Source organism: Alcaligenes sp. LTN-3 (assembly GCF_059735605.1).
In genome coordinates this window covers 1-57,671 of sequence record NZ_JCAPDN010000001.1, presented here as the reverse complement: position 1 = coordinate 57,671, position 57,671 = coordinate 1, and the positions used below count along the sequence as shown (strand labels likewise).

Below are 57,671 nucleotides of genomic sequence, written 5' to 3'. Positions count from 1 at the left end.
GATCAGGCCGGCGCGGCGCGGCGCGTCAGCCGCTCGCAGCTACGCCCTGGCGATCTGGTGTTTTTTAATACACTGGGCACGCCCAACTCGCATGTCGGTATCTATATAGGCAAGCAACAGTTCATCAATGCGCCCTCCAGTGGTGGGCGCGTACGAATTGATTCTTTGGATAATCCCTATTTCGCCAAACGCTTTGAAACGGCTCGCACATTCTTTGATTGATTCATCGACAAGCCTGCAGTATCGGGATTGAATGGAACATGAGCCTGTATGACAAGGCCCTGTTCCATTGAGCACAAATAACAAAAGGGCCCATGATGAGTGGGCCCCTTTTTTATTGCGATGCGGCTAGCACGTCGGCACGGTGGCGTATTGCTCGGCCAACGCCAGAAAAGCATCCAGCTCGGGCGAACGCCCCGTTTCCTCTTGCATAATCGCTGCCACTGCCGGGGCAAGTGATTGCGCCAGGCGCGCATCCAGGAACAAAAGCCGAGAACGACGGGCCAGCATGTCTTCCACGGTACGGGCATATTCAAAGCGGCAGGCAAAGCGCACCATGGCGACGCTCAGGCCTGGAGCCAGCTCTTGATCGGCTCCGGGCAAGGTCTGCACCCAATCAGCCTCACTGCCATAAGCATCCAGGCCAGCGGTACGCCCCAAAGAGCGCCGATCGCCTACATAAGAAGCCCCCACCAAGCGTTGTTCCTGAGTCCGGCAGGCAGGCAAAGGCCCCAGCAAACCGGACTGCTGGCAACGTTCCAGCACATCCTCAGCCATCGCTCGGTACGTTGTCCACTTGCCACCCGTTACCGTCAATAAACCATTGGTGCTCACCGTAATGCTGTGTTCCCGGCTGATCGATTGCGTTTTCCCCGCAGCCGACTCGGCAGCCGGACGCACCAAGGGCCGCAAGCCTACCCAGATACTGCGCACGTCCCGCGCAGTCGGGGCTTTTTGCAGATAATTCGCAGATTCTTTCAGAATGAAATCCACTTCCTGGGCCATAGGACGCGGCTCCAAAGGAACATCATCCCGGGGGGTATCCGTGGTTCCCAGAATCAGCTTGCCCAGCCAAGGCACGGCAAACAGCACTCGGCCATCCTTGGTACGCGGCACCAGCAAAGCGTGTTCACCGGGCAGAAATGTCTGATCGACCACCAAGTGCACCCCCTGGCTGGGCGAGACCATAGGCCGCAATTGACGCCCGGCTTCCCGCGCATCCAGTTCTCGAACCTGATCCACCCACACCCCCGTGGCATTGACCACGCAGTGACTCTGGATCGTATAGGTTTGACCACTTTCTCCGTCCTGGCAGCGCACCCCGGACACCTTGCCGTCGCGGTGCATCACTTCTACAACCGGGCAGTAATTGACCAGCAAGGCACCATTCAAGGCTGCCGTACGGGCCAGGGCCAAAGCCAGACGCGCATCGTCAAACTGACCATCCCAATATTTGACACCGCCTTTCAAGCCACTTTGACGGGCGCCCGGCAACAGTTGCCGAATTTTAGAAGCGCTCAGAAACTGGGTATGGCCCAACCCTTCCCGCCCTGCCAAACCGTCGTACGCCATCAAACCAACCCCATAGAACGGGGTTTCCCAGCATTTGTAGCTGGGCATGACAAAAGGCAGGCGCTGCGCCAGATGCGGCGCATTACTGAGCAAATGCATGCGTTCGCGCAAGGCCTCGCGTACCAAGCTGACGTTGCCCTGAGCCAGATAACGCACCCCACCGTGTACCAGCTTGGTGGCCCGCGAGGATGTGCCCTTGGCAAAATCCTGGGCTTCCAACACCACCACACTCAAGCCGCGCAGGGCCGCGTCCAGGGCCACACCCAGGCCGGTTGCCCCGCCCCCCACCACGACCATATCCGCCTGAGTGGTGCGCGCCAAGGCGCCCATCATCTGGGCTCTATCGGTTAATAAGGGGGAACTTAATGTAGTCATAAGATGAGCTTTGGACCTGAAATTAGCAGACACCCGAAAAATCACTGGCTGGCTCGGGATTTACCCTGATTTTAGCCCCTGAACTCTTACCGTCCAGTGAAACTTGTTTGCTCGCGTATCAAGGTGCCTTCAGCTACCGGACACAGGCTACACAGAGCCAGTACACTGTGGTCTGCTCCGCTTTTACTGCCTCATTCGCATGACATTCATACTTGCTCTTGATCAGGGAACTTCCAGCTCGCGCAGCCTTGTTGTCGCGGCAGACGGCCGCATTCTGGCCAAGGCGCAGCAGGAAACCCAGCAATACTATCCACGCACAGACTGGGTGGAACACGATCCCCAGGAAATTCTGGACACACAGTTTCGGACCGCCCGACAAGCGATTGAGCAGGCCGGTCTGCGCCCCCAGGACATTCACGCCATAGGCATTACCAATCAGCGTGAAACCACCGTGCTGTGGGACCGGAAAACCGGACAGGCCCTGCACAAGGCCATCGTCTGGCAAGACAGGCGCGCCGAGGACTTCTGCGCCCAGTTACGCGAGCAGGGGCACGAAGCCACCATTACCAGCAAAACCGGCCTGCCCATCGATGCCTATTTTTCAGCCTCCAAGCTGCGCTGGCTGCTGGACTCCATTCCCGGCGCCCGTGAGCAGGCACAGCGCGGTGAACTGGCTTTCGGCACAATTGATAGCTGGCTGATCTGGCATTTAAGCGGCGGCAAGATCCACGCCACTGATGTCACCAATGCCTCGCGCACCCTGCTCTACAACATTCATAGCCAGCAATGGGACGAGGAGCTGCTGACCCTATTCAACATCCCGGCCAGCGTATTGCCCCAGGTACAAAGCTCCGCCTCTGAGTTTGGCTGTTGCAGCCCCGAGATTCTGGGCAGCCCCATCCCTATTTGCGGTGTGGCGGGCGACCAACAAAGCGCCCTGTTCGGGCAGGCCTGTACCAAGCCCGGCATGGCCAAAAATACGTACGGCACGGGCTGCTTCCTGTTAATGCACTGTGGCTCGCACATTCCCCAATCCCATAACGGGCTGATCGCGACCAGTGCAGCCCATCACAGCGACACTCCTGCCTACGCACTGGAAGGCAGTGTTTTCATTGGCGGTGCAGTCGTCCAATGGCTACGCGACGGGCTGGGCGCTCTGGAACACAGCGCCCAAGTTGAAGAGCTGGCCCGCAGCGTGCCCGATGCCCAGGGCGTACGGCTGGTTCCGGCCTTCACTGGCCTGGGCGCCCCCTATTGGGATGCCCAAGCCCGAGGCACCATTACCGGTCTGACACGTGCCTCTACCATGGCCCACATTGCCCGCGCGGCCCTGGACAGCATTGCCTACCAAAGCGCCGCCGTGCTGCAAGCCATGAATCGAGATGTACAAGCCAACGGCGGCCCGACCTTGCACGAGCTGCGTGTGGATGGCGGAGCCTGCGCCAATAATCTTCTGATGCAATTTCAGGCAGACTTGTTGGGCCTGCCTGTCGTGCGTCCCGTTACTATTGAGACGACCGCCCTGGGCGCAGCCTATCTGGCGGGCCTGGGCAGCGGTCTGTATTCAGGTCTGCCGGAAATCGCGGCGCTGTGGCAATGCGATCGGGTGTTCGAGCCTGCCATGTCGCGCGACGAAGCTCAAACCCTGATGCTCAGTTGGGAACAAGCCGTGCGTCAGGCGCGTACTTATTGAATTTGCTGTTTTTTTGACGGAAACACCATGCTGCAAAAAATCATTCTAGGCATCGCCATTTTCCTGATCGTCATGTTGGGCTTGACCTTTGGCGAGGCCATCATCCGCTACCTCTCCTCCTACCTGGGGTTTCTGTTTGATGACTTCGTCCACTTGATGCGTGAAGTCCAGCAGTACCTGACGGTCCACTGGGGTAAAGCCTTGATTGCCTTGCTCATTACCATCCCGCTGGTCATCTGGATTTCCAAGAACAAAAAAGATGAGATGTCCAAACCCAACAGCCACCGCAAGATTGCGATTGTGTTGGCGATTTTCCTGGGCTGGCTAGGCGTACACCGCTTTTACCTGGGCCAGATCGGCATGGGACTGCTGTTCCTGGTACTGTTTGCCATCTGGGCCCCGCTGGCTTACTTCCTGGCCCTGATCGACGCCTTGCGCTACGCCTTCATGGGCGACGACGAGTTCAAGCTGGTTCGTTAATTTTCATCATTCCCCCCCTTACTCGGTAACGACACCCCAAAAGTTGGAGACAGATCCAACCTTTGGGGATTCACCTGGCACACAGCAGTCCATTGCGGACTGCTGTGTGCCAGGTGAATCCGAGCGGCATGCAGGCTGCAAGGTGGAGCGCAAGCCAAAGGCGTAGCGTGGGGGTGCTCTTTACCCCCGGGCCGCCTCAAAACTTGGCGCCCCCGGCAAACAACGCCTCCTTGGGGATGAGCCGGGACACACAGTAGTCCATTGCAGACTGCTGTGCACCAGACGAATCCGGGCGGCATGCAGGCCGCGAGGTGGAGCGCAAGCCAAAGGCGTAGCGTGGGGGTATTTTTCTGGCTGACCGCTTGGTGCGTTCCCCAAACTTGATAGCGGCAAATGAACACACTCCATTCAGAAGGTTTTGTGGCTCTATCAGGGAAAACCACAGCGCGCGCGTCACACAAACCTAGCTCCTTGATTTTCAATACTTATATTAGCCACCATACTTTTTAGGTATTCAAGTAAACCTTTTTAGTCTTGGAAATCTCCAAGCTGCTTCGTGTTCAATCAAATCCGGGAGGACACTCCCTATGGCACTCGCATCCACGGCTTCATAAGCGGGCACATCTGCAACTTGCATCGGAGGTCCGCCAGATGACGAGGGTCACGACAAACATAACTAGATTGAGACACAAGACAATGCGATGCACTAAAACTACCTATTTGCTGCGCAGCGTGCTGGGCCTGGCCTTGGCCGCCTGCACGCTAAGCAGCCACGCCGCCACAAAGACACAACGCCCCAATATTTTGCTGATCGTGGCCGATGATCTGGGCTATTCAGACATAGGTGCGTTTGGCGGGGAAATCTCCACCCCCAACCTGGACGCCCTGGTCAAAGACGGCGTAGCCCTGACCGACTTTTACGCCTCCCCCTTCTGTTCCCCGACCCGCGCCATGCTGATGTCCGGCGCGGACAACCACCAGGTCGGCTTTGGTGGCATGGCCGAACTGATGACACCTCAGCAGCGCGCCCTACCGGGCTACGAAGGCTTTCTGAGCGACCGGGCCCTGCCCTTTCCACTGGTCCTGCAAGACAATGGCTACCGCACCTATATGGCGGGCAAATGGCATTTAGGCGTGACCGAAGAGGTCGCCCCACCCAATCGCGGCTTTGACCAGTCCTATGCCTTGATGCACGGTGGCGCCAGCCACTTTGACCAAAGCGGCATCATCACGTTCGACGCCAACAAAGCGCCGGTTGCCCTGTACCGTGAGAACGGCAAGCAAGTGCAGTTGCCCAAGGACTTTTACTCCAGCGAGTTTTTTGCCTCGCGCCTGCTGTCCTACATGGACGCAGACACGCGCCAGGACCAGCCTTTCTTCGCTTACCTGGCCTTTACCGCGCCGCATTGGCCTTTGCATGCGCCCGAAGAATACATACGTAAATATGAAGGCCGCTACGATGCAGGCTATGACGTGCTGCGTGAAGAACGCCTGGAACGCATGAAGAAACTGGGGCTAGTCCCCCAGGACATGCAAGGCTATGTGGGCAATCCAGCCTGGCCACGCTGGAAAGCGCTGAGTCCTGAGCAGCAGCGCGTAGAAAGCAAACGAATGGCCGTCTACGCCGCCATGGTGGAATCCATGGACGCGCAAATTGGCCGCGTCATCGACCACCTGAAACAAACCGGCCAATACGACAACACCGTCGTGATCTTCCTGTCTGACAACGGTGCCGACGGCAATACCGTGCTGGATGAAGGTGAAACCCGCGCTTGGGCGCACAAGCATCGCGACAACAGCTACGAGAACACAGGCCGTCCCGGCTCCTTTGTCGAATATGGCCCAGGCTGGGCACAAGTTGGCTCCACGCCATTCAACCTTTACAAAGCCTTTATGTATGAAGGCGGTATCTCGGTGCCCAGCATCATGCGCGTACCCGGTGCTACACGTCAGGGCGAGTTTGTGCGCGCCCCAGCTCACGTCACCGACATCGCCCCCACGATTCTGGCCTTGGCCCAGATCGAGCAACCCAAGGGCGAATACCGTGGCCGCCAAGTTATCCCCATGCAGGGTAACTCCATGGTGGATGTGCTGACAGGTCGCAGCGATCAAGTGCATGAAACCTTCCGCCAAGGCTGGGAGCTGAATGGCCGCCGCGCCATGCGCCTGGGTGACTGGAAAATCGTCTACGCCAATGCACCGTGGGGCAAAGACCGCTGGGAGCTGTTCAATCTGGCCGAAGACCGCGCCGAGCTGAACGATCTGTCCGAAACACATCCTGAAAAGCTGAAAGAGCTGATTGCCGAGTACGAGCACTATGCCAAGCGTAACGGTGTGGAGGATTTTGAAGGTCTGGCGTCCCGCCCTGGCTACAGCAACAGCCTGAACTACTACAAGGATCTGGATGAAGTCCTTTAAGCTCCCCCGAGCCAAGGCACTGCTGACGGTATGCGGACTGCTGGCAACAGCTCCGCTGCCCGCAGCGGCACAAGGCTCCGTCCTGCCCCCTCCCCCGATGCCAGCGCACGATTGCCAGGCGTATAGCGGCATACCGGCAGGCTTCGGCCCAGCCAAGCAAGGCGTCGCCAATCAGGCCGGTTTGGTCGCCATTGCTGGCGGGCGCTTTCTGATGGGTTCCGACGAGGGCTACCCTGAAGAAAAGCCGGTACACCCCGTGCAAGTCCAGGCCTTTCAGATAGATCAGCACGAAGTCACCAATGCCCAGTTCGCGCAATTTGTGGCGGCGACAGGCTATGTCACCCAGGCGGAACGGGTGCCGGAATTCCCATCGAATGCTCAGGTTCCCGAGCAGTATCGTCAGCCCGGATCCGCCGTCTTTACGCCACCGTCAGCGACACATGACCACGATCACCACGGCGGGCACAATCAGCATGCCCCTACCGGCAATTACAACTGGTGGGTATGGGTACCAGGTGCCAACTGGCGTCATCCCGGCGGGCCAAAGACCAATCTGGATGGCCGGGACAATCATCCGGTCGTCCATATTGCTTACGAGGATGCGCTGGCCTACGCCCGCTGGTTAGGACGCGATTTGCCTACGGAGGAGCAATGGGAATTTGCGGCGCGCGGCGGACTGGAAAGTGCACGCTACCCTTGGGGCAATACGCCTGAAGTGCGTGGCCGCTTGATGGCCAACACCTGGCAAGGTAACTTCCCCGCCAAAAACCTGCTGCGTGATGGCTACGAAGGCACTGCCCCTGTGGGCTGTTTTCCGGCCAACAACTATGGCCTGTGGGATTCAGTCGGTAATGTCTGGGAATGGACACGCAGTGCATGGCAGCCCCAACATCGGCCCCTGACACCCAAACCCCTTGTCGCAGCGGCAAAGGATGCCAAGGCAAACCCGGCAACGGGCGTCATCAAGGGCGGCTCGTTTCTGTGTGCGGCCAATTTCTGCGTACGCTATCGTCCAGCCTCACGACAGCCACAGGAAACCACCCTGTCTACCCAGCATGTGGGCTTTCGTACCGTGCTGAATAGGGTACAAAAGTAAAAACTGGAAAAACAGGATTGGTTCTTGCCAAGCCTGGCTCCAAACAATCATCCCCTCGTTGTTGACGAGGGGATGATTCCACACAAGGTCTTGTCACGAGCAGGCTAACAAAAACGCTTCGCTTAAGTCATCACGCCTGTTTCGGACAGGGCCACGTCTTTCTCCTTGCCGGCCCGGTGGTCCAGAGTCTCGCTGACACTTTCCCAAGCGTTCTGCAAACTATCAAACACACGACTGGCGTGAATCTGCTTGAACAGTCCCATGCGTACCAGCTTACGAGTCACTTTCTCGTTGGCTTCGCAAAGAGCCACCATGACATTGCGCTGCTCCAGCTCCGCCAGGGCGGTTTCCAGAGCCTGCATGGCCGTCGCATCCACAAACGGCACGTAATTCAGACGCAGGACCACGGCCCGAACCGGCTCGGGCACCGTCAGCAAGGAACGATTCACCGCCTCCACGCTGGCAAAAAAGTAGGGCCCTTCCAAGGTGAGCACCGAAATATCCTGGCGCAGCTCCTGGTTAAGGGGCAAATCCAATGCCCGCTGCAAACGACGGCCTTCCAACGCCCGCACCTGCACCCCATCTGAGGTGCGTTTGAGCACATACAACATGGCCAGAACCACCCCGATGTTGACGGCCACGACCAGATCCGCAAATACCGTCAGCGCAAACGTCACCCATAAAATGAATAAGTCAGCCGGGGGCATGCGACGCTGCAAACGAAGCACCAGCTTGGCCTGACTCATGTTCCAGGCCACCATGAACAAAATGGCGGCCAGCACCGTCAGCGGAATATAGGCGGCCAGCGGCGCTAACAGTAACAAAACCAGCACCAGGAAAACCGCATGCACGATACCGGCGATGGGGCTGTCGCCACCATTACGAATATTGGTAGCGGTACGGGCAATCGCCCCGGTCGCCGCGATCCCGCCGAACAAGGGCGAGAGCACGTTGGCAATCCCCTGCCCGACCAGCTCCTGATTGGAGTCGTGGCGGGTCCCAGTCATGGAATCGGCCACGACCGCGGACAGCAAAGACTCGATCGCGCCCAGCATGGCAATGGCAAAGGCAGGCCCGATCAACTCCACCACACGGGTCAAGGTAATGTCTGGCCATTGGAACGACGGCAAGCCACTGGGCAAGGCCCCGAAGCTGGAACCGATCGTGGCCACCGACTCAAAACGGAATATCGCCTGGATAAGCGTGATGAGCACCAAGGCCACCAAAGGGCCGGGTAAACGCACCAGACTGGGAACCTTGGGGACCAGAATCAAAATAGCCAAGGACAAGGCACCTAAAAGCGTGGTTGCCCCATCCAGTGAAGGCAGGTTCTGTAGCAAGAACCAGAGCTTCTCGTGAAAGTGCTGCCCCTCGACAACGGGAAGGCCAAAAAAGTCCCGCCACTGGCCCACCCAGATAATCACCCCAATACCCGCGGTAAAACCCACAATGACCGGATCGGGAATAAAGCGGATGACCGCCCCCAGGCGCAACAGGCCCAGCAGCAGCAAAATCACCCCAGCCATCAGCGTGGCAATTTGCAGCCCAGCCACGCCATGCTGGGCCACCACCCCGGACAAGATGACAATGAAAGCGCCCGTCGGCCCGGCAATCTGGACCCGACTGCCACCAAATAAAGAAACCGCCAAACCGGCAATAATGGCGGTATACAAACCCTGCTCGGGCTTGACTCCAGATGCAATAGCAAAAGCCATGGCCAGCGGCAAGGCCACCACCCCCACCACCAAACCAGCCAGCAGGTTATTTAGCCAATGTTTTCGCCCCAGGAGCCCGGCTCGACCCGCTTCCAGCAGTGCAATCATCGCGCGTCCTTGTCATGCCCAGCCTGCTTGACACAGATGAGAAACAAGCGGGGCCCAAACTCAAATGAAGCGTTAATGATACTACTGTGTGTCAAATCAACTTCACGTTAGTGATGGGCTTATTTGACGCAACATAAGAATGAAGCATAAAAAAACCCCACCTAAAAGAGGTGGGGCTCAATTGCACGAAACACGGAACTCAAGGATGGCGGGCGCGAAGCAGACGCAAGCTGTTCAGCACCACCAGCAAGCTGGCACCCACGTCGGCAAACACCGCCATCCACATGGTGGCCTGTCCGGTCAGGGCCATCACCAAAAATACCGCCTTGATGCCCAAGGCCAGGCTGATGTTCTGCCACAGCACCGCATGCAAGGCCCGCGACTGACGCATCAGCAAGGCAATCTTGCCCAGATCATCGTCCATCAAGGCCACGTCAGCAGTTTCAATTGCAATGTCTGAACCCAGCGCCCCCATGGCGATACCTACATCCGCACGGGCCAGGGCAGGCGCATCATTGATGCCATCGCCCACCATCGCCACCAGGCCCTTGCCCAGCTTTTCCTCGATACGGTCCAGCTTATCCTGTGGCAGCAACCCGCCTCGGAAATCCTTGATTCCGGCTTGCCGAGCTACATGGCGCACAGCTTGTTCGTGGTCGCCCGAGAGCACCTCCACTTGCACGCCCTGCGCCTGCAGATCACGGATCGCTGGGGTGGTGGTGGGACGCAGGGTATCCATCATGGCGAACCAGGCCAGCAACCCTTGCTCATCACCCAGATACACCATGGTGGCACCGCTCTCTACGGCTTGCTGTTCGCCCTGACTGGACTGGGCCTGGTTCTGGCCCAGCACCCAGCTACGCTTGCCCAGACGCAATTGGCCTGTCGCCCCTTGTGCCTGCACACCATTGCCGGCCAAGGCCTCGAACTGGTCCAGGCTTAGCAGGCCCGATGCCACGCGACCACGTGCAATCGCTTGCGAAGCGGGGTGATCCGAACGCTCGGCCAAGGCAAGCGCCATATCCAGCACTTCGCTATCCGACAGGCTTGGACGCAAACTGCCGTATTCGCTCAAGGAAGGTTCACCCAAAGTCAGGGTGCCAGTCTTGTCCACCGCCAGGTAGCGCAATTGACGAGCCCGTTCCAGATACACGCCGCCTTTAATCAAGATACCGGCACGTGCGGCACTGGCCAAAGCACTGACCACCGCCACCGGGGTCGAAATCACCAGTGCGCAAGGGCAGGCAATCACCAACAGAACCAGAGCGCGGTACACGGACTCAGACCAGCTCACGTCCCAGATCAGGGGCAAGGCCACGGCCATCAAGGCTGCCGCCACCACCACCAAGGGGGTGTAGATGCGAGAGAACTGGTCCACAAAGCGCTGAATCGGGGCCTTGTTGGCTTGGGCTTCCTGTACCGAGCGCGTAATGCGGGCCAGCAAGGTGTCATCATGCGCAGCCTGGACTTGATAGACCAGCTCGCCCATACCATTGATGGTGCCTGCAAAGACTTCATCACCAGGGGCTTTATCTACGGGGGCGCTTTCTCCCGTAATAGGTGCTTGATTTACCGTACTTTGACCTTGTAGAACTTCACCATCCAGACCAAACCGTTCACCAGGGGCCACTCGCACCTGCCAGCCAGCCCGTACCTGATTGGCCGGTACGCGTTGCCAGTCCTTGCCATCGGCACTGACCAGCACCTCATCGGGCACCAGCTTGAGCAGACTGTCCACCGCGTTACGGGCGCGGTCCAGGGAACGGGCCTCAATCCATTCAGCCAGGCTGAACAAGGACATGACCATGGCGGCTTCAGGCCATTGGGCCAACAGCACCGCGCCGGTAACGGCAATACTCATCAAGGCATTGATATTGAGCTGACCATTACGCAGCGCAATCCAGCCTTTTTTGTAGACCTGAACGCCGCCGGACAAGATCGCCGCCAGGGCCAGAATAATGACCAGCCACTCGGGTGCCGCCAGCCAATGACTGATCTCGGCGGCCAAAGCCAGCACCACAGCCCCGGCAATGCGGATCAGACCTTGTTTAGGCGAGACCTGCTTTACAGGCTTCTCGTCAGCCATGCGGGGCTCAAAACCCAGGCCACGCAGGGCACTGAGCACCTTGTCGCGAGCGCCCTCCACGTGATCCACGGTCAAAACCCGCTGCATCAAATCAAAACCCAGACTCTGGACCTGATCCAGCTTTTTCAGGCCGGAGCGAATCATGTTCTCTTCCGCCGGGCAGTCCATGTCAGCAATATGCACCACCAGACGGGTAGAAGTACTGGCCGCCAACGCGACCGATGGCCCCAAAACGGGCGCCGAGCAGCACGCCCCTTCGTGAGCGTGTGACGCCTGCGCAGCATGGTCGTGACGGTGATCATGCTCATGGTTGTGATCGCTCATCGCATGGCCATGATCATGGCTATGCTCATGCCCGGTCTGGCAGGCCGATGATGTGCGCTGCCCCACCTCGGGCTTGGACGTATTGTTCGCTGATGTCATAGCAGTTCCTCGCTTCTTGCATGAGACCAGTAGAAAGCCTAAAGTAACTACAAGGTCAAGCCTATTGGAGGCAAAGCAATGAAAATTGGCGAGCTGGCTGAAAAAAGTCACTGCAACACGGAAACCATCCGCTATTACGAGAAGGTCGGGCTGCTGCCCGAACCTGAGCGCAGCGAGGGCAACTACCGCCTATATCGCACTATCCATCTGGAACGGCTGCGTTTTATCCGCAACTGCCGCAGCCTGGACATGACGCACGAAGAAATTCGCGGTCTGTTGGCGTTCATGGACGGTCCGGCGCAAGACTGCGCCCCGGTAAACGAATTGCTCGATGAGCACATCGAGCACGTTGCCGTACGAATTGCGGAACTGGAACACCTGCAAAAGCAATTGATTGAGCTTCGCCACCGCTGCGGACAAGCTGGTGGCCTGGAGCATTGCGGCATTTTGCAGGGTTTGGTGAATATGGAGCCGGATCAGGTTCCGGCTCCCAGCACTCATTTGGGTTAAGGCTGTGTGACGTGGCATTTAGCCACGCACCCGCCCTGCCACCCACATTCCGATCAGCATTGCGACTAAAAACAACACCGCCAAGGGCGCGCCCGACGCCGCCAGCACAACGGCCGGTCCCGGACAAAAGCCCGCTATCCCCCAACCAGCACCAAAAATCAGGGAACCCAATACCAAAGGACGGTCTATTTGACGTTGCTTGGGCAGGTTCATGGGCTGACCCGTCACAAACGCACAAGGACGACGACGCGCCAGAGTGAAGGGCACAATCGCCACCGCAATCGCCGCAGCCATCACCAAGGCCAAAGACGGGTCCCAGGCCCCGGCCAGATCCAGAAACGCCAGCACCTTGCCAGGATTGGCCAAGCCGGAAATCAATAAGCCCAAACCAAAAATCAGGCCGGAAATTAAAGCGATGAAATATTGCATGGCAAGCTCCTTACACCAGATGACGCAGCACAAACACAGTCAAAAAACCGCTGGCCATGAAAGCAAGCGTTGCGACCAAAGAGCGAGGCGACAGGCGCGACAGTCCGCACACACCGTGCCCGCTGGTGCAACCTGAACCCAGACGAGTTCCAAAACCCACCAGCAAACCGGCCACGACCACCCACATCCAGGGCTGCGGCTGTACGGCAGGCACACTTTCCCCGAGCAAGCGATACAGCCAGGGTGCCGCCGCCAAACCTAACAGAGCCATCCAACGCCAGCCCTTGTCCCCCGCCTCCCCGCTCCAGGTGCCGGACAGCAAGCCGGATATGCCAAACACCCGACCATTGAACAGCACCAGAATAGAGGCTGCCAAACCCACCAAAGCGCCCCCAAACAAGGCGCTCCACGGTGTAAACGAAGCCCAATCAATTGTGATCATCAGTGCCTCCCGGGGCGCAAAAGATTCCATATAAAGTCTGCATTACCGCCAGCACCGCTGGATTCTCCAAACGGTAATAGACGTATTTACCCTCTTTGCGGCTGGCAATTAACTCTTCGCGCCGCAAAACTGTTAATTGCTGCGATAAAGTAGGCTGAGCAATGCCACTGCGCTGTGCCAACTCTCCCACATTGCATTCTCCCTGCACCAAGGTGCAAAGAATCATCAGGCGGTCGGGATTGGCCAGGCTGGCCAGCAGGCTGCTGGCTTGGCCTGCTACCTGCCGCAAGGCGTCCAATTTTGTTTGATCCATATCGTTCTACAAAAACACAATATATATTATTATATAATATCTTTTAATATTTTATAAGCAACAAGAGGTCTGACATGCTACAAGCCCAGGTCGCCAGCTTCTTTCACACAGACACCTCCACGTTCACCTACGTGGTCTATGCCGCAGGCCAACGCGAATGCGCCATCATCGACTCGGTGCTGGACTATGACGCCGCCTCTGGCCGCAGCAGCACTGTCTCGGCTCAAAAGGTCGTGGATTTTGTGCGCCAGCAGCAGTTGGACGTGCAATGGATCCTGGAAACTCACGCCCATGCCGACCATCTGTCTGCTGCGGTCTGGTTGCAAGAACAAGTGGGCGGCAAAATCGCCATTGGTGAACACATCAAACAAGTGCAGTCCACGTTCAGCCGCATCTTTAATATAGAGGCCGAAATTCAGGCCAATGGCACGCCCTTTGATACGCTGTTCAAGGATCAGGAACAGTTCCAGATTGGTGCGATTCAGGTGCAAGCCCTGCACGTACCCGGCCACACGCCAGCCGATATGGCCTATCACGTTCAGGGGCTGGGCGTCTTTGTAGGCGACACCTTGTTTTTGCCCGATGTCGGCACCGCCCGTTGCGACTTTCCGGGGGGCAGCGCCAGCCAGTTGTATGAATCCATCCAGCGCCTGCTGGCCTTGCCCGCAGAGACGGTCTTGTTCATGTGTCACGACTATCCGCCTGAAGGGCGGGAACCTCAATGTCAATGCACGGTTCAAGAACAAAAAGAGGGCAACATCCATGTACACGATGGCATCAGCGTGGAGCAATTTTGCGAGCGCCGCACAGCACGCGATAAAACCCTGGGCATGCCGCGCCTGATCCTGCCATCCATCCAAGTCAATATCCGGGCAGGCCACTTCCCCAAGCCAGAAAGTAATGGCCAGGTCTATCTGAAGCTGCCCGTCAATCAACTCTGAATACGGCTGTACTTTGCGCCCAGGCAGACACAGGCCCGGGCGCAAAAAAACTTTTAAGTCCCAGCCTGCGTATACTGCCTTTTTCTGCAACCTGAACTTCAGAAGGAAATACCAGGCATGACTTACATGGCCCTCAAACACTTGCACATGACAGCCGCCGGGCTGAGCATCTTGTTTTTTATTATTCGGGCCTTCTGGTCAGTGTCCGGCTCATCCTGTTTGCAGAATCGCTTTGTGCGCATTGCCCCACATGTGATCGATACCGTCTTGCTGGTCTGTGGTCTAGCACTGGCCGGCATGTTGGGCGCCGCGGCCAACCAACCCTGGCTGATAACCAAAATTGTGCTGTTGGTGGTTTATATCGTGGTAGGCAGCTATGCCATCAAACGCGGTAAAACCCCCTTTAGCCGAGGCGTGGCCGCACTGATCGCGATTGCCATCTTTGCCTATATCGTGGGCGTGGCGCTGAACCGCAGCCCGGCTTCCTGGTTCGTTTAAGCACACAAGCAGCACATAAAAAAACCCCTGGCAGTGGAGGATTATCCCCACTGCCAGGGGCTTTTTACTGCCCCGCCTTACCAGACACCTATCCAGCGCTGAACCAACAAGCTGCTGACGGCAACTGCAATCCAGACTCCCAGGCCCAGCAAGGCAGGTCGCGCGCCGGCTCGTGCCATCACCTTTAAATCCGAGCACAAGCCAATGGCAGCCAGGGCCAGCACCATCAGGAATTCAGCCAGGAAACGCAGCGGTTCCAACCACTCCACCGGCACCCAACCGAGCGAGCGCATTGCCGAGGCCACCATGAACCAGACAATGAACCAAGGAAACACCCGCATCAGGTCAAAATCCCGACCCGCCTGACGCGAACGCCACATTTCCAGGCCAGCCAGAATCAGGCAGATAGGAATAATCAAGGTGGCACGCGTCAATTTCACGATCGTGGCGTGGTCACCAGCCTGACGGCTGTAGCTATACCCTGCCGCCACCACCGAGGACGTATCGTTGATGGCCGTGCCCGCCCATACCCCAAAACCGGCGTCGGACATATTCATCATGTGACCGGCCAAGGGGAAAATCAGCACCGCCACAATATTGAAGATAAAAATGGTCGAGATCGCCAGAGCCGTTTCATGCTCTTCGGGTTTAAGAATCGGTGTCACCGCCGCAATCGCCGAACCGCCACAAATCGCCGTCCCCACCCCGATCAAGGTACGCAGCTTGGACGGAATTCCCAAGGCACGGCCCAGCAGTAATGCTGTCACAAACGCCACCGTCAGCGTCACCAAGGTGACGGCCAGTGAATCCATGCCGGTACGCATCACTTGCGGCAGGCTCAGGCCAAAACCCAGGCCAATAATCGACCACTGCAACAGCACTTTGGACGAAAAACGCAAACCAGGTTGAAACACCGGAGCCACGCCCATGCTGTTACGCACTACCATTCCCAGCACAATGGCAAAGACAGGACCGCCAATCAAAGGCCACAATTTTCCCAGGCCCATGGCGGTAACCCCCACAGCCACCGCCAGTAAAAAACCCCACCAACGCGACGGCTTCAGAGAGAAACCCGATTTGCCCTGCGCTTTCAGGGCTGTGCTTCCTGCGGGTAAATCGGTCACACTGCTCATCTCGTCATTCCAAGTATGTAATAAGTAAAAGTAATTTTAGGTTGACCCCGAGTATTAAAAAATTCATTATTACTTATCGTAAGTATCAATTTTATTTATCATGAATGCGATCAGCATCAGACAACTAGAAGTGTTTGTCGGCATTGCCACTTTGGGTACGGTGCGCGCTTGCGCGGCCAACATTCACTTGTCCCAACCCGCCGCCAGCATGGCCTTGGCCGAACTGGAAAAGCAGCTGGATTGCCCCTTGTTTGAACGCACACCAGGGCGCATGCAGCTGACCAGTCGTGGCAAGCAATTGCTGCCGCACGCGCGCGAAATCCTGGAGCGTCTGCGGGAGATGCAAAGCCAGCAGAACGAGCGCGAGCTGCGTGGCGAAATTCGCATCGGGGCCAGCAATACGGTCGGTAACTACCTGATCGGGGATCTGGTGGGGCCATTTGTACGCCAGCATCCGCGCGTGTCCCTGCATGTGTCGGTAGACAACACGGCCAACATCATCAACCAGTTGCTCGAGCACAGCTGCGACATCGCTTGCGTGGAGGGTCCGGTCAACCATCCGCAACTGGAAGCCTGGATCTGGCGCGACGATGCGCTGGTGGTCTGCGCCGCCCCCGACCACCCACTGGCCACCACAACCACTTTGAAAAAACAGGACTTTGCGGGCATGAGCTGGATCATGCGCGAACGTGGCTCGGCCTCCCGTGCGCTGACCGAACAAGCCCTGAATGTGCTGCCTGGCGGGCATGTGCTGATGGAGCTGGGCCAGGTGGAAGCCATTAAACAGGCCGTCATCGCCGGGCTGGGTCTGGCCTGCCTGCCACAAGCGGCCACTCAGGATGCTGTTGCCAATCAGCGACTACGTATTCTGGATACGCCCTTTCTGGACTTAAAGCGCCGTCTCTCTCTGGTGCTGCACAAGGAACGCTACCGCAGCCAGGTTTTAAGCGCCTTTGCGCAACATCTGCACAGCCCGGAACCGGGCTCGTCAGGCACGGAAAATTGACGCAAGTTTGCATTCTTGAAAGGGTGAAGACCGGCGGCAATGGTATCCTTGCTGCAGTGCAGCATAAACAGAAGGGATCATAAGTCCCGCTCTCCTGCCCACCTCTTGAACCGAGTGATGCCATGAATACTGTTCCTACGCCACAAGCGCAAGACGTCCCCGCTTTTGCCCGTCCCTCTTACTTGCCACCCTACGAAACCGTCGCCCTGGTGTTGCAAGGTGGTGGCGCCTTGGGGGCCTACCAAGCCGGTGTGTATGAAGGTTTGCTGGAAGCAGGAATCGAGCCCGACTGTTTGTCCGGCATCTCTATTGGGGCCCTGAACACCGCGATTATTGCGGGCAATCCCCCCGAGCGGCAGGTAGAGCGCTTGCGAGAGTTCTGGAACACCATTTGTGAGCCCTACTATGGCTGGTCTAGCCCGGCCTGCTTGGAGCGCGCCCTGTTTGGCATTAACGATGTGATGCGCGAGGCCATCAGCGCCTTCAATGCCAGCAATGCCCTGGTTTTGGGACAGCGCGGCTTTTTCCGCCCCCGTTTTCCCCCACCGATGCAAGCCACACCGGGCGTGCCCGAAGGGGCCAGTTATTACGACACCAGCGCACTGAAAGACACGCTGGAGCGCTTGTGTGACTTTGATCGCATCAACGACAAACGTCAGCGCATTTCGGTCGGCGCGGTCAATGTGGGCACGGGTAACTTTGTGTACTTTGATAACCATCGCACCACGCTGCGGGCCGAGCACTTCATGGCCTCGGGCGCTCTGCCCCCAGCTTTCGCCCCTGTGGAAATTGATGGGCAGTATTACTGGGACGGTGGCCTGGTCTCCAATACGCCGCTGTCTTACGTGCTGGATCAGTCCCCCCGCCGCGACACCCTGGTTTTTCAAGTGGATTTGTGGAGTGCGCGTGGCCCGGTGCCCAACAATATGGGCGAAGTCAGCGACCGCCTGAACGAAATCCGCTACTCCAGCCGTACGCGTATGGTGACCGAGGACATGCGTCATTCGCAGTACATGCGTCATATCCTGTCAGAGCTGTTGCCGTTGATCCCCGAAGAGCAACGCAAAGAACTGCTGCCTTGCCGTCTGGCCGAAGAGCTGGCCAGCAACAAACGCTACAACGTGGTGCACCTGATTTATCGCAACCAGCCCTACGAACAGCACTACAAGGACTACCAGTTTGGCCGCATGACCATGCGCGAACACTGGCGCAGTGGCCTGGATGATATTCGCCAGACGCTGATCCACCGTGACAAACTGAATATGCCTGCAAATCTGGCCGGCTTTACCACCTACGACGTACATCGCGACGAAATCGAAAAACGGCTGGCAAACAACGGCAAGTAAGCCAGCCTGTGCAGGGACTTAGCGGCGGCTCAAGACCATCGCGCCGCTAAGCACAAAGGCCGTACCCAGCAATTGCATGAGCGTAATGGGCTCATTCAGGAACCAGTTCGCCAGAAACAAGACCGAGACCGGGCCAATCAAACCCATTTGAGCACTCATGGGCGCGCCAATACGTTCCACCGCCCACATCGTCATAAAAGTTGGCAAGACCGTATTAAAGACGGCGTGGATCATGGACAGACCATAAACGGGAGCGGGCTGCACCAAACCCTGCCAGCCAAGCACGGCAAAAAAGTGGATCAGGGTATAGACCGCCGAGAAAGACATGGCATAAGCCACCAGCCGTGTAGAGCCAATCGCTTTGAGCAATTCGCCTGAGCCAATCAAGTAAATGGCATAGGAAATGGCCGAGCCCAGCACACAGAGCGCGCCCAGCAACACATCATCGCCTGTCAGGCTCAAATCCTGTATAAAGACCAGCCCTACCCCCAGATAAGCCAGCGCCAGAGCCAGCCACTGCTTAGGCAAAATCCGTCGTTTCAGAAAAACGGCGGAGAACAGCAACACAAAGGTAGGCGACAAAAACAGAATCAGCCGCTCCAATCCTGCCGAAATATATTCAAGGCCAATGAAATCCAGCAAACTGGCCAGGTAATAACCCAGAAAGCCCAGCACCACCAGCTCCAGTTTCTGGCGGCCAGTCAGTGCGGCCAGCTTGCCCTGACGTACCTTTTTTACCTGCCATAGAGCGATGGCCAGAAAGAAAGGCAAGGACAACAACATGCGAAAGCCAATCACGGTCAGGGCGTTGACATCGTATTGGTAGGTCAGCTTGGCAACCACCGCCTTGGCGGAGAAAAGAATAGAACCGCCCCCCGACAGCGCCAGCCCAATTAAAAAGGAGCTGCGTTGCGCACTGGGGCTTTGACTAACTTGCATGGGGATTCATCACTTTGCAGGGCGACATGGTTAGCGCAAGAGCTATTGGCCCCGGCGAAAAAAGAGTCAGTAAGGACAATAAGATGTCGATTCTACCCTTTGCCTTGCACTGCGGCCATGTTGTCCCTATTCGCATTCTCCACAATGACGAAGCAGCCCCTACAGCCCACCAAAAACAGAAGGGTGTGCCTGAAGCGATATCGAACAACGGGGTTCAATCAAGGCCAAGACCTCGCCTAGCCAACCTGAAAACAGCATCAATGTGCAAACAATTTTATCGCTCCCGCCCACGAAGGCTTGCACATTTCTAAAAATACATGCTATATTCTTCTTCTCTGGTCCCCGATAGCTCAGTCGGTAGAGCGACGGACTGTTAATCCGCAGGTCCCAGGTTCGAGCCCTGGTCGGGGAGCCAAGAAAACCATCGAAATCAGCCCATCGCATTTGCTTTGGGCTGATTTTTTTTGTCCCTGAAAAACGCGTCCATCCCATCACGAAGAAGCGGCGTTATTAACATTTGGACAAACAAAATCCACCCACTTATAAAGGACAGCGGGACTGCATGTTGATGCAGCCCCGCTGTGGCTCTTTTCCCCTGACCTAGCCCCTGCCCGGGACGATGCCGCCGCTGCTAACGCACTACGTCGACCCAGGACTGGCAGAATCAGTCAGAAAGATCAGAAACGGTGCGTAATACCGACCGTAGCAACCGTGCTCTTCAGATCGTTGTAGTAACCGATATTGCGAGCATAGGAACCAATGGCGTACAGATTGGTGCGCTTGGACAGATTGTGCAGGTAGCCAGCACTGAACACGTGTTGAGTCTTGGCATCATCCGTGCTGCGTGGCGTCGAACGAGGGTCAGCCATGGTCCAGGAAGCCAGAACCGAACCGGCCTTCCCAGTAGGAACGGTCACACCCAAGGCATAGGAATTGACCTTCAGGTCTTTGCGCAGACCAGGGCCAAACTGTTCTGTTTGTAGCGAGCCACCGATGTAGCCGTTGCGGCTTTGACCAAAGGCAGCATGCACCGTAGCAAAACTGAATTGGTAGCTGGCGGCCAGACTCCAGGCGCTGACATTGCCGCTTTCAGCCGCAACCAGGTTGCCACCTTGCTCACGCGCCGAACCATAACGGGCCTGGTCGAAACTCAAGGCGGCTTTCAACGGACCATCGCTATAGCGCATGGCGACGCTAAAGGCTTTGACATTCGCGTCATCGCTGTTGATGGCATTGCCCGTCAAACCGCTGCGATCCCACTTTTGGGTGCCATTGGTGTTGAAGGAGTAGCCCGCACCAAACTGAAAGCCGGAAAATTCGGGGCTTTGGTAGGCGACCATATTGTCATAACGAACCGTATTGGCGGCGTTGAATGCAGCGCCAACACCGTACTGGTAGCCGTTACCACCAAAGGGGCTGGCCACACCGGCAACGTACAAGGAAGTAACCGTGGTTTGACGGCCCAGGTCCACACGCCCCCAGGAATCCCCACTCAAACCGATCGTCGCTTGACGGCCAAACAAACGGCCTTGGCGCATATTGCCAGTGCTCAAATCAAAGCCGCTTTCCAGCACAAAGTTGGCTTTCAGACCGCCGCCCAGATCTTCACTGCCCTTCAGGCCCCAACGATTACCCATCCAACCCTGGTCATACAGACCAAAACGGCTTTGTTTGACGGCGCCACCGTTCAAGTCACTTCCTTTCCACTGCTCGTAGCCCAGGCCGGTGTCCACCACGCCGTACAAGGTCACGTTCGATGCTGCGTAGGCGGGAGCCGCCAATACGGGCATCAACAAGGCTGCCAAGATAGTTTTTTTCATGTTCTCTGTTCTCTGTAAACGTCTGAATGCCGGATTTCTTGTCTTGTCCGACTCTTGATCCAGTGCTGAGACCTACCGCCTAAACGCTGATTTACCAGCGTCAAATTCCCGCACCCCTCCTGTTTCTTGAAGCAAAATGGCTCAACAGATCAACCCTGAAACGGGAATGAAAGGGGCTTGATAGTTGAAGCTCATATACTGCAAGCATTTATATTTCAGACATAAACAATATTGATGTCAACAAATTGAATGCAGCGTGTTTTCTAGGTTTCATACGCATTTCCCCTAGTTTTTCACCTACAGAGAATTCAGCAAAAAACAGGCAAAGCAGGCGCAAAGCCAGTAAACAACCGGCTTGCAACCATTTGCTACAAAACAGAGCGATGGACCTTATTGACCAGACGGTATGTTTTCAAGGGAAAAATCAGGAATTACGCCTATTGCCAAATCTGCATCCAGTTTTGCGTATATGAAAATACATTTCTTATAAAATAACTCTTTACAAGCTCGATAGCTTTACCCTATAATTATTTTCTTTGCTGGTCCCCGATAGCTCAGTCGGTAGAGCGACGGACTGTTAATCCGCAGGTCCCAGGTTCGAGCCCTGGTCGGGGAGCCAAAAATACCAAAGCCCAGCGACGCAAGTCGCTGGGCTTTTCTACGTCTGCTGCCATGAAAAAACCTCTTGATTACGCAAGAGGCTTTGCCGGCCAGATCACGATCCTGGATCGCCTACGTTGCTCCTGCGGGCGTGATGCCGATCTCTATGGAACAAAGTTCTGCACATCCAGCCGGTCCTTGGCCAGCAAATCAACACGCTCGCCATTCATCACCGCCGTCGCCCTCGCCACCTCCACTCGCAAATTCTGATCGCAAGCGATTTCGTTATGCCAATGCGCAGTGGCATAACGATCGACACTGGAACTGCCAACATCGTCCACCTCGATCACATCTTCAGCCACCAGCTTATTGTTTTTCTTGCTCGGCGCCTGAACAGGCTCCATTAGGGAATCAAACGTAGCGTTCGCAGCGCCCATCCCCTGATTCGCAAATACCGTATCGGAATGCCACATTTAAACCGCCTGCGCCTGACTAACCTTCAAACCCTCAGCAGCATGGCCCCTGCGGCCAGCTTCACGCTTTTACAAGAATCCACATTGCCCTCTCTTTTACAATAGGGATCCCAGCGCTTTTCTACACAAAAAGAGGATGATCGCTGCATTTGCACCATACGCTTGCACCAACATCCTGTGTGCAACACTCAAGAATTTCACTCCACAGACAGCGTAACTGGCGATAATGCACCATCCAACATTCTGTTCCGGCTTTTCTCGCCAGAACCTGCTGATTATTTCGCTGTTCGCACTTTTATATGCTTGATACTCTTTTCCCCTTTTTAGGGGGGCTTGGTCTGTTCCTGATTGGCATGATGCTGCTGTCCGAAGGGCTGGTGGCTTTTGCAGGCGGCTCTCTCAAGCAGATTCTGCTGGCGTTTACCGGCAGACCTATCAAGGCCTTTGCCTCAGGCGCGCTGATTACCGCCCTGGCACAATCCTCTACCGCCACCACCGTCACCCTGATCGGCTTTGTTAGTGCAGGACTGATCTCGTTTACACAAGCCATTGGCGTGGTCATCGGTGCCAGTCTGGGTAATACCGCGACCGGCTGGATCGTCTCCGGCCTGGGACTAAAAGTGGATCTGGGCTTTTACACCCTGCCACTCCTTGGTTTGGGTGCCCTGCTCAAACTGCTGGCCCCCGGTCGCTACAAAGAACTTGGCCGTGCGCTGGCGGGTTTTGGCATCCTGTTTCTGGGACTGAGCATGTTGCAAGACGGCATGCAAGGGCTGGCCGCCAGTTTCAGCCTGGCTCATCTGCCTACGCAGGGCTATGGTGCTCATTTTCTGATCATGTTGACCGGCCTGGCCCTGACTGCCGTGCTGCAATCGTCGACAGCCGCTATTGCCATGACCTTGACCGCTCTGGATGCCGGGGCCGTCAGCTTTGACCAGGCCGCCGCCGTTGTCGTAGGCGCCTCCATCGGCACCACCCTGACCGGAATATTGGTCGCCATCGGTGGCACTATCTACGCCAAGCGCACGGCCATCGCCTACATCCTGTTCAACGTCATTGCCGGTCTATTGGGGCTGCTGATCCTTCCTGTTTTTCTCAAGGCCATGCACGCCACCGGTTCCTATATCAACATCCCGCCCGGCGCAGTCGGATTGGCCGCATTTCACAGCTTGTTCATCAGCATCGGCGCCGCCTTGTGCCTGCCCTTTACGCAACAATTTGCCCGTTGGGTGCAAAGACTGGTGCCAGATCGCTCGGCCCGTCCCCAGCACCACCTGGACGACAGCTTGCTACAAGTACCGGCTCTTGCTCTGGAAACCACCCAGCGCACTTTGGAGGAGCTGGCGCAGCGTCTACTGAACCTGTATCAGCACACCCTGAACATGAGCCGCCCCAACACCGCTACCGCCGACTTACAACAAATCGAAACCGTGCTGGATCAAGCCTACGAATTTGTACTGCGTATCCCCAGCGCAGCGGATGATCCTGCCGTGGCCACCCGCATCAGTGCCCTCTTGCACACCATTGACCACATGCATCGCCTGCGCAGCCGCTTGCAAAACCCTCCCAACGGCGATCTGCACGATAGTCGCTATCAGCAAGCCCAAACCCTGGCCACCGAACTCAATACCCTGGCCCAGGCAAGCCTGCACGGGCAAGCCCCTGCCGATTGGCTCGAGCAGATACAAGTCAAGGCCCATGCCCTGACTGAACGCTTGAGCACCATTCGCGGCCAGCTTCTGGCCGCTCCGCAAGGCCATGACGACGCCTCCCGTACCCTGCGTATCACCGATACCCACCGCTGGTTCGAACGCAGCAGCCAGCATGTCTGGCGCAGCAGCTATTACTTGAATCTGGCCCGCCAAACGGAACTGTGAGCCAGACAGCTCCGGTTCCACCAAGGTGACGCCGCTACCCGCAGGCAGACATGCTCCCACCTGACGATTCATACCTAAAGCAGCTGTTGCAGCCCTCCTGCGTGGCAAGACTCATATAACAAGAATATGAAAGAGCCTTTGTTCCAAGACTGACCAGAACCCTGCAAACAGATACCAAGATTCACTCCCGTCGTCAGGATTCCCCTTACAATCGGCTCAAATTCACGCTAATGGAAAAACTCCATGTCCACCCGGCCAAATTTACAATTCCGTACTTTTTTGCTTTTACTGGCCGCGGTCTCCGCTGCCTTTGTATGGATACTTCTTCCCTTTTACGGCGCCATATTCTGGGGTGCCGTTCTGGCTATTTTATTTATTCCTTTGCAACGCAAGCTGCTGGCTAAAACCAAAGGCCGGCGTTCGCTGTCTGCCCTGATCAGTTTGCTGGTTATTGTGTTGATCGTCATTATTCCGGTCATCCTGATCTCCATGTCATTGGTTCAACAAATCGCCTCTCTGTACGAGTTGATGAATAGCGGCCAATTGAACCCTGGTGCCTATTTGCAAAAGATCCTCAATGCCCTGCCTCCAAGTGTGCATGAATTTGCCGCCCGTTTCGGCCTGCACGACACCGCATCCCTGCAAGAGAAGTTTTCCCAATTTGCCGTACAAGGTGGCCAGTTCCTGACCAAACAAGCCCTGAACGTAGGCCAGAACACCTTCCAGTTCCTGGTCAGCCTGGGCATCATGCTGTACATGCTGTTTTTCCTGCTGCGCGATGGCGTGGAGCTGGGTCGTCACTACCGCCAACTGATTCCCTTGAGCGAGAACCAGAAAACCCATCTGTTTCGCAAATTCACCACTGTGGTGCGTGCCACCGTCAAAGGCAATATTGCTGTAGCTGCCACTCAAGGGGCGCTGGGCGGGATCATGTTCTGGTTCCTGGACATTCAGGGCGCCTTGTTCTGGGGTGTCCTGATGGCCGTCCTGTCCTTGTTGCCCGCTGTAGGTGCCTCGCTGATCTGGGCTCCCGTTGCCATCTATTTCTTTGTCGCAGGTCACTACGTCCCCGGCATTATCCTGACGGCCTTCGGTATTTTGGTCATTGGCCTGGTCGATAACCTGCTACGCCCCTTGCTGGTGGGTAAAGACACCAAAATCCCGGACTACGTGATTCTGATCTCCACGCTGGGCGGTTTGTCGATTTTCGGCCTGAACGGCTTTGTGATCGGCCCGCTGATCGCCGCCATGTTCATTGCCTGCTGGGATCTGTTTCCCTCGGCGGTCAGCGCCCGCGTTGAAGCTGAAGAACAGGAAAATCACAGTAACTAAGCCCCAAGCACCCAGCCCAAGACATCCGCTGCTCTGGCCGGTTTATCAGATGAGATAACGTGTTGTCTGGATGTATAAAAAAGGGGCTGGTTCTACCTTCTCAGGCGGAACCAGCCCCTTTACCTTTGCAGCAGATTTACACCACGACCACTGGCAAAAACAAAATCCAGATATTGACCGCCACGGCCAGGAACCACACCAGCGAACGCAAGCTGGCCTTGTCCATGATGTACATCAACAGATACAACACACGCAGCGCGATCCAGACCATCATCAGGTTTTGCACGCGCAAGGCATCTGCCCCCGACCACAAGGCCAACAACACCGCCGCATAAAAGAACGGCAGTGCCTCAAACGCATTGGCCTGCGCCGCATTGGCCCGAGAGCGCCAGCCCGACAAACTGGCCAGCCACGGACGAGGTTCGTGATTCGTAAAACCCGCCGCACCGGCTTTAGCACAAATCGCTGCCAACCAAGGCAAGAAAGCCGCTACCACCAAACTGATCTTGATCCCCAGCATCACCGTCCCCTTAACAGGCTGAAAACGCCCAACATAGCACGCTACGCCGCAAATGCGCGCGCAGAATTTACAAACTCAAAAAAAACAGGATATACTTACTGTCTTAGGTTAGCCGATGTAGCTCAGTCGGTAGAGCAGCTCATTCGTAATGAGAAGGTCGAGGGTTCGATTCCTTTCATCGGCACCAGCTAATCTAAAACCATTGAAATAAAATAATCAATAGTCATCAAATCAATGGTTTAGCTTTCTCAGCGCAGAAGCATTTGATCGCCTGGCTTCAACTATTTCACATAGACGCCCCCCCAAAAGCCCCACGGCAGGCCCCACGAAAATAGGCGCATGACAAAACAGGCGGGCGACCATCGCGGTCCAGCCCAGAAGCCGTCGGCATCTTTCAACTTGCCAACACACCATCGCCAGACTGAGCACCAAAAAAATAAACCCCAGACTCCAAAACCGGGGCTTATCCATCTCCAAAGGCCGCATCAATGGCTTTTTTACAGCCTCACGGCCCAACAACTTGGCTGAGATACTCCGGAATAACCCAAGCGCCCCCCGCTCGAATCAGTGCGCAGCGCCCCGTGTCGCCGCGTTCACTTGCAACAAACTCGGCTCCATCCCAGACCGATGCTTCATAACTCCAGCAATCGCCCAACCCACGGCCCTTCATGCTGGACGAAATGGTTCCATTATCGTAGTCAGTGGCACTGGTACTGACTAATACCGGAGCAGACTGCATAGTGTTATCGATCACAAAATAGGCTGCCCCAGCGTTGTAAGCCGCTAGCCAGCAAGGCGCGCCAACCAGGGAGAACTGCTGATTCAGTCGTGCAATTTCCCATGGCTCGGACAGTATGTCTGCGCTGCAGGATGGCTCTTGGTCAGCGGCTAGCACCTTCAAAAGCACAGGCCTGATCAAGGCGTCCTCTTGCGCTGTCATCGGGCGCAGGCTTTTATCCACTACCGGGGCACGGTTGATAACTGGCGCAGCAATAGGCGCCTTTACCGAAGACTCACTGCCTTTTCCTTTACGCAAAATAGCGCCTGGGGTATTTACCCGCCCTTGAACATCGTCCATTTTCAACAAGACCGCACTTGAACCGGCTCCCGAGAACGCATAGGTGCTGCCATTCTCACGAAAGGAGATTGCCTGATCTTTTTGCAAGGCTGTCAAAAACAGGGCTAACTGTGCCTCGTTCATTTGCCATGCTTCGTCACTCGCAAAACTCAGTGGACCTGCTTTACGGCCCGCAATAACAAGTTCTGGTGCTGAGCCTTTTTGCCACTTGGCATCACTATAGTGGGCAAGCATGACTCTATTGGCCACCGGCTCTCCACTGCCCGCTTTACGAGTCAATAAAACCGTTGAACCGGACTCTTCACCATCAGCAGCGTAACCGGCAGCACGGCAAGTTAGCGTGTTATCGCAGCTCAGGTCCCAGTCCTTATGGGAAAACGAGACTGACGCAGCATGAGCCGCTGCACCTCCCATACAGAGTACGAGCGATATAGCGACTGTTCGTACTGAAAAAAATGCACTGCGATCTTGTTTTTGCCTGCTCATTTCCTCTCCTCCCTAAGGCCTTGTCTGGATACACAGCACATGTTACGTCGCCACGGTGCTAAATGCGTTTTCCCAAGCCTATTTCCGAAAACCACATTAAACGTCCGACCGCGTGTGTGCGTGACATTATTCTGTTCTATCGCCCCCTTGGCAAAGCTTGGCGCTATCTGGCTGAGCTGCGGACGCCTGGTTCACCCTGTTGCCGTTTGTGCTCTGGCAAACCCTTTGCATCGAATGCCAACAAAAAAACATGAAATGTCTATCAAGCGATAGATAATCAAACCTCATTCACGTCGAGTACATTCTGATGCGCAAATACCTGAATCCCATTGCAATTGGCTTGCTCAGTCTCCTTGCCGTTGCCAGCCACGCGGCTTCTACCGACTTTTCCGTCACCACTGAAGATCTTAAAAAACTGCGCTCGACTTCCGCCATGCCAGGCCAAGCGAGTCCTTCGCCAAGCACGCCCAGAGCTCCAGCCCAGGACTCGGAGTTCAGCAGAAACTTCCAAAAGGCACTGAACAATGAGGAAAAAGCACGCCAGGCGGCTCGCGAGCAGCAACTGGAGCGCAACCGCCTGCCTCAGCTTGAACAGAACAGGAACCCGGCCAATCGCTTCGGCCCGCCCGACAACAAGAAAGAAGACATGGGGATTTATTTTGATGCTGAGGGCACCGCTGCGACCTCTTGCCGAAAGGACGAGCTAGGAAAGACTCGTTGCAAAGTGCGTGAACTGCGTTAGAAACCTAGCCTCAGGCGTACCGTCCGCGCACTATTTTCAGGAACGAAACGTCATGGCTTATCGGCACGCATCAAGCCAGCCAGCGATATAAGGCCGGGCCCTGCGGCTCTCACCACGGCTGCGCCGCACCATGCCAAAGCATCGAACATACCGTGTGCTGGCCCAGGCAGACAGGGCCTTAAGCTCATCCGCTCACCGTGCAAAAGGAAAAGACACACGTCCAACTCGAAGACAGAACACCTAAAATTGATTCGGCTACTCAAACAGTACTGTTCGCATAAAAACGCATAGCTGCTAGTACATATTCGATGTATTTGCCTGCTGATTTTTTCACGACAATACGCCAAACAGCGAGTAACACAGCAACATCTTGGTGGAGAAAAAAATGCGAACTCAAGTAGCTATTATCGGAGCGGGCCCGTCCGGTTTGCTGCTGGGACAGATTCTGTCCCGAAACGGTATCGACAACATCATTCTTGAACGTCAAACGGGAGACTACGTTCTGGGCCGCATTCGGGCCGGCGTGCTGGAAAGCGTCACCGTCGATGCCCTGGAGCAGGCCGGTGTCACCGATAATCTGAAAAAGAACGGTCTAGTACACAATGGCTGTGAACTGGTGTTTGGCGACACCTCGTTTCGAGTCGATTTTGAAAAACTGGTCAATCGCCATGTCGTGGTCTATGGCCAGACCGAAGTCACCCGCGACTTGATGCAGGCACGTGAAAAGATCGGCGCAACAACCGTCTATGAAGCCCAAGAGGTGGCCTTGCATGAAGTAGAAAGCAGCCACCCTTATGTCACCTATAAGCACGAAGGGCAGACACACCGTCTGGACTGTGACTTCATCGTCGGTTGTGACGGCTTTCATGGTGTATCGCGTCCCGCCATTCCGGCCGATATCCTGAAAACCTACGAGTGTGTGTATCCCTTTGGCTGGTTGGGCCTGATGGCAGACACCCCACCGGTCTCGGACGAACTGATCTATGTAAAGCATGAGCGCGGCTTTGTACTGTGCAGCCAACGCTCCAAAACACGCAGCCGCTACTATCTTCAGGTGCCCTTGAGCGACAAGGTAGAAGACTGGTCCGATGAGCGTTTCTGGGACGAACTACGCACTCGTCTGGGGCCTGAACGTTCTGCCAACCTGGTCACCGGCCCCAGCATTGAAAAAAGCATTGCCCCTTTACGCAGCTTCGTGACCGAACCCATGCGCCATCACAACCTGTTCCTGGCAGGTGATGCGGCCCATATTGTTCCTCCCACCGGCGCCAAAGGCCTGAATCTGGCCGCCAGTGATGTCTTGTACCTCTCGGAGGCGCTGCTGGACTTCTACCAGAACCAGTGTCGCGACAAAATAGAGAGCTACTCGGATCGTTGTCTGAAACGCATCTGGGGCGCGGAGCGGTTCTCCTGGTACATGACCCGGATGATGCACACCTTCCCGGACATGAATCACTGGGATCACAAACTTCAGGCAGCAGAATTTAACCAACTGATGAACTCCGAGCACGGCGCCCGCCTGCTTGCCGAGAACTACGTTGGTCTTCCCTACTAACAAAAAACATCAAAATCAATCGTAACCAGGAGACGGATATGGCTTACCACAGGCCAGCAATACAAGGCTTCACTTGCCACGCTCTCAGAACGGCTCGCTTGCTGACATTGGCGGGCCTGGGAAGCTTGTGTTTTTCGACAGGCGCTGCCGCCGAACAAGCAAAGACACTGGGGCAGAAAACCTACGAAAAAACCTGTATTTACTGTCACGAAGCAGGAATCGGCCCGGAACTGAAAGGCCGGCAGCTTCCGCCCGAGTTCTTTGCCATTATTGTGCGCAGCGGCCTAAGAGCCATGCCTGCCTTTCCGCAGACCCATATCAGCGATGCCACCCTCAAGGAGCTAGGTCAGTATCTGTCCACCTCCCCGGCCCGGGTGCCCGCCAGCGCGACCAGCAAATAAGGAGCCTGGCATGAACAGTCAACGTCGTCAGGTTCTCAAAGGCATGGTACTGACAGGATCGGCCCTGGGCAGCCTGGGTTCGTCCGCCACTGCCTGGGCAAACCGTGTACAGCAAGCGCCCCCCCTGCATGTCATTCTTACGCCGGGCCAATGCGCGTCGGCATTTCTCAGCGGCGTACAGGCGTACCAGCCCGCGTCAGCCCCCCAGGTGCTGTACACCAGCACCGACTTGTCCTTTCTGCGCCAATGGCAAACCCTGCTAGAGCAGACAGGGCCTAAAAAAATCCTGGGGCTGGTCGATGATGCCAGCGCCACCATTGTGATCGATCTGCTGCGCAGCGCTCAGGGCCGTCTGCATTGGCAGGCCCACCACGCACAGCTCAGCACCCGGGACAGCCAAGGTCTGGGCGCTGCCTTGGCCGGGGCCGCACCCATACAATCTGCCATTCAAAACACACACTACGTAAACGGCCATCACGTGTCGTTCATGCTCGAAATTTAAGGAGGGGGTCGTGCAAAACAACAAACAAATGGTGCTACCCAAAGGGGTAGATCAGTCCCAGTTTCAACAGGCGCTGACCCAGTTCCAGACCTTGTTGGGCAAGGAAAATGTCCTGCTGGAGTCGGCACAGATTCAGCCCTACACCAAAATCATGATGTCGGTCTCCGAAGAGGCGCATACGCCCTCGGCGGTGCTGTCGGCCACCACCGTGGAGCAGGTACAGCAGATCGTCAAGATCTGCAACGAATACAAGATCCCTATCTGGACCATTTCCACTGGGCGCAACTTCGGTTATGGCTCGGCCGCGCCCGGACAACGGGGCCAGGTGGTGCTGGATCTGAAAAAAATGAACAAGATCCTCCATGTGGACCCTGATCTGTGCACCGCTTTGGTCGAACCCGGGGTGACGTATCAGCAGCTCTACGACTATCTGGAGGACAACAATATTCCTCTCATGCTGTCCTTTTCTGCGCCCTCGGCCATTGCCGGCCCGTTGGGCAATACGATGGATCGTGGCGTGGGCTATACCCCGTACGGCGAACACTTCATGATGCAATGCGGCATGGAGCTGGTGCTGGCCGACGGTCAGGTATTGCGTACCGGCATGGGCAGTGTTCCGGGCGACAAGGCCTGGCAGGTTTTCAAATGGGGATACGGTCCCACTCTGGACGGGATGTTTACCCAGGCCAATTACGGCATCTGCACCAAAATGGGGTTTTGGCTCATGCCCAAACCTCCCGTCTATAAACCCTTTGAAATCAAGTTCGAGCAAGAGGCCGATATTGCCGATATCGTGGAGATGATTCGCCCCTTGCGCATTGCCCAGGTCATCCCCAACTCGGTGGTTATTGCCAATATTCTGTGGGAAGCCGCTACCTGCAATACGCGGCGCAGCGACTACCTGAGTGAACCGGGCGCCACCCCGGACAGCGTTCTGAAGCAAATCCAGAAAGACAAGAACCTGGGAGCCTGGAACGTCTACGCCGCCCTGTACGGTACACAAGAGCAAGTGGATGTGAACTGGAAAATTGTCCAGGAAGCAGTCAAGAAAATGGGTAAAGGCACGTTGGTGACCCAGGAAGAGGCGGGCGATACACAACCCTTCAAATACCGCGCCGAACTGATGTCGGGCGTGCCCAATTTGCAGGAATTTGGCTTGTATAACTGGCGCGGAGGCGGTGGCTCCATGTGGTTCGCCCCCGTCAGCCAGGCCCGTGGCAGCGAATGCGACAAGCAAAAAACACTGGCCAAGACCATTTTGAACAAGCACGGGCTCGATTACGTCGGTGAGTTCATTGTGGGCTGGCGAGACATGCACCATGTCATCGATGTGCTTTACGATCGCAGCAATCCACAAGAGACGGCACGGGCCGATGCCTGCTTTAATGAACTGCTCGATGAGTTCGAGAAAGAAGGGTATGCCGTGTATCGGGTCAATACACGCTTTCAGGAGCGGGTCGCCCAATCATACGGAACGGTGAAACGCCAGGTCGAACACGCGATCAAGCGCGCCCTGGACCCGAACAATATCCTGGCACCGGGCAAATCCGGCATTGACCTGAACAACCCGTTTTAACTTTGCCTATCTATCCGCAGCATTGCAGGAGACATAATGAACACCAGTCAACTACTGATCAATGGCCAGCTTCGTGAGGCCAGTGGTCAACAGACATTTACGCGTCAGAATCCCGTTACCGGCCAAACCGCGACCGTCGCGGCGGCCGCCCAGCCCGATGATGTACAAGCCGCGCTGCAGGCCGCCGAGCAAGCCTTTGTGCACTGGTCAGCCCTGGGCCCCACCGAGCGCCGCCTGCGCCTGCTCAAAGCGGCGGACCTCATGGACGAGCGCGCAGCCGAGTTCATCGCCACGGTCCGTCAGGAAACAGGTTCGACCGACTCCTGGTATGGTTTCAACGTACATTTGTCGGCCAACATCTTGCGTGAAGCCGCTGCCATGACCACGCAGATTGACGGCTCCATCATCCCCTCGGATCTGCCCGGCAGCCTGTCCATGGCCTATCGCGTTCCCTGCGGCGTGGTCGTGAGCATCGCTCCCTGGAATGCACCCGTGATTCTGGCCACCCGTGCCATGGCCATGCCCCTGGCCTGCGGCAACACCGTCATCCTGAAAGCCTCCGAACAGTGTCCGGCCACCCATGTTCTGCTGGGACAAGTGCTCAATGACGCGGGCGTCGGAGCCGGCGTGATCAACGTCATTACCCACGCTCCCGAAGATGCGCCTGCCGTCGTCGAGCAGCTCATTGCCCACCCGGCCGTCAAACGCATCAACTTCACCGGCTCCACCAAGGTCGGCAAGATCATCGCCGCCACCGCCGCCAAATACCTCAAACCCGTCCTGCTGGAACTGGGTGGCAAGGCACCGGTTATTGTGTGCGAAGACGCCGACCTGGAGCAGGCCGTTGCCGGCGTAGCCTTTGGCGCCTACTTCAACCAGGGCCAGATCTGCATGTCAACCGAGCGTTTGATTGTGCATGAGTCGATTGCCTCGTCCTTTCTGGAAAAACTGGTCGCCAAGATCAAGACCATTCCGGTTGGCTCACCCGATCAGGCAGACACGCGCTTTGCCTATCTGGAAAGTGCCCAGTCTGCCCAGCGCATCAAAGCCCTGGTAGAGGACGCCGTTGCCAAAGGTGCCACCTTACCGCTCCCCCTGAACATCGAGGGCGCCCTGATGCATCCGCTGATCGTCAATGACGTCACCCCCGACATGCAGCTCTATGCCACGGAATCCTTTGGCCCGGTCGTCACCATGACCCGCTATCACGAAGACAGCGAGGCAATCCGCTTGGCCAACGATAGCGAATATGGCTTGGCGGCAGCGGTATTCACCCAGAATGTGAACCGTGGCCTGAGTATTGCCAAACAGATCCAAAGCGGTATTTGCCACATCAATGGCCCCACCGTCCATGATGAGGCCCAAGCCCCGTTTGGCGGCATGAAAGCCAGCGGTTATGGCCGCTTTGGCAGCAAATCCGCCATCAATGAGTTCACCGAACTGCGCTGGATTACCGTCCAGACGACCCCCCGCCAGTATCCTTTATAAATCTGGCCTGCAGGCCCGGGCGCAGGATCGGTCCCGGGCCGACCCTGCGCCCTGTTGTCATGCCTCACCCTGCCCCCGCACCGCTTGCTCCTTTTCAAAAAACCATGTTGCCCGCGCTGTTGGCGTTGGCAATCTTCATGCAAATGCTGGACGTCACCGTACTCAACACGGCGCTGCCCAGCATGGCCCGCGACCTGAACACCTCAGCCCTGCACATGCAGTCGGTCATCGTCAGCTACGTCCTAACTGTGGCAGTATGCATCCCCATCAGCGCACACCTGAGCGACCGTTTTGGCACCCGACGAATCTTCATGGCCGCCATGTTTCTGTTTGGCCTGGGATCGCTGTTGTGTGCCCTGTCCTCGCAATTGTCCATGCTGCTGGTCTCCCGTGTGATTCAGGGCATGGGCGGAGCCTTGCTGACCCCAGTGGCGCGACTGGTATTGATGAAATCATTTCGCAATGCCGAGTTATTGCGTGTACTGAACTATGCCGTCATGCCCGCTCTGCTGGGGCCCATACTGGGGCCGCTGGTAGGCGGCTATCTGGTGCAATATGCCAGTTGGCACTGGATTTTCCTGATCAATCTGCCCTTTGCCCTGCTGTCCCTGTATTTTGCCGGCAAGTGGATGCCTAACTACACCGAAAAGCCGGGAAAACTGGATCTGCACGGCTTGCTGCTGTTCATTGGCAGCGCCTGCCTGCTGACGCTGGGCTTTGAATTGGCGGGCCACATCGCCAGCCCCGCTTTGTCAGGGATGTTAATACTGGCCGGTTTTTTTCTTTTGCTAGGCTACAAGCGCCATAGCACGCACAAACAAAACGCCTTGTATCCAGGCCATCTGCTGTCTGTACGTACCTATCGGATTGGTTTGAGCAGCAATCTGCTTAGCCGGATCGGCATGGCAGCATTGCCCTTTTTGCTGCCCATGCTGTTTCAGATCAGCTTTGCCTACAGCCCCGTGCAATCCGCTTTCTTGCTGTTGCCCATGGCCATTTCCGCCATGGCAGCCAAACCCTTTTTGCACCCATTGCTGAACCGATTTGGCTATCGGTCCATTTTGCTCAGCAATACCATCCTGATCGGCCTGCTGATTACGGCGCTGGCTTTTATTGACGCGCAGACCAGTACCGTGTGGATCAGTCTGCACTTACTGCTTTTGGGAGCCGCCAACTCGATTCAGTTCAGCGCCGTCAACACCCTGACCATGGCCAGATTGCGTCCCTATCAAAAAAGCAGCGGCAATAGCCTGATGGCGGTAAACCAGCAACTGGCCATGGGTTTGGGAACCGCCATCGGTGCCATGCTCCTGCGCTACGGACAAGCCCTGTTTGGCGCCTCATCCGTACAGACGGCCACCACAGCCTTCCAGTTCACATTTGTCATTGTCGGGCTCATTACCCTGAGCTCGGCATTCATTTTTCGACGCCTGCATGCCATGGATGGGCATAACATGACCCAAAAGCAAGGCGCTTAATCATCCCGACCAGGGAAATGTCGCTGGCAAATATCAATCAGGATCTGCCGCACTTTAACCTGGAGTTTGGTGGGCAAACGTTTGGAGGAATAGGCCAGGTACAAACGATTGACCAAGGCCGGCTGCTCGATTGGAATAGCCGTCAGTAAGCCACTTTGCGGGATGAACTCCAACACCGAGCGGGACAAAATGGCAGCCCCCATGCCTTTGGCCAACAATTGAATGATCACCCCCACACTGTTGATCTCAAACTCAATCTGCGGCTTCAGATTGAGCTTTTGCATCTCTTTTTCCACCAACATCCGAAAACTGTTGGACAGGCTGGGCATGATCAGCGGAATATCGGCCAGATCTTTAAGCGCGATGCGGCTGCGTCCCTGCGCATAAGGGCTGTCCACACCGCAGATCAGGTGCAACTGTTCCTCAGCCAGAAGCTGCGTCTCCAGTGTTGGCGAGGAAGAAGGGTTATACAGCAATCCCATATTGACCCGATCCAGATGAATTTGCTCCTCCAGATTCACCGTCAGGGACTCGATAATCGTCAGGTGTGCATCGGGTAATTGTTCCTTGAACGCCTGCACGACATCCAAAGAAATGGTGCGCGCCACCGTAGGCGGCAAACCTAAATACATGTGCCCCGTCAGCTTGCCCTCAGACAGACTCAGATCCTCCTGCGCCTGCTCCAACTGGCGCAAAATCAAGCGGCTGTGCTTGAGCAAGATCTTGCCGGCGTCGGTCAACATGACACCGCGCCCGTGACGAATCAGCAAATTCTGCCGCAAATCAATTTCCAACTTGCGAATCTGCCGGCTCAAGACTGGCTGAGCCACATTGGTAAATTCTGCAGCTCGGGTATAGCTGCCCAGTTCGGCCACATGCGTGAAGTAGCTCAATTGCTTGAGATCGATCACGTATTCCATAGGGCGCTTGTCTTCGCTATGTTTTTTTGACATATCTACTAGTCGGGTTTCGTTCTTTTATCTTTTATCGGGCTTACTAAAATAGGTACGCATAGCAAGAGCGAATGGGAACACAGTCAATGTGCCTCGCAGTTTGCCTGTTTTTTCAGTGACCTATGGAGCACCACCTATGGCCAGCCAATATAGCATTCCTTGTATCCTGATGCGGGGGGGTACATCCAAAGGTCCATTCTTCTACGCCAAAGATCTGCCCGACGATATCCAGGAACGAGATCGACTCTTGCTCAGGCTGATGGGCTCACCCGACCGTCGTCAGATCGATGGCATCGGTGGCGCCCACGCCTTGACCAGCAAAGTGGGGATCGTGGACATCTGCAGCACCGGCCAAGCTGATTTGAGCTTTTTGTTTGCCCAACTGCAGCCCGACTCCGATCTGGTGGACACCAAGCCCAATTGCGGCAATATGCTGGCGGCGGTCGTCCCCTTTGCCTTGGAAAAAGGCCTGATCCAGGCGCAAGGCCCCACCACCACGGTCAAAGTCCTGACGCTCAATACCGGCATGGTCAGCGAAATTCAGGTGCAAACCCCCGAAGGCGTCATCAGCTACGACGGCGATGCCGCGATTAACGGTGTACCGGGCACCAGCGCCCCGATTGCCATCAATTTTCTGGATACGGCAGGCTCGGTTTGCTCGGGCCTGCTGCCCACGGGCAACCCAAAAGACACCATCACCGTTCATGCGGACGGCTTGCCCCCGTTCACCCTGGATGTCACCTGCATTGACAACGGTATGCCGCTAGTGATTTTCAAGGCGACCGATGTGGGCGTAAGCGGTCTGGAAAGCGTGGCTGAGCTCAACGCCAATACGCAACTGAAGCAACGCGTAGAAGCGTTGCGCCTGCAGATATCCGAACGCATGGGACTGGGCGATGTCTCGACCAAGAATTACCCGAAGATGACACTGATCGCCCCGCCTGAACACGGCGGCGCTGTGACCACCCGTAGTTTCATCCCCCATGTATGTCATGAGGCCATTGGCGTGCTGGCTGCCGTGACAGTGGGTACGGCCATCAAACTGCCCGGCACGGTTTGCGAGGGGATCGCCCGCTTCGAGCAAGCTCAAGGTCCAGTCACGCTATCGGTCGAACATCCCACTGGCGAATTCAGCGTCACGCTCGATAGCGACCCCGAAAACCCCGAGATTGTGACCAAGGCAGCATTGCTGCGTACCGCAAGAGCACTGATGCGCGGCGACGTTCTGGTCCCGCACTCGAACTAAACGCATTTCAAACAAAAAAAAAACACCGCAGGGCTTGCGCCACTGGGGTGGCAGGGGGTGGGCTGCGCCTGCGCATACGGTGCCCACCGAAAAACAATGATATTGGACGAGACAAACCATGACATCCCTAGCCAACAACACAGACCAACCCAGCCTTGATGTACAAACCTTGCTCAACGAGTCCCCCTTTTCTGGCTTTCAATGGCTCATCTTCAGTTTGTGCTTTCTGATTGTGCTGCTCGATGGTTTTGATACGGCTGCCATCGGCTATATCGCCCCCTCTTTAATCGCCGAATGGGGTGTCAGCAAGCCTGCTCTGGCCCCCGTACTCAGCGCTGCTCTGTTCGGACTGGCAACGGGAGCCTTGCTGTCCGGGCCACTGGCTGATCGACTGGGCAGAAAGACGGTGCTGGTCAGCTCGGTAGCGGTTTTTGCCCTCGCCTGCCTGGCCTCCGGTTTCTCCCCAGACATCTGGACATTGGCCGCTCTACGCTTTGTGACCGGTTTGGGCCTGGGAGCGGCCATGCCCAACGCCGTCACCTTGATGAGCGAATACTGCCCCGATGCCCGCCGTGCCACCCTGACCAATGCCATGTTCTGCGGCTTTCCTCTGGGTGCCGCCCTGGGCGGCTTTCTGGCCTCCTGGATGATCCCCCAGTTTGGCTGGCGCAGTGTATTGATACTGGGTGGCATTGCCCCCCTGCTGCTACTGATCGTGCTGATCCCGAAGCTGCCCGAGTCCGTGCGCCACATGGTCGCCCGAAATGACTCCGCCGACCGCATCCGCCGAGCACTGGCCCCCATTGCCGGCAAGGCCGTGGACGGCGTCCAACGCTTTACCCTGAGCGAGACCAGCCCCCAGCCTGCCGCCAACAGTGGCATCGCTATCGTGTTATCGCGTCAGTACCGCTTGGGATCACTCATGCTCTGGCTGGCCTACTTCATGGGGCTGGTCATTTTCTACGCCTTGATGAACTGGATGCCCGTGCTGTTCAAAGAAGCCGGGCTTAGCTCCCAGACCAGCACCCTGGTCGCCGCCCTATTCCCCTTGGGTGGTGTAGGTGCGGTGCTCTCTGGCTGGTTGATGGATCGCTTCAACGCCAACCGCATCATCGCTCTGGGCTACGCATTGACCGCTGTATCCATCTGGTGGATAGGCCAGATGGCCGGACATCTGGGCGGCCTGGTCGTGGTCGTCTTTCTGGCCGGCACGCTCATGAATACCGCACAGTCCTCCATGCCTGCGCTGGCAGCCGCCTACTACCCCACTCGGGGACGCGCCACGGGCGTGGCCTGGATGCTGGGCATCGGCCGTTTTGGCGGCATTGCCGGTTCTTTCCTGGTGGCCGAGCTGACGGCGCGCGACCTGGATTTCAGCCAGATCTTTACCGTTGTGGCCATCCCAGGCGTCATCGCCATGGCCGCCCTCCTCATCAAGCAATACAGCCGTGCGCAGCCGCAAGGCGGCACGGTTACCCCCTCTCATTAACCCCTTAAGCATCAAGACGCAGGAGACCCTTCCATGATCATCGACGTACACGGGCACTACACCACGGCCCCCGCCGCACTGGGGGCCTGGCGCGACTTGCAGATCGCCGGCCTGAAAGACCCCAGTCAAACGCCCCGCGCCAGTGATCTGAAGATCAGCGATGACGAGATCCGCGAGACCATCGAGAACAACCAGCTCAAGCTGATGAAACAACGCGGCTCGGACCTGACCATCTTCAGTCCCCGCGCCAGTTTCATGGCCCACCATATCGGCAACTTCGAGACCTCCAGCACCTGGGCCGCCATTTGCAACGAACTGTGCTATCGCGTCAGCGAACTGTTTCCAGACCATTTCATCCCGGCTGCCATGCTCCCGCAATCGCCGGGCGTGGACCCCAAAACCTGCATTCCCGAACTGGTCAAGTGTGTAGAAGAGTATGGCAACGTCGGCATCAACCTGAACCCTGACCCGTCCGGTGGTCACTGGACGGCCCCGCCGCTGTCCGACCGCTCCTGGTACCCCATTTACGAAAAAATGGTGGAGTACGACATCCCTGCCATGATCCACGTCTCGACCAGTTGCAATGCCTGCTTTCACACCACCGGCGCCCATTATCTGAACGCAGACACCACGGCCTTCATGCAATGCCTGACCAGCGATCTGTTCAAGGACTTTCCCACGCTCAAGTTCCTTATCCCTCATGGTGGCGGCGCTGTGCCCTATCACTGGGGCCGTTTCCGTGGTCTGGCACAGGAGCTGAAAAAGCCCCTGCTGGACGAGCACCTGCTCAACAACATCTTCTTTGACACCTGCGTGTACCACCAGCCGGGCATCGACCTGCTGACCGAGGTTATCCCTGTCAAGAACATCCTGTTCGCCAGCGAAATGATTGGCGCGGTGCGCGGCATTGACCCCACGACCGGCCACTACTACGACGACACCAAACGCTATATCGAAGCCACGCTCAAGCTGAACGAACAAGAACGCCACCAGATCTACGAAGGCAACGCCCGCCGCGTGTTCCCGCGCCTGGACGCTGCCCTGAAGAAAAAAGGCTTGTAAGCCACCTGCAACCATTCACCAAGGAAACAACCATGTACGAACTGGGTGTCGTGTACCGCAACATTCAACGTGCCGACCGCCAGGCCGCCGATGCACTGGCAGCCCTGGGCTCGGCCACTGTCCACGAAGCTATGGGCCGTGTCGGTCTGCTCAAACCTTATATGCGCCCGATTTACCCCGGCCAGCAAGTCTCGGGGACCGCCGTCACGGTGCTGCTGCAACCGGGCGACAACTGGATGATGCACGTCGTCGCCGAGCAGATACAGCCCGGCGATATCGTGGTCGCTGCGGTGACCTCGGAGTGTAGCGACGGCTATTTTGGCGACCTGCTAGCCACCAGTTTCCAGGCCCGTGGAGCGCGCGCCTTGATCATTGACGCCGGAGTGCGCGATATCAACACCTTGCAGGCAATGAACTTTCCCGTCTGGAGCAAAGCCATCTCCTCCAAGGGCACCATCAAGGCCACCTTGGGTTCGGTCAATATTCCAGTCGTGTGTGCCGGCATGTGGGTCACGCCCGGCGATGTCATCGTGGCTGATGATGATGGCGTGGTGTGCGTACCCGCCGCCCAGGCCGCCGTCACGCTGGCCGCTGCCCAAAAACGAGAAAGCTTCGAGGGGGAAAAACGCGCCAAGCTGGCCAGCGGTGTCCTGGGCCTGGATATGTACAAAATGCGCGAGCCCCTGGAGAAGGCCGGGCTCCGCTATATCGACTGAAGGAAGGATAATGAGCCATTTCGAGAAGACTCCCGGCTGGCTAGACTGGTACGCCGCCCCCTCCAAACCCCGGCTCCAGTTGCCGGCTGGCGCGGTTGATGCCCACTGCCATGTGTTTGGTCCCGCTGAGCAATTCCCCTTCGCCCCCGAGCGCAAATACACTCCCTGCGATGCCAGCAAACAGCAGTTGTTTGCCTTGCGCGACCACCTGGGCTTTGCCCGCAACGTCATTGTGCAAGCCACCTGTCACGGCAAGGACAACCGCGCCCTGCTCGATGCCTTGCAGGCCTCACACGGCAAGGCCCGTGGCGTTGTCACCCTGGGCTCGGATGTCACGCAACAGCAGTTGGACGCCATGCACCAGGCTGGCGTGCGCGGTGTGCGTTTCAATTTTGTCAAACGTCTGGTCGATTTCACGCCGAAAGAAGAACTGCTGAGCGTTGCCCATAAAATAGCGCCTTTGGGCTGGCATGTGGTGGTGTACTTCGAGGCACAGGATTTGCCAGAACTATGGGATTTTTTCACCGGTCTACCGACCACAGTGGTCGTTGACCACATGGGCCGTCCGGATGTCAGCAAAGGGGCTGAGAGTGCCGAGTTCGACCTGTTCGTACGCTTGATGGCCGAACACCCGAACATTTGGTCCAAGCTCTCGTGTCCCGAACGTCTGAGCAAAAGCGGGCCTGCCGCCCTACATGGCGAGCAGCATGCGTATCAGGATGTCGTGCCATTTGCCCGCCGATTGATGCAGCAGTTCCCCGACCGCGTTTTGTTCGGCACTGACTGGCCCCACCCCAACCTGAAAGACCATATGCCCGATGACGGTTTGCTGGTTGACTACGTGGCGCAAATTGCGCCCAGTCCCGCAGAGCAACAATTACTACTAGTGGACAACCCGATGCGCCTGTATTGGCCAGAAGAGTTGACATGAATTTGAGGAGATAACGATGGCACTGGACAAACCGTACCAGGATATACCGGGCACGATTATTTTTGACTCGGAACAATCGCGTAAGGGCTACCACCTGAACCAGTTTTGCATGTCACTGATGAAAGCAGAAAACCGGGCCCGCTTTAAAGCGGACGAGTCCGCCTATCTGGATGAATGGCCCATGAGTGCAGAGCAAAAACAGGCTGTACTTAGCCGTGACCTGAATCGCTGCATGCAACTGGGCGGCAACATCTACTTTCTGGCCAAGATCGGCGCTACCGATGGCCTGTCCTTCCAACAAATGGCGGGCAGCATGACCGGGATGAGCGAACAGGACTATCGGGAAATGATGCTCAAGGGTGGCCGCTCCCCCGAAGGCAACCGCTACTTACACGAACAAGAAAAATAACCGGAACCTATCATGGCAAAGATCAAACACTCTGTTTATACCTCGCACGTTCCCGCTATCGGTGCCGCGCTGGACCTGGGCAAGCACACCGAGCCCTACTGGAAAAAAGTGTTCGACGGCTACGAATTCTCCAAGCAATGGGAGCAGGAAAACAAGCCGGATGTCATCATCCTGGTCTACAACGACCACGCCAACAACTTCAGCCTGGACCTGATCCCCACGTTTGCCCTGGGCACCGGCGCCTCTTTTGAACCCAGTGACGAGGGCTGGGGCAAACGCCCGGTTCCCACGGTACAAGGGCATCCCGAACTGGCGGCCCACATTGCCCACTCGGTCATTCAGGACGATTTCGACCTGACGCTGTGCAACAAAATGGAAGTGGACCATGGCCTGACCGTTCCGCTGTCGCTGATGTTCGGTCAGGTCGAACAATGGCCCTGCCCCGTGATCCCCTTGCACGTCAATGTGGTTCAGTATCCGGCCCCCTCCGGCCAGCGTTGTCTGGATTTGGGCCGGGCAATCGGTCGCGCAGTCGCCTCGTATGACGAAGATCTGAATGTCCAGATCTGGGGCACAGGCGGCATGAGCCACCAGTTGCAAGGCCCGCGCGCCGGACTGATCAACGCGCAATGGGACAACGAATTTCTGGATCGCCTGATTGCCGACCCCGATGCCCTGGCTCGCGTGCCCCATATCGACTATGTGCGTGAGGCAGGCTCGGAAGGCATTGAGCTGGTGATGTGGCTGGTCGCGCGTGGCGCCATGAATCCACACGTCGATGTGCGCCACCGCTTCTACCATGTGCCCGCCTCCAATACCGCGGTCGGACACCTGATCCTGGAAAACAAAGAGACAGCGTGAGCGGGCCTGGCCCCACACTCTGAACGAAAGGAAATAGAAATGAAGAAAGTCAATATTGCACTGGTAGGCGCAGGCGCCTTCGGCATCAAGCATCTGGACGGCCTGGCCCGTATCCCCGAAGCCCAGGTCACCTATATCGTGTCCAGCACCCAGGCCAAGGCCCAGGAAGTGGCGCAAAAGTACGGCGTCCCCCACGCCTCGGGCGATCTGAACGAGGCGCTGGCCAGCAAGGAAGTCGATGCCGTCATCTTGTGTACCCCGACTCAAATGCACGCCGAACAAACACTGGCCTGCCTGAAAGCGGGCAAACACGTACAGGTTGAAATTCCCTTGGCGGACACCCTGGCCGGCGCCCAGGAAGTGCTGCAAGTACAACAGGAAAAAGGCCTAGTGGCCATGGTTGGCCACACGCGCCGCTTCAACCCCAGCCATCAGTGGATTCATCAAAAGATACAGGCGGGTGAATTGAACATTCAGCAAATGGATGTACAGACCTATTTTTTCCGCCGCAGCAACACCAATGCTTTGGGCAAGCCGCGTTCCTGGACAGACCATCTGCTCTGGCATCATGCCGCGCACACCGTCGATCTTTTTCAATACCAGACTGGCTCCAAAGTCATCAAGGCCAATGCCATCCAAGGCCCTATTCATCCTGAGCTTGGCATTGCCATGGACATGTCCATCCAGTTGCTGACAGAAAGCGGGGCACTGTGCACGCTATCCCTATCGTTCAACAATGATGGGCCTTTTGGCACCTTCTTTCGCTACATCTGCGACAAGGGAACCTATCTGGCCCGCTACGACGATCTGACCACCGGCAAGGACGAGGTGATCGACGTCTCGCAGGTGGATGTCTCCATGGATGGTATTGAACTGCAAGACCGGGAGTTTATCGCGGCCATTCTGGAAAATCGCGAGCCCAACTCCAGCGTGGCCTCAGTGCTGGCCTGCTATGAAACACTGGACCAGCTCGAAAAACAACTGACCGCTTAAGCCCGCACCGCCCCTTCCCGCAACACAGACTGCCGGCCCAACAGCGGCAAGCACATCATCAAGGGGCTTTATTGAACGGCAGGCAGGATGGCAAAACCCCCTACTTTGCCCCTGCCTGCCCCGACATTCACACGCAGACGGTGCGACTGCTTTGAACCGGGCCTTTCTGAGCCCATCAACGCGCAGCAGAAAGATACCCGACAGCTCAAGCAATCCACAGTCCTGCGCCTACCTCAGGTATTGATCCACCAGCTCAATCCAATGCTTGACCGGCGTGCGACCCGCTCCATTCAAATGATTCCCGCAAGCCATATTGGCCGTGACAATCAGATCAGGTTTGCTGCTCTCCAGCGCATCCATCTTGCGGTCCCGCAGCCGCCCGGCAATTTCAGGTTGAGTCAGTGAATACGTACCGGCTGAGCCGCAGCATAAATGGCTATCAGGCACCGCACCCAGATCAAAACCCAGACGAGTCAGCACCGCCTCAACCCTCCCTCCCAGTTTTTGCGCATGCTGCAAAGTACAAGGGCAATGAAAAGCCAGACGTGGGCGGGTTTGTGTATTCAGGCATTCCTCCAAAGGCTGCTCCTCCAGCACTTCGACCAGATCTTTGGCCAGCTCACTGACGCGGCGCGCGCGCTCGGCGTAGGCAGGATCATTCCTGAACAGATCCACATACTCTTTCACAAAGGCCCCGCAGCCACTGGCGGTCTGCACGATCGCCACCGCCCCCTGTTCGATCTGCGGCCACCAGGCATCGATATTTCGACGGGCCTGCTCCAAGCCCTGCTCTTGCGCGCCCAAGTGAAAGGACGATGCGCCACAGCAAGCTGCCTGAGCGATAGGCGTGACGCTGATGCCCAAGCGGTCCAGCACTCTGGCCGTCGCGGCGTTGATAGACGGTGCCATGGCAGGTTGCACACAGCCTTCCAGCATCAGGACGCGTTTGCTATGTCGCTGTGCAGGGCGCGTCAAATCCGCATTCTGCTTGGGCGGGATTTTTTCCTGTAAAGAAGATGGCAGCAAGGGACGCATGGTTCGCGCGACCCCCAACAAGGCACCGACGCGACCGGGTTCTGGCAGAATCTGCGTCAAGGCGACTCGCATGGCGCGATCCTTCAAAGGACGCTTGACTTTGGGCTCCAACGCAGCCCGGCCAATATCGAGCAAGTTGTGATACTTCACCCCCGAAGGACAGGTGGTTTCACAGTTACGGCAACTCAGGCAGCGATCCAGGTGGTGCTGAGTCAGCTCCGAGGTCGCCTTGCCTTCCAGGAACATCTTGATCAGGTAAATACGGCCACGGGGACCGTCCAACTCATTGCCTTGATCCAGATAAGTCGGGCAGGTGGCATTACAGAACCCGCAATGCACACAGGAGCGCAAAATGGCCTGGGCTTGCTCGGCTTGCGGCAGTTGTTGAGCCCATGATGTCAATTGTGTTTGCATGTGGACTCCAGCGAAGGAAAGAGACGACCAGGGTTAAAAATCCCAACAGGGTCCAGTTGTTGTTTCAAGCGCTGATGCCATATCAACAAGGACTCGGGCAAGATATCCTGCCCGGCGCCTGATCCAGACCAGCAACGGGCATGCCCTTTCATGGTTTGAGCCTGCTCATGAATCTGCTCGGCAGGGGCATCGGATTTTAGCCACAGTTGTGTCCCACCCCAGTCCACCAGAATCTGGCCGGGCCATGTTTGTACGGGTGCATCCACTGGCAAAGCAATTCGCCACAAGGTGCCGGGCTGCCTGAAAAACTCCAGGCGCTGTTCGCACAAATCATCCCAATAGGACAAGTCCAAGGCCTCCCCGCCGATTTGCTCCTGGGCCAACTGCACCGAACTGTCTCCCCCTTCCAGACGCAAATGCAAACGTCCGTCCTGCCATGCTGCACCCGTAATGGGGCGACTTTGATCACGCCAGCCACGCAATAAACCCGCCATGTCTTGCTGAGCGACATCCAGCACCAGACTGGCGCGACTACGTGGACGCGGCAGGACCTTGAAGGACACTTCCGTAATCACACCCAGGGAACCCTGCGCACCGACCATCAGTCGCGACACGTCATACCCGGCAACGTTCTTCATGACCTGACCACCAAAACGCATATGTGTGCCCATGCCACTGATCAAACGACAGCCCAGCACATAGTCCCGTAGTGAACCCACCCAGGGACGGCGCGGTCCCGACAAACCACAGGCGGTGGCTCCGCCAACCGTGGCTCGGCCATCAAACAGAGGCGGCTCAAAAGGTAGGCATTGGCCTTGCTCGTTCAGGACTTTTTCCAATGCTTGCAAGGACGTCCCGGCGCGCACCGTGACCACCAGCTCCGCCGGGTCGTAATCGACCACACCTTCATGGCCTGCCAGACTCAACGCTTGCCCCTGCACAGCTTTGCCCAAAAAGGCTTTAGTGTTGCCGCCTTGCAGACGCAACGGGGTTTTCGTGGCCAGGGCTTGCTGAACCTTCTCCAGCAATTCAGCGCTGCGATCCTGATTCTTGTGTTCTACGGTACTCATCAGAATCGCTCCAACTCTGGGAAAGGCAGTTGCCCGTGATGAATATGCATGCCACCCATTTCGGCACAGCGATGCAGGGTAGGAATGTTCTTGCCGGGATTCAGCATGGTTTTGGGATCAAAAGCAGCTTTGATCGCATGGAAAAACTGCAGCTCGTCTTCGTTGAACTGCACACACATCTGATTGATTTTTTCTCGACCTACGCCGTGCTCGCCAGTAATTGTGCCGCCGACTTCCACACACAATTCCAGAATCTTGCCACCCAAGGCTTCCGCGCGTTCCAGTTCGCCGGGCTCATTGGCATCGAACAAAATCAGGGGGTGCATATTGCCATCACCAGCATGAAATACGTTGGCGACACGCAGGCCGTACTCTTCGGAAAGCTCGGCGGTTTTCTTCAGGACATAGGCCAACTGACGACGCGGAATGGTGCCATCCATACAGTAATAGTCGGGTGAGATCCGGCCTACGGCGGGGAAAGCATTTTTACGACCAGCCCAGAAACGCTGCCGCTCCTGTTCGTCCCGAGCCACTCGCACCTCTTGCGCACCCGCCTTGAACAACACCTGCTCGACACGGGCCACATCGTCCTGCACATCTTCCAAAGCGCCATCAATCTCGCAAAGCAAAATCGCTTGTGCATCAACGGGATAGCCTGCGTGAATAAAGTCCTCGGCTGCACGGATGGACATTTGATCCATCATCTCCAGCCCTGCCGGCACAATCCCCTGGGCAATAATCTGCGCCACGGCATCGGCCGCCTTTTCCACTTCGTCAAAACTGGCCAGCAGCACCACCGTACAGGGCGGACGCGCCAGCAACTTGACCGTAATTTCCGTGACGACGCCCAACATGCCTTCGGAACCGGTGAACAAGGCCATCAGATCAAAACCGGGCGAATCCAGGGCTTCGGAGCCTAGAATCAAGCGTTCGCCTGTGACGGTAATGACTTCCAGGCGCAAAATATTATGTACGGTCAGGCCATATTTCAGGCAATGCACACCACCCGCATTTTCCGCTACGTTGCCACCAATCGAACAGGCAATCTGCGAAGACGGATCCGGCGCGTAATACAAACCAAAGGGTTGGGCCGCCTGAGAGATCGCAATATTACGCACGCCTGGCTGAACACGGGCAATCCCGGCTACGGGATCCAAATCCAGAATCTGGTTCAAGCGTGCCATCACCAGCAAAATGCCCTGCTCCAAAGGCATGGCACCGCCCGACAAACCGGTACCCGCACCACGGGCCACCACCGGCACGCCGACTTCATGGGCCAAACGCATTACGGCCTGTACCTGCTCCACATTACGAGGCAACACCACCAGCAAGGGTTTGGCGCGATACACACTGAGCCCATCACACTCATAAGGGTGCAACTGCTCATCCGTGTGCAGCACATCCAGGTCGGGAATATCATCACGCAAACGGCTAAGCAGCTGCATTTTGTCCACGCGGGGCAGCACTCCGTCCAGTTTTTCGTCGTAGCGCAAGCTCATGACGCCTCCTGTCTTTTAAAGTCTCCTGAAACGGATGGTCTTTGATGCTGGCAGGCTTGTCCAGCCGCCAGACTACTGGTCCGACCAGTTTTTACCCTTAGAGAGTATTAGGGTTTATCTTTATACTTAAAAATCAGACAGATAGATAATCAGCTTGTTATCATTTTCACACGCATACAACTGGTCTGACCACGAATGAACATGCAGGAACCCAAGCGTTTAGAAGTCACCGCCGAGCTGGTCGCCCAACGCATCGAAACATTTATTATGGATGGCGTCCTGAAACCGGGACAAGTTTTGCCGTCCGAGCGGCAACTGACGCAACGGCTAGCAGTGTCCCGCTCTGCCCTGCGGGAAGGACTACAAATCCTGCGCGTGCGCGGCTTGATTGAAACCCGACATGGCAAAGGGTCCTTCGTTGCCAACCTGATTGACTCCACTGTCAGCAAACCGCTGGAGCATCTGCTGCAAGCGCAAGGGCGCACACTGTATGACTTGCTGGAAGTGCGTGAGTTATTGGAAAGCGAGGCCGCCCAGTTAGCTGCCTCCAGAGGGACAGAAGCGGATCACATCATGATAAGACGGCGCTTTCAGGAACTGGAAGATCTGCAAATGCAGGATGCGGCTCCTGAACAGGTTGCTCGTGCCGACCACGCTTTTCATGCCGCTATCTGTGAGGCCTCGCATAATCCGGTGCTGGTACACATGATCAGCCTGTTCAACGACTTGATGTTGTCCACGGTACGCGTGTCCGTGCAGCACCTGTACCCCGATCATGATTCCAAACGCAGGCTGGACAGACAGCATGCCCGTTTATGTAATGCCGTCACGCAAGGTCAAGCGGACTTGGCCCGACGCGCAGCCAAAGAACATATTGATGGGATTCGGCGACAGCTTCAGGAGATGGAGGCCAAACAGTTACGCCTGGAGCATGCTCGGCAGCGTCTGAATGGCCTTTAGGTTCTGTGGGCTTACTTCGCCAGCAGATCGGCCAGCATATAGCCTGATCCAGCCCCTGTCCCTGCACCCGGCCAGGTCGAGGCACCGCATAAGTACAGATCCTTGATCGGCGTCTTGTATTTGGAGTAGCCGGCCACTGGGCGAAAGAAAAAGTTCTGATCTAGGTGGTGGCTGCCCGAGAGGTTATCACCACCAATCAAGTTCGCATTGAACTGCTCCAGATCCTGGGGCGACATGATGTGGCGGCCCAGAATCTTGCTACGCAAACCGGGCGCATAGCTTTCGAGCAAATCCAGAACCCGCTCTGCATACGCCTCTTTCAGCTGTGACCAGTCGCCGGCCGCAATCTGAGCAGCAGCATCGCCTTTGACCTGAGCAGGTAGCACACGCACTTGAATCCACAAGGTATGTTTCCCCGCTGGGGCGCGGGAAGGATCCAGGGCCGTACCCTGCCCAACCACCAGCACAGGCTCGGCAGGCAACAAGCCTGCGGCGGCTTCGGCGTAGACACGGCTCATCATGGCCATATCGGGTGCCAGATGCACGTAGGAGAAACGCTGCAGCTCGGCACCGGCTTTCCAGTCAGGCAAGCCATCCAGCGCCAAATGAATCATCATGGTGCCCAAACCGGGGCGGAAGGCATCGACTTTCTTCTGATAATCTTTGGGAACCGCAGCGGACTGCACCAGACGACCAAAGACGAGTTGAGGATTCAGATTCGCAATCACGGCCTTGCGCGCTTTCAGGTGGCGGCCATCGGCCAGAACGACACCACTGGCTCGACCGTTTTCCTGCTCAATCGTTTGCACGGGGGCATTCAATAGCAGCTCCCCGCCCAACTCGTGCAACAAACCCGTCATGGCACGAATAATCGTATCGGCACCGCCCTGCCCGATCACCATACCGAAAGCTTGATTAGCCATGGATTCAAGGTAAGGGAACAAGGCACCACCGGCAGTGTCTGGTGTGAAATCCACATGCAGCCCCCAGGCCGCCATCATGGCTTTCAATGAGTCGCTCTCGAAATGGCGGTCCAGAAAGTCACGAGGCGTCGCCAGCAGCAATTGCATCAGCTCGGCCACGCCATCCTTGCCCAGCTCACGCCAGCTCTTCCACGCGCTTTTGAACAGGCCCATGGAAGGCATAGGGCTACCCAGCACCGCAAACAAATGAGGAGCTTTACGCTGAAAGTCCTCCAGCATGGCTTGCCAGGCCTGAGCGTCTTTTTCAGAAACCGCACGAATGCGCGCCAAGGTCGTTTCCAGATTCGTGCTGACACCCAAATAGCTTTGATCCCGGAACACACTGGCAAAGCAATGCTCTGCGGGGACGAAAGCCAGACCATGGCGGCCCAAAGCATCCTTATGACGCTGGAAAAACGCAGAGCCGGCAAAAGAGGACAGGTTCATGGCACATACGTCATGCTTGAAGCCCGGCAAGGTCAGCTCTTGAGTGCTGACCGCACCGCCAGCCGAACGTTTGGCTTCCACAACTTGAACCTTCCAACCACGGCTGGCTAACTCCACAGCCGCCGCCAGACCATTGTGCCCTGCCCCAACCACAATCGCATCTACTGTTGTCTCTGCACTCACGGGCAACTCCTTTAGCTCTAAAGTATTTATCCGTATTCTACGGCGCAAAGAGGAAACTGAGTAGGATTTCACTCAGAACTTTGGCATCAAAGCCCCCAGAATTACATACTTTTATTGCAGGGTAAGAAACCACTGCTTTTCTATGGAACTCTCGTTGAAATTAGCTATTACCATCTTTAGAAGAGCAAGCTTCCTCACTTCTATTTGAACCGTATGATCAAGAATCAACCTAAAAAACACTCACCTAAATCAGCTCCTTTGACACATGGGCGCGATCCGGATCCGAATACAAAACCTGAGGCCAAGAAATGGAGAGCCAACCATAGAGAGTCCACAAAAAACCTAGATCGCATCCTTGAGTTTCTCTACTCTCGCTACGTAGGTGGATATCACGGTTATATAAATCGAGCCAGAACCGTAGAGTACCGCTTTGCCTCTACCTCCGACGACCCACTCATCTATCAGCTCAAAATCTATGGACGACAACAGCATATAAGACTGCAATTCGAGCTTCGAGCACCTTACCGTGTTCCCAAACGGTTTGAAGTCGAAATGCTAAAAGATGCAGAGGGTCAGCCCTCAATACAGGTAGTTCATTTCAACATCACACCTTTAGACCCATTAGAGGAATTGTCTCAATTTCTGGAACTGACACACACCTTTCCGAGTGAAAAACAGAGAAAAGCTAGCAGCAAAACACTTCATAGTGATGAAAACAATAATTCGTACAACCCCAGTTCAGAGCAAGAAGGAAGAGAGCTGATAGAGCGCCAGGTCACAAAGCGCCAAGGCCAACCACAATTCAGGCAAAAACTGATTAAACATTATCAACAGATGTGTCCAATCTCCGGTTGCGTAATAGTTGATGTTTTGCAAGCTGCGCATATTACGCCTTACAACGGGAAATCCACGAATCAAATTGGCAATGGAATCCTGCTAAGGGCTGACCTGCATACACTATGGGATAGAGGCCTCCTCGCCATCGATCCTGAAACATTCAAAGTGTGGATAGAACCCAAGTCTAGATCAGGCGACTATAAAAAGCTGCAAAATAAACAGCTCAGTAAGAACCTTTTCTCACAAGCCAAAGCTGCCCTAAAAAAACATTGGGAAGAGACAAAAAGGGCGATTAAAGAAGATAGCTGATCGAGATAAGCTGAAGAGACAGTCACAACCGCACCCCAGCAACAAACGCCAGGCGTAAAGTGACCACCATGTTCGTCTAAACAGGGTGCAGCAGCCGTACAAAGGAAAGAACGGTAAGGGTGCCTAGAACGGGCCAGGAGGAAGGAAGGGACGTCCGACCGATGATCGCAGGGATCCGGTCTTTACTGCCGCCAGAACACGGCTGAGCAGCAGGGTGTACGTGTGGCGCGCATAAAAAACAAAACCCCCGCAAGGGATACTTGCGGGGGTTTTGAGCAATAAGAGCTTGACGATGACCTACTTTCACAGACGTCCGTCCACTATCATCGGCGCAAAGGCGTTTCACAATCCTGTTCGGGATGGGAAGGTGTGGGACCACCTTGCTATGGTCGTCAAGCGTAACTGGTTGCCAGGCCGTCTTTACAGGGACGTCCCAGCCAATTGGAAGAAGCACACTGCCAGCGATCAGTACGGATCAGCTAGCAGCGGTTACGAAGGTGTCGAGCGCGGGTTGCGCTGCACTTCAATATTACGTTCTGTGGTCAACAACTTAACTCACTACAACCTCAAGGGTTATAGGATCAAGCCACACGGGCAATTAGTACTGGTTAGCTACATGCATTACTGCACTTCCACACCCAGCCTATCAACGTCCTGGTCTCGGACGACCCTACAGGGAGGTCAAGCCTCCGGGATATCTAATCTTCAGACGAGTTTCCCGCTTAGATGCCTTCAGCGGTTATCTCTTCCGTACGTAGCTACTCGGCAATGCCATTGGCATGACAACCGATACACCAGTGGTACGTCCACTCCGGTCCTCTCGTACTAGGAGCAGGCTCCGTCAAATATCCAACGCCCACGGCAGATAGGGACCAAACTGTCTCACGACGTTTTAAACCCAGCTCACGTACCTCTTTAAATGGCGAACAGCCATACCCTTGGGACCGGCTACAGCCCCAGGATGAGATGAGCCGACATCGAGGTGCCAAACACCGCCGTCGATATGAACTCTTGGGCGGTATCAGCCTGTTATCCCCAGAGTACCTTTTATCCGTTGAGCGATGGCCCTTCCATACAGAACCACCGGATCACTATGTCCTACTTTCGTACCTGTTCGACTTGTCAGTCTCACAGTCAAGCACGCTTATGCCATTGCACTATCAAGACGATTTCCGACCGTCTCTAGCGTACCTTCGAACTCCTCCGTTACACTTTAGGAGGAGACCGCCCCAGTCAAACTGCCCACCATGCACGGTCCCCGATCCCGATAAGGGACCTAGGTTAGAACCGCAAACAGACCAGGGTGGTATTTCAAGGATGACTCCACGCGATCTGGCGACCACGCTTCAACGTCTCCCACCTATCCTACACAGGCCGGTTCACAATCCAATGCAAAGCTACAGTAAAGGTTCATGGGGTCTTTCCGTCTAGCCGCGGGGAGATTGCATCATCACAACCATGTCAACTTCGCTGAGTCTCAGGAGGAGACAGTGTGGCCATCGTTACGCCATTCGTGCAGGTCGGAACTTACCCGACAAGGAATTTCGCTACCTTAGGACCGTTATAGTTACGGCCGCCGTTTACCGGGGCTTCGATCAAGAGCTTGCACCCCATCACTTAACCTTCCGGCACCGGGCAGGCGTCACACCCTATACGTCCACTTTCGTGTTTGCAGAGTGCTGTGTTTTTAGTAAACAGTCGCAGCCACCGATTCACTGCGGCCTCTTCATGCTTTGTGCGCAGGCACATCACACTAATGAGGCATACCTTCTCCCGAAGTTACGGTATTAATTTGCCGAGTTCCTTCTCCTGAGTTCTCTCAAGCGCCTTGGAATATTCATCCCGTCCACCTGTGTCGGTTTGCGGTACGGTCTCGTAGAGCTGAAGCTTAGAGGCTTTTCTTGGAACTGCTTCCAGTTAGTTTAGAGCCGAAGCTCTATTCAGTCACACCCTTGAATTACGCACCCGGATTTGCCTAAGTGCCTTCTATGATGCGCCAACGGGGACATCCAACACCCCGATAACATTCTGCAATCCGTCCCCCCATCGCACTCTACGACGGTGCGGGAATATTAACCCGCTTCCCATCAGCTACGCATCTCTGCCTCGCCTTAGGGGCCGACTCACCCTGCGCCGATGAACGTTGCGCAGGAAACCTTGGACTTACGGCGAGGGGGCTTTTCACCCCCTTTATCGCTACTCATGTCAGCATTCTCACTTCCGATACCTCCAGCATTCCTCACGGAACACCTTCACAGGCTTACGGAACGCTCTCCTACCATGTGTACTAAAAGTACACATCCGCAGCTTCGGTCTATGGCTTAGCCCCGTTACATCTTCCGCGCAGGACGACTCGATCAGTGAGCTATTACGCTTTCTTTAAAGGATGGCTGCTTCTAAGCCAACCTCCTGACTGTCTATGCCTTCCCACTTCGTTTCCCACTTAGCCATAGTTAGGGACCTTAGCTGGCGGTCTGGGTTGTTTCCCTCTTGAGTCCGGACGTTAGCACCCGGTGCTCTGTCTCCCGTACTGTACTTGCCGGTATTCGGAGTTTGCCATGGTTTGGTAAGTCGCTGTGACCCCCTAGCCATAACAGTGCTCTACCCCCGGCAGTAATATACGAGGCACTACCTAAATAGTTTTCGGAGAGAACCAGCTATCTCCAGGCTTGTTTAGCCTTTCACTCCGATCCACAGCTCATCCCCTAATTTTTCAACATTAGTGGGTTCGGTCCTCCAGCACGTGTTACCGTGCCTTCAACCTGGCCATGGATAGATCGCCTGGTTTCGGGTCTACACCCAGCGACTGAATCGCCCTATTCGGACTCGCTTTCGCTACGCCTCCCCTATTCGGTTAAGCTTGCCACTGAATGTAAGTCGCTGACCCATTATACAAAAGGTACGCAGTCACACCACGAGGGTGCTCCTACTGTTTGTATGCATACGATTTCAGGATCTATTTCACTCCCCTTCCGGGGTTCTTTTCGCCTTTCCCTCACGGTACTGGTTCACTATCGGTCGATCACGAGTATTTAGCCTTGGAGGATGGTCCCCCCATATTCAGACAGGATTTCACGTGTCCCGCCCTACTTGTTCGATGCTTAGTTCCACGTACTGAATTTCGCCTACAGGGCTATCACCTGCTACGGCTGGACTTTCCATTCCATTCGACTATTCACTACGCTAAAACATCCAGGCTGGTCCGGTTTCGCTCGCCACTACTTCCGGAATCTCGGTTGATTTCTTTTCCTCGAGTTACTGAGATGGTTCAGTTCACTCGGTTCGCCTCCACATGCCTATGTATTCAGCATGGGATACCGTATTACTACGGTGGGTTTCCCCATTCGGACATCTACGGATCAAAGCTTGTTTGCCAGCTCCCCGTAGCTTTTCGCAGGCTACCGCGTCCTTCATCGCCTGTGATCGCCAAGGCATCCATCATATGCACTTATTCGCTTGATCCTATAACGCTTGGTGCTGTTATAGGAATATGAGTATACGTTGTTGCCGTTCATCAATCCTTAGCTGTTATCCAATCCGAAGACTGAACAACGTCTATATTTTTGAGAACTTTCGTTGAACATAATTTGTTCTGTTGCAATCACAACCCGTGTATTGTCATCACAAGGCGACTAATCGCTTTGCGTTTATTAGACAACACACCTTCGTTGTGCTTCTTCCTAATTGTTAAAGAGCAATTCGTGGGTTGTATAACCCAACGAGCAGTATTCTTGTAAAAGAACACTCTTCGTTGAATCTAACGCCAGGCCAACCGTTGTTGTCCTGTGCCCTATACTCTGTCATGAACCTTGCTGTATCTACCAACCACAAAAGCGGTGGTGGAGGATGACGGGATCGAACCGACGACCCCCTGCTTGCAAAGCAGGTGCTCTCCCAGCTGAGCTAATCCCCCGAGGTAATCGTTGGTGGGTCAAGTTGGAATCGAACCAACGACCCCCGCCTTATCAAGACGGTGCTCTAACCGACTGAGCTACTGACCCATCTATCACCAGTGGGCGATACCTTCAATGGTCATGACATTAACTAACAGCCAATAAGTGTGGACGCTTTCGCTTTGCGAGCCATTCGCTCTAAAAGGAGGTGATCCAGCCGCACCTTCCGATACGGCTACCTTGTTACGACTTCACCCCAGTCATGAATCCCACCGTGGTAAGCGCCCTCCTTACGGTTAGGCTACCTACTTCTGGTGAAACCCACTCCCATGGTGTGACGGGCGGTGTGTACAAGACCCGGGAACGTATTCACCGCGACATTCTGATCCGCGATTACTAGCGATTCCGACTTCACGCAGTCGAGTTGCAGACTGCGATCCGGACTACGATCGGGTTTCTGAGATTGGCTCCCCCTCGCGGGTTGGCGACCCTCTGTCCCGACCATTGTATGACGTGTGAAGCCCTACCCATAAGGGCCATGAGGACTTGACGTCATCCCCACCTTCCTCCGGTTTGTCACCGGCAGTCTCATTAGAGTGCTCTTGCGTAGCAACTAATGACAAGGGTTGCGCTCGTTGCGGGACTTAACCCAACATCTCACGACACGAGCTGACGACAGCCATGCAGCACCTGTGTTCCGGTTCTCTTGCGAGCACTGCCAAATCTCTTCGGCATTCCAGACATGTCAAGGGTAGGTAAGGTTTTTCGCGTTGCATCGAATTAATCCACATCATCCACCGCTTGTGCGGGTCCCCGTCAATTCCTTTGAGTTTTAATCTTGCGACCGTACTCCCCAGGCGGTCAACTTCACGCGTTAGCTGCGCTACTAAGGCCTAACGGCCCCAACAGCTAGTTGACATCGTTTAGGGCGTGGACTACCAGGGTATCTAATCCTGTTTGCTCCCCACGCTTTCGTGTCTGAGCGTCAGTATTATCCCAGGGGGCTGCCTTCGCCATCGGTATTCCTCCACATATCTACGCATTTCACTGCTACACGTGGAATTCTACCCCCCTCTGACATACTCTAGCTCGGCAGTTAAAAATGCAGTTCCAAGGTTGAGCCCTGGGATTTCACATCTTTCTTTCCGAACCGCCTACACACGCTTTACGCCCAGTAATTCCGATTAACGCTTGCACCCTACGTATTACCGCGGCTGCTGGCACGTAGTTAGCCGGTGCTTATTCTGCAGATACCGTCAGCAGTATCTCGTATTAGGAGATACCTTTTCTTCTCTGCCAAAAGTACTTTACAACCCGAAGGCCTTCATCATACACGCGGGATGGCTGGATCAGGGTTTCCCCCATTGTCCAAAATTCCCCACTGCTGCCTCCCGTAGGAGTCTGGGCCGTGTCTCAGTCCCAGTGTGGCTGGTCGTCCTCTCAAACCAGCTACGGATCGTTGCCTTGGTGAGCCTTTACCCCACCAACTAGCTAATCCGATATCGGCCGCTCCAATAGTGAGAGGTTCCGAAGAATCCCCCCCTTTCCCCCGTAGGGCGTATGCGGTATTAGCCACTCTTTCGAGTAGTTATCCCCCGCTACTGGGCACGTTCCGATATATTACTCACCCGTCCGCCACTCGCCACCAAGAGAGCAAGCTCTCTCGTGCTGCCGTTCGACTTGCATGTGTAAAGCATCCCGCTAGCGTTCAATCTGAGCCAGGATCAAACTCTTCAGTTTAATCTCTGTGGTTGTCCCGTCTTGCGACGAGACCGATTGTGTCTCAAAGAAAAATTCAGAGTTACACAAGGTAATTCTTCATCTTTCGTTTGTGAGCACTTGATACAAACTTGTGGCGATCCCCGAAGGGTTCGACTCGCTCATTCCAAGCGCCCACACTTATCGGCTGTTAATTGTTAAAGAGCAGTGACAGTTGCCTGTCGTTCTACTG

The 57,671-nt window shown here is 55.9% G+C and carries 46 protein-coding genes, 5 tRNA genes and 3 rRNA genes (1 of these 54 running past the window's edge); 32 read left to right on the top strand and 22 right to left on the bottom strand.

Annotated elements, in window-relative coordinates:
• Positions 1 to 222 carry the 3' portion of a C40 family peptidase gene (locus AC6I6N_RS00270; protein ID WP_108727131.1) on the top strand. 276 nt of this gene lie to the left of the window's left edge, so the window shows 222 of its 498 coding nt (coding positions 277–498); the start codon falls outside the window, past its left edge; its stop codon occupies positions 220 to 222.
• Between the two features lie 126 nt (positions 223 to 348).
• Here AC6I6N_RS00270 and AC6I6N_RS00265 read toward each other — a convergent pair whose 3' ends face one another.
• Positions 349 to 1,947, bottom strand: a complete 1,599-nt coding sequence (locus AC6I6N_RS00265; protein ID WP_108727130.1) for a glycerol-3-phosphate dehydrogenase/oxidase — start codon at positions 1,945 to 1,947, stop codon at positions 349 to 351.
• Positions 1,948 to 2,146: 199 nt separating this feature from the next.
• On the opposite strand from AC6I6N_RS00265, the gene glpK reads away from it, so the two are divergent.
• The 4 genes from glpK (at position 2,147) to AC6I6N_RS00245 (ending at position 7,634) form a co-directional block, all read left to right on the top strand.
• Positions 2,147 to 3,640: a glycerol kinase GlpK gene (gene glpK / locus AC6I6N_RS00260; protein WP_497942530.1), complete on the top strand. Its 1,494-nt coding sequence runs from the start codon at positions 2,147 to 2,149 to the stop codon at positions 3,638 to 3,640.
• A 27-nt stretch (positions 3,641 to 3,667) separates the two neighbouring features.
• On the top strand, positions 3,668 to 4,120 hold the full coding sequence (locus AC6I6N_RS00255) for a TM2 domain-containing protein (RefSeq protein WP_094196085.1): 453 nt from the start codon (positions 3,668 to 3,670) through the stop codon (positions 4,118 to 4,120).
• Between the two features lie 696 nt (positions 4,121 to 4,816).
• On the top strand, positions 4,817 to 6,538 hold the full coding sequence (locus AC6I6N_RS00250) for an arylsulfatase (protein ID WP_199827864.1): 1,722 nt from the start codon (positions 4,817 to 4,819) through the stop codon (positions 6,536 to 6,538).
• Positions 6,525 to 7,634 (top strand): formylglycine-generating enzyme family protein, encoded by a 1,110-nt coding sequence (locus tag AC6I6N_RS00245; RefSeq protein ID WP_497942528.1) that lies wholly within the window; start codon positions 6,525 to 6,527, stop codon positions 7,632 to 7,634. Before AC6I6N_RS00250 ends, AC6I6N_RS00245 begins: the two co-directional genes overlap by 14 nt.
• A gap of 122 nt (positions 7,635 to 7,756) precedes the next feature.
• On the opposite strand, the gene AC6I6N_RS00240 is transcribed toward AC6I6N_RS00245, so the two are convergent.
• Together AC6I6N_RS00240 and AC6I6N_RS00235 are read right to left on the bottom strand one after the other, a co-directional pair.
• Entirely contained in the window at positions 7,757 to 9,457 is a 1,701-nt protein-coding gene (locus AC6I6N_RS00240) for a SulP family inorganic anion transporter (protein WP_094196083.1), read from the bottom strand.
• Between the two features lie 199 nt (positions 9,458 to 9,656).
• Positions 9,657 to 11,966: a heavy metal translocating P-type ATPase gene (locus tag AC6I6N_RS00235; protein ID WP_107685416.1), complete on the bottom strand. Its 2,310-nt coding sequence runs from the start codon at positions 11,964 to 11,966 to the stop codon at positions 9,657 to 9,659.
• Positions 11,967 to 12,044: 78 nt separating this feature from the next.
• On the opposite strand from AC6I6N_RS00235, the gene cadR reads away from it, so the two are divergent.
• Complete coding sequence (gene cadR / locus AC6I6N_RS00230; RefSeq protein ID WP_094196082.1) at positions 12,045 to 12,476, top strand: Cd(II)/Pb(II)-responsive transcriptional regulator; 432 nt, start codon at positions 12,045 to 12,047, stop codon at positions 12,474 to 12,476.
• A gap of 18 nt (positions 12,477 to 12,494) precedes the next feature.
• Here cadR and AC6I6N_RS00225 read toward each other — a convergent pair whose 3' ends face one another.
• Genes AC6I6N_RS00225 through AC6I6N_RS00215 form a run of 3 tightly spaced genes read right to left on the bottom strand, consistent with a single transcriptional unit; the run spans position 12,495 to position 13,660 of the window.
• The gene (locus tag AC6I6N_RS00225; RefSeq protein ID WP_094196081.1) at positions 12,495 to 12,905 is read right to left on the bottom strand and encodes a DUF6691 family protein; all 411 of its coding nucleotides are present in this window, start codon (positions 12,903 to 12,905) and stop codon (positions 12,495 to 12,497) included.
• 10 nt (positions 12,906 to 12,915) lie between these two features.
• A complete protein-coding gene (locus tag AC6I6N_RS00220) occupies positions 12,916 to 13,347 on the bottom strand; it encodes a YeeE/YedE family protein (protein WP_199827863.1) in 432 nt (143 codons plus the stop codon).
• On the bottom strand, positions 13,334 to 13,660 hold the full coding sequence (locus AC6I6N_RS00215) for an ArsR/SmtB family transcription factor (protein WP_094196080.1): 327 nt from the start codon (positions 13,658 to 13,660) through the stop codon (positions 13,334 to 13,336). The genes AC6I6N_RS00220 and AC6I6N_RS00215 overlap by 14 nt, the downstream gene beginning before the upstream one ends.
• A 74-nt stretch (positions 13,661 to 13,734) precedes the next feature.
• Between AC6I6N_RS00215 and AC6I6N_RS00210 the strand changes: the two genes are divergently transcribed.
• Together AC6I6N_RS00210 and AC6I6N_RS00205 are read left to right on the top strand one after the other, a co-directional pair.
• The gene (locus tag AC6I6N_RS00210; protein WP_094196079.1) at positions 13,735 to 14,601 is read left to right on the top strand and encodes an MBL fold metallo-hydrolase; all 867 of its coding nucleotides are present in this window, start codon (positions 13,735 to 13,737) and stop codon (positions 14,599 to 14,601) included.
• Positions 14,602 to 14,718: 117 nt separating this feature from the next.
• Positions 14,719 to 15,099, top strand: a complete 381-nt coding sequence (locus AC6I6N_RS00205) for a SirB2 family protein (RefSeq protein WP_094196078.1) — start codon at positions 14,719 to 14,721, stop codon at positions 15,097 to 15,099.
• Positions 15,100 to 15,176: 77 nt separating this feature from the next.
• Here the strand turns inward: AC6I6N_RS00205 and AC6I6N_RS00200 are convergent, their stop codons facing one another.
• Positions 15,177 to 16,232, bottom strand: coding sequence for a YeiH family protein (locus AC6I6N_RS00200; protein WP_094196077.1), 1,056 nt, complete (start codon positions 16,230 to 16,232; stop codon positions 15,177 to 15,179).
• Between the two features lie 100 nt (positions 16,233 to 16,332).
• Between AC6I6N_RS00200 and AC6I6N_RS00195 the strand changes: the two genes are divergently transcribed.
• Positions 16,333 to 17,238: a LysR family transcriptional regulator gene (locus AC6I6N_RS00195; RefSeq protein WP_094196076.1), complete on the top strand. Its 906-nt coding sequence runs from the start codon at positions 16,333 to 16,335 to the stop codon at positions 17,236 to 17,238.
• Between the two features lie 122 nt (positions 17,239 to 17,360).
• Positions 17,361 to 18,584 (top strand): patatin-like phospholipase family protein, encoded by a 1,224-nt coding sequence (locus AC6I6N_RS00190; protein WP_094196075.1) that lies wholly within the window; start codon positions 17,361 to 17,363, stop codon positions 18,582 to 18,584.
• A gap of 18 nt (positions 18,585 to 18,602) precedes the next feature.
• Here the strand turns inward: AC6I6N_RS00190 and AC6I6N_RS00185 are convergent, their stop codons facing one another.
• Positions 18,603 to 19,523 (bottom strand): DMT family transporter, encoded by a 921-nt coding sequence (locus tag AC6I6N_RS00185; RefSeq protein ID WP_094196074.1) that lies wholly within the window; start codon positions 19,521 to 19,523, stop codon positions 18,603 to 18,605.
• Positions 19,524 to 19,862: 339 nt separating this feature from the next.
• Here AC6I6N_RS00185 and AC6I6N_RS00180 point away from each other — a divergent pair.
• Positions 19,863 to 19,938, top strand: a tRNA-Asn gene (locus tag AC6I6N_RS00180).
• Between the two features lie 262 nt (positions 19,939 to 20,200).
• Here the strand turns inward: AC6I6N_RS00180 and AC6I6N_RS00175 are convergent.
• Entirely contained in the window at positions 20,201 to 21,343 is a 1,143-nt protein-coding gene (locus AC6I6N_RS00175; RefSeq protein WP_094196073.1) for a porin, read from the bottom strand.
• A gap of 543 nt (positions 21,344 to 21,886) precedes the next feature.
• Here AC6I6N_RS00175 and AC6I6N_RS00170 point away from each other — a divergent pair.
• A tRNA-Asn gene (locus AC6I6N_RS00170) sits at positions 21,887 to 21,962 on the top strand.
• Between the two features lie 145 nt (positions 21,963 to 22,107).
• Here the strand turns inward: AC6I6N_RS00170 and AC6I6N_RS00165 are convergent.
• Positions 22,108 to 22,416 carry an IrmA family protein gene (locus tag AC6I6N_RS00165; RefSeq protein ID WP_094196072.1) on the bottom strand — a complete coding sequence of 103 codons (309 nt, stop codon included), beginning with the start codon at positions 22,414 to 22,416 and terminating at the stop codon, positions 22,108 to 22,110.
• A gap of 299 nt (positions 22,417 to 22,715) precedes the next feature.
• On the opposite strand from AC6I6N_RS00165, the gene AC6I6N_RS00160 reads away from it, so the two are divergent.
• Positions 22,716 to 24,293: a Na/Pi cotransporter family protein gene (locus tag AC6I6N_RS00160; protein WP_199827862.1), complete on the top strand. Its 1,578-nt coding sequence runs from the start codon at positions 22,716 to 22,718 to the stop codon at positions 24,291 to 24,293.
• Between the two features lie 243 nt (positions 24,294 to 24,536).
• The gene (locus AC6I6N_RS00155; protein WP_094196071.1) at positions 24,537 to 25,625 is read left to right on the top strand and encodes an AI-2E family transporter; all 1,089 of its coding nucleotides are present in this window, start codon (positions 24,537 to 24,539) and stop codon (positions 25,623 to 25,625) included.
• A 136-nt stretch (positions 25,626 to 25,761) separates the two neighbouring features.
• Here AC6I6N_RS00155 and AC6I6N_RS00150 read toward each other — a convergent pair whose 3' ends face one another.
• Complete coding sequence (locus AC6I6N_RS00150) at positions 25,762 to 26,145, bottom strand: MAPEG family protein (protein ID WP_094196070.1); 384 nt, start codon at positions 26,143 to 26,145, stop codon at positions 25,762 to 25,764.
• A 111-nt stretch (positions 26,146 to 26,256) separates the two neighbouring features.
• On the opposite strand from AC6I6N_RS00150, the gene AC6I6N_RS00145 reads away from it, so the two are divergent.
• Positions 26,257 to 26,332: transfer RNA gene (locus AC6I6N_RS00145), tRNA-Thr, on the top strand.
• Between the two features lie 318 nt (positions 26,333 to 26,650).
• Here AC6I6N_RS00145 and AC6I6N_RS00140 read toward each other — a convergent pair.
• Positions 26,651 to 27,709, bottom strand: coding sequence for a DUF1176 domain-containing protein (locus tag AC6I6N_RS00140; protein ID WP_199827861.1), 1,059 nt, complete (start codon positions 27,707 to 27,709; stop codon positions 26,651 to 26,653).
• 307 nt (positions 27,710 to 28,016) lie between these two features.
• On the opposite strand from AC6I6N_RS00140, the gene AC6I6N_RS00135 reads away from it, so the two are divergent.
• The 7 genes from AC6I6N_RS00135 to AC6I6N_RS00105 all read left to right on the top strand — a co-directional run bounded on the left by AC6I6N_RS00135 (position 28,017) and on the right by AC6I6N_RS00105 (position 35,451).
• Positions 28,017 to 28,451, top strand: coding sequence for a hypothetical protein (locus tag AC6I6N_RS00135; protein ID WP_094196068.1), 435 nt, complete (start codon positions 28,017 to 28,019; stop codon positions 28,449 to 28,451).
• A 385-nt stretch (positions 28,452 to 28,836) separates the two neighbouring features.
• Positions 28,837 to 30,006 (top strand): 4-hydroxybenzoate 3-monooxygenase, encoded by a 1,170-nt coding sequence (gene pobA / locus AC6I6N_RS00130; RefSeq protein WP_094196067.1) that lies wholly within the window; start codon positions 28,837 to 28,839, stop codon positions 30,004 to 30,006.
• A gap of 38 nt (positions 30,007 to 30,044) precedes the next feature.
• Positions 30,045 to 30,407, top strand: a complete 363-nt coding sequence (locus tag AC6I6N_RS00125) for a c-type cytochrome (protein WP_094196066.1) — start codon at positions 30,045 to 30,047, stop codon at positions 30,405 to 30,407.
• 10 nt (positions 30,408 to 30,417) lie between these two features.
• Entirely contained in the window at positions 30,418 to 30,909 is a 492-nt protein-coding gene (locus tag AC6I6N_RS00120; protein WP_094196065.1) for a hypothetical protein, read from the top strand.
• Positions 30,910 to 30,919: 10 nt separating this feature from the next.
• Complete coding sequence (locus AC6I6N_RS00115) at positions 30,920 to 32,485, top strand: FAD-binding oxidoreductase (RefSeq protein WP_234354390.1); 1,566 nt, start codon at positions 30,920 to 30,922, stop codon at positions 32,483 to 32,485.
• Between the two features lie 36 nt (positions 32,486 to 32,521).
• Positions 32,522 to 33,973 (top strand): aldehyde dehydrogenase, encoded by a 1,452-nt coding sequence (locus AC6I6N_RS00110; RefSeq protein WP_094196064.1) that lies wholly within the window; start codon positions 32,522 to 32,524, stop codon positions 33,971 to 33,973.
• Between the two features lie 59 nt (positions 33,974 to 34,032).
• Entirely contained in the window at positions 34,033 to 35,451 is a 1,419-nt protein-coding gene (locus AC6I6N_RS00105; RefSeq protein WP_234354389.1) for an MFS transporter, read from the top strand.
• On the opposite strand, the gene AC6I6N_RS00100 is transcribed toward AC6I6N_RS00105, so the two are convergent.
• Positions 35,448 to 36,404, bottom strand: a complete 957-nt coding sequence (locus AC6I6N_RS00100; protein ID WP_022983202.1) for a LysR family transcriptional regulator — start codon at positions 36,402 to 36,404, stop codon at positions 35,448 to 35,450. The genes AC6I6N_RS00105 and AC6I6N_RS00100 overlap by 4 nt on opposite strands.
• A gap of 136 nt (positions 36,405 to 36,540) precedes the next feature.
• Here AC6I6N_RS00100 and AC6I6N_RS00095 point away from each other — a divergent pair, with 136 nt between their 5' ends.
• From AC6I6N_RS00095 to AC6I6N_RS00060, 8 genes are all read left to right on the top strand, one after another.
• On the top strand, positions 36,541 to 37,650 hold the full coding sequence (locus AC6I6N_RS00095) for a 4-oxalomesaconate tautomerase (protein ID WP_094196063.1): 1,110 nt from the start codon (positions 36,541 to 36,543) through the stop codon (positions 37,648 to 37,650).
• A gap of 118 nt (positions 37,651 to 37,768) precedes the next feature.
• On the top strand, positions 37,769 to 39,139 hold the full coding sequence (locus AC6I6N_RS00090) for an MFS transporter (protein ID WP_094196062.1): 1,371 nt from the start codon (positions 37,769 to 37,771) through the stop codon (positions 39,137 to 39,139).
• A 33-nt stretch (positions 39,140 to 39,172) separates the two neighbouring features.
• Positions 39,173 to 40,201, top strand: coding sequence for an amidohydrolase family protein (locus tag AC6I6N_RS00085; protein WP_094196061.1), 1,029 nt, complete (start codon positions 39,173 to 39,175; stop codon positions 40,199 to 40,201).
• Between the two features lie 32 nt (positions 40,202 to 40,233).
• Positions 40,234 to 40,917, top strand: coding sequence for a 4-carboxy-4-hydroxy-2-oxoadipate aldolase/oxaloacetate decarboxylase (gene ligK, locus AC6I6N_RS00080; RefSeq protein WP_094196060.1), 684 nt, complete (start codon positions 40,234 to 40,236; stop codon positions 40,915 to 40,917).
• Positions 40,918 to 40,927: 10 nt separating this feature from the next.
• Positions 40,928 to 41,848, top strand: coding sequence for an amidohydrolase family protein (locus AC6I6N_RS00075; protein ID WP_094196059.1), 921 nt, complete (start codon positions 40,928 to 40,930; stop codon positions 41,846 to 41,848).
• A 16-nt stretch (positions 41,849 to 41,864) separates the two neighbouring features.
• Positions 41,865 to 42,257, top strand: a complete 393-nt coding sequence (gene ligA, locus AC6I6N_RS00070; RefSeq protein WP_094196058.1) for a protocatechuate 4,5-dioxygenase subunit alpha — start codon at positions 41,865 to 41,867, stop codon at positions 42,255 to 42,257.
• 12 nt (positions 42,258 to 42,269) lie between these two features.
• Positions 42,270 to 43,118 carry a class III extradiol dioxygenase subunit beta gene (locus tag AC6I6N_RS00065; protein WP_094196057.1) on the top strand — a complete coding sequence of 283 codons (849 nt, stop codon included), beginning with the start codon at positions 42,270 to 42,272 and terminating at the stop codon, positions 43,116 to 43,118.
• Between the two features lie 39 nt (positions 43,119 to 43,157).
• Positions 43,158 to 44,111: a Gfo/Idh/MocA family oxidoreductase gene (locus tag AC6I6N_RS00060; protein WP_094196056.1), complete on the top strand. Its 954-nt coding sequence runs from the start codon at positions 43,158 to 43,160 to the stop codon at positions 44,109 to 44,111.
• Positions 44,112 to 44,339: 228 nt separating this feature from the next.
• Here AC6I6N_RS00060 and glcF read toward each other — a convergent pair whose 3' ends face one another.
• Genes glcF through glcD form a run of 3 tightly spaced genes read right to left on the bottom strand, consistent with a single transcriptional unit; the run spans position 44,340 to position 48,129 of the window.
• Complete coding sequence (glcF, locus tag AC6I6N_RS00055; protein ID WP_094196055.1) at positions 44,340 to 45,560, bottom strand: glycolate oxidase subunit GlcF; 1,221 nt, start codon at positions 45,558 to 45,560, stop codon at positions 44,340 to 44,342.
• Positions 45,545 to 46,630 carry a glycolate oxidase subunit GlcE gene (gene glcE, locus AC6I6N_RS00050; protein WP_094196054.1) on the bottom strand — a complete coding sequence of 362 codons (1,086 nt, stop codon included), beginning with the start codon at positions 46,628 to 46,630 and terminating at the stop codon, positions 45,545 to 45,547. The genes glcF and glcE overlap by 16 nt, the downstream gene beginning before the upstream one ends.
• Positions 46,630 to 48,129, bottom strand: a complete 1,500-nt coding sequence (gene glcD / locus AC6I6N_RS00045; RefSeq protein ID WP_094196053.1) for a glycolate oxidase subunit GlcD — start codon at positions 48,127 to 48,129, stop codon at positions 46,630 to 46,632. Before glcD ends, glcE begins: the two co-directional genes overlap by 1 nt.
• A 195-nt stretch (positions 48,130 to 48,324) precedes the next feature.
• Between glcD and glcC the strand changes: the two genes are divergently transcribed.
• A complete protein-coding gene (glcC, locus tag AC6I6N_RS00040) occupies positions 48,325 to 49,089 on the top strand; it encodes a transcriptional regulator GlcC (protein WP_094196052.1) in 765 nt (254 codons plus the stop codon).
• A gap of 11 nt (positions 49,090 to 49,100) precedes the next feature.
• Here glcC and AC6I6N_RS00035 read toward each other — a convergent pair whose 3' ends face one another.
• Positions 49,101 to 50,681 carry a phytoene desaturase family protein gene (locus tag AC6I6N_RS00035; protein ID WP_497942499.1) on the bottom strand — a complete coding sequence of 527 codons (1,581 nt, stop codon included), beginning with the start codon at positions 50,679 to 50,681 and terminating at the stop codon, positions 49,101 to 49,103.
• A 213-nt stretch (positions 50,682 to 50,894) separates the two neighbouring features.
• Here AC6I6N_RS00035 and AC6I6N_RS00030 point away from each other — a divergent pair, with 213 nt between their 5' ends.
• Positions 50,895 to 51,827 (top strand): HNH endonuclease, encoded by a 933-nt coding sequence (locus tag AC6I6N_RS00030; RefSeq protein WP_395029958.1) that lies wholly within the window; start codon positions 50,895 to 50,897, stop codon positions 51,825 to 51,827.
• A gap of 284 nt (positions 51,828 to 52,111) precedes the next feature.
• Here AC6I6N_RS00030 and rrf read toward each other — a convergent pair.
• The 5 genes from rrf to AC6I6N_RS00005 form a co-directional block, all read right to left on the bottom strand.
• Positions 52,112 to 52,224, bottom strand: a 5S ribosomal RNA gene (gene rrf / locus AC6I6N_RS00025).
• Positions 52,225 to 52,404: 180 nt separating this feature from the next.
• Positions 52,405 to 55,289, bottom strand: a 23S ribosomal RNA gene (locus AC6I6N_RS00020).
• A 375-nt stretch (positions 55,290 to 55,664) separates the two neighbouring features.
• Positions 55,665 to 55,740: transfer RNA gene (locus AC6I6N_RS00015), tRNA-Ala, on the bottom strand.
• 11 nt (positions 55,741 to 55,751) lie between these two features.
• Positions 55,752 to 55,828: transfer RNA gene (locus tag AC6I6N_RS00010), tRNA-Ile, on the bottom strand.
• 93 nt (positions 55,829 to 55,921) lie between these two features.
• A 16S ribosomal RNA gene (locus tag AC6I6N_RS00005) occupies positions 55,922 to 57,460 on the bottom strand.
• The 16S, 23S and 5S rRNA genes sit together here with 2 tRNA genes alongside, the layout of an rRNA operon.
• Positions 57,461 to 57,671 lie beyond the last annotated feature (211 nt).

Bases quoted from the DNA above. Each gene is read 5' to 3' on its own strand.
- AC6I6N_RS00265 (WP_108727130.1), bottom strand. From the start codon at position 1,947: ATGACTACATTAAGTTCCCCCTTATTAACCGATAGAGCCCAGATGATG.
- glpK (WP_497942530.1), top strand. From the start codon at position 2,147: ATGACATTCATACTTGCTCTTGATCAGGGAACTTCCAGCTCGCGCAGC.
- AC6I6N_RS00255 (WP_094196085.1), top strand. From the start codon at position 3,668: ATGCTGCAAAAAATCATTCTAGGCATCGCCATTTTCCTGATCGTCATG.
- AC6I6N_RS00250 (WP_199827864.1), top strand. From the start codon at position 4,817: ATGCGATGCACTAAAACTACCTATTTGCTGCGCAGCGTGCTGGGCCTG.
- AC6I6N_RS00245 (WP_497942528.1), top strand. From the start codon at position 6,525: ATGAAGTCCTTTAAGCTCCCCCGAGCCAAGGCACTGCTGACGGTATGC.
- AC6I6N_RS00240 (WP_094196083.1), bottom strand. From the start codon at position 9,457: ATGATTGCACTGCTGGAAGCGGGTCGAGCCGGGCTCCTGGGGCGAAAA.
- AC6I6N_RS00235 (WP_107685416.1), bottom strand. From the start codon at position 11,966: ATGACATCAGCGAACAATACGTCCAAGCCCGAGGTGGGGCAGCGCACA.
- cadR (WP_094196082.1), top strand. From the start codon at position 12,045: ATGAAAATTGGCGAGCTGGCTGAAAAAAGTCACTGCAACACGGAAACC.
- AC6I6N_RS00225 (WP_094196081.1), bottom strand. From the start codon at position 12,905: ATGCAATATTTCATCGCTTTAATTTCCGGCCTGATTTTTGGTTTGGGC.
- AC6I6N_RS00220 (WP_199827863.1), bottom strand. From the start codon at position 13,347: ATGATCACAATTGATTGGGCTTCGTTTACACCGTGGAGCGCCTTGTTT.
- AC6I6N_RS00215 (WP_094196080.1), bottom strand. From the start codon at position 13,660: ATGGATCAAACAAAATTGGACGCCTTGCGGCAGGTAGCAGGCCAAGCC.
- AC6I6N_RS00210 (WP_094196079.1), top strand. From the start codon at position 13,735: ATGCTACAAGCCCAGGTCGCCAGCTTCTTTCACACAGACACCTCCACG.
- AC6I6N_RS00205 (WP_094196078.1), top strand. From the start codon at position 14,719: ATGACTTACATGGCCCTCAAACACTTGCACATGACAGCCGCCGGGCTG.
- AC6I6N_RS00200 (WP_094196077.1), bottom strand. From the start codon at position 16,232: ATGAGCAGTGTGACCGATTTACCCGCAGGAAGCACAGCCCTGAAAGCG.
- AC6I6N_RS00195 (WP_094196076.1), top strand. From the start codon at position 16,333: ATGAATGCGATCAGCATCAGACAACTAGAAGTGTTTGTCGGCATTGCC.
- AC6I6N_RS00190 (WP_094196075.1), top strand. From the start codon at position 17,361: ATGAATACTGTTCCTACGCCACAAGCGCAAGACGTCCCCGCTTTTGCC.
- AC6I6N_RS00185 (WP_094196074.1), bottom strand. From the start codon at position 19,523: ATGCAAGTTAGTCAAAGCCCCAGTGCGCAACGCAGCTCCTTTTTAATT.
- AC6I6N_RS00175 (WP_094196073.1), bottom strand. From the start codon at position 21,343: ATGAAAAAAACTATCTTGGCAGCCTTGTTGATGCCCGTATTGGCGGCT.
- AC6I6N_RS00165 (WP_094196072.1), bottom strand. From the start codon at position 22,416: ATGTGGCATTCCGATACGGTATTTGCGAATCAGGGGATGGGCGCTGCG.
- AC6I6N_RS00160 (WP_199827862.1), top strand. From the start codon at position 22,716: ATGCTTGATACTCTTTTCCCCTTTTTAGGGGGGCTTGGTCTGTTCCTG.
- AC6I6N_RS00155 (WP_094196071.1), top strand. From the start codon at position 24,537: ATGTCCACCCGGCCAAATTTACAATTCCGTACTTTTTTGCTTTTACTG.
- AC6I6N_RS00150 (WP_094196070.1), bottom strand. From the start codon at position 26,145: ATGCTGGGGATCAAGATCAGTTTGGTGGTAGCGGCTTTCTTGCCTTGG.
- AC6I6N_RS00140 (WP_199827861.1), bottom strand. From the start codon at position 27,709: ATGAGCAGGCAAAAACAAGATCGCAGTGCATTTTTTTCAGTACGAACA.
- AC6I6N_RS00135 (WP_094196068.1), top strand. From the start codon at position 28,017: ATGCGCAAATACCTGAATCCCATTGCAATTGGCTTGCTCAGTCTCCTT.
- pobA (WP_094196067.1), top strand. From the start codon at position 28,837: ATGCGAACTCAAGTAGCTATTATCGGAGCGGGCCCGTCCGGTTTGCTG.
- AC6I6N_RS00125 (WP_094196066.1), top strand. From the start codon at position 30,045: ATGGCTTACCACAGGCCAGCAATACAAGGCTTCACTTGCCACGCTCTC.
- AC6I6N_RS00120 (WP_094196065.1), top strand. From the start codon at position 30,418: ATGAACAGTCAACGTCGTCAGGTTCTCAAAGGCATGGTACTGACAGGA.
- AC6I6N_RS00110 (WP_094196064.1), top strand. From the start codon at position 32,522: ATGAACACCAGTCAACTACTGATCAATGGCCAGCTTCGTGAGGCCAGT.
- AC6I6N_RS00105 (WP_234354389.1), top strand. From the start codon at position 34,033: ATGCCTCACCCTGCCCCCGCACCGCTTGCTCCTTTTCAAAAAACCATG.
- AC6I6N_RS00100 (WP_022983202.1), bottom strand. From the start codon at position 36,404: ATGTCAAAAAAACATAGCGAAGACAAGCGCCCTATGGAATACGTGATC.
- AC6I6N_RS00095 (WP_094196063.1), top strand. From the start codon at position 36,541: ATGGCCAGCCAATATAGCATTCCTTGTATCCTGATGCGGGGGGGTACA.
- AC6I6N_RS00090 (WP_094196062.1), top strand. From the start codon at position 37,769: ATGACATCCCTAGCCAACAACACAGACCAACCCAGCCTTGATGTACAA.
- AC6I6N_RS00085 (WP_094196061.1), top strand. From the start codon at position 39,173: ATGATCATCGACGTACACGGGCACTACACCACGGCCCCCGCCGCACTG.
- ligK (WP_094196060.1), top strand. From the start codon at position 40,234: ATGTACGAACTGGGTGTCGTGTACCGCAACATTCAACGTGCCGACCGC.
- AC6I6N_RS00075 (WP_094196059.1), top strand. From the start codon at position 40,928: ATGAGCCATTTCGAGAAGACTCCCGGCTGGCTAGACTGGTACGCCGCC.
- ligA (WP_094196058.1), top strand. From the start codon at position 41,865: ATGGCACTGGACAAACCGTACCAGGATATACCGGGCACGATTATTTTT.
- AC6I6N_RS00065 (WP_094196057.1), top strand. From the start codon at position 42,270: ATGGCAAAGATCAAACACTCTGTTTATACCTCGCACGTTCCCGCTATC.
- AC6I6N_RS00060 (WP_094196056.1), top strand. From the start codon at position 43,158: ATGAAGAAAGTCAATATTGCACTGGTAGGCGCAGGCGCCTTCGGCATC.
- glcF (WP_094196055.1), bottom strand. From the start codon at position 45,560: ATGCAAACACAATTGACATCATGGGCTCAACAACTGCCGCAAGCCGAG.
- glcE (WP_094196054.1), bottom strand. From the start codon at position 46,630: ATGAGTACCGTAGAACACAAGAATCAGGATCGCAGCGCTGAATTGCTG.
- glcD (WP_094196053.1), bottom strand. From the start codon at position 48,129: ATGAGCTTGCGCTACGACGAAAAACTGGACGGAGTGCTGCCCCGCGTG.
- glcC (WP_094196052.1), top strand. From the start codon at position 48,325: ATGAACATGCAGGAACCCAAGCGTTTAGAAGTCACCGCCGAGCTGGTC.
- AC6I6N_RS00030 (WP_395029958.1), top strand. From the start codon at position 50,895: ATGATCAAGAATCAACCTAAAAAACACTCACCTAAATCAGCTCCTTTG.